At 67.1% G+C, this 57,671-nt stretch carries 43 protein-coding genes (2 of these 43 cut by a window edge); 25 read left to right on the plus strand and 18 right to left on the minus strand.

Annotated elements, in window-relative coordinates; genetic code table 11:
- The 3 genes in view from uraD to QFZ83_RS04640 are tightly spaced (at most 15 nt apart) and all read right to left on the minus strand, a layout consistent with a single transcriptional unit that may run on beyond the window.
- A protein-coding gene (gene uraD / locus QFZ83_RS04630) for a 2-oxo-4-hydroxy-4-carboxy-5-ureidoimidazoline decarboxylase (protein ID WP_307503177.1) crosses the window boundary here: on the minus strand, nucleotides 1-812 show its 5' end (the start). Its footprint begins 958 nt before the window's first position; 812 of the gene's 1,770 nt are visible here — the first part of the coding sequence; it begins with the start codon at nucleotides 810-812; its stop codon lies off the left edge, out of view.
- 2 nt (nucleotides 813-814) lie between these two features.
- Complete coding sequence (gene puuE, locus QFZ83_RS04635; RefSeq protein ID WP_257861357.1) at nucleotides 815-1,780, minus strand: allantoinase PuuE; 966 nt, start codon at nucleotides 1,778-1,780, stop codon at nucleotides 815-817.
- A 15-nt stretch (nucleotides 1,781-1,795) separates the two neighbouring features.
- Complete coding sequence (locus tag QFZ83_RS04640; RefSeq protein ID WP_013542916.1) at nucleotides 1,796-2,470, minus strand: GntR family transcriptional regulator; 675 nt, start codon at nucleotides 2,468-2,470, stop codon at nucleotides 1,796-1,798.
- A gap of 105 nt (nucleotides 2,471-2,575) precedes the next feature.
- Between QFZ83_RS04640 and uraH the strand changes: the two genes are divergently transcribed.
- Nucleotides 2,576-2,926: a hydroxyisourate hydrolase gene (uraH, locus tag QFZ83_RS04645; RefSeq protein ID WP_307503182.1), complete on the plus strand. Its 351-nt coding sequence runs from the start codon at nucleotides 2,576-2,578 to the stop codon at nucleotides 2,924-2,926.
- Between the two features lie 2 nt (nucleotides 2,927-2,928).
- Here uraH and QFZ83_RS04650 read toward each other — a convergent pair whose 3' ends face one another.
- The gene (locus tag QFZ83_RS04650; RefSeq protein ID WP_307503183.1) at nucleotides 2,929-3,426 is read right to left on the minus strand and encodes a hypothetical protein; all 498 of its coding nucleotides are present in this window, start codon (nucleotides 3,424-3,426) and stop codon (nucleotides 2,929-2,931) included.
- Between the two features lie 53 nt (nucleotides 3,427-3,479).
- Here QFZ83_RS04650 and xdhC point away from each other — a divergent pair, with 53 nt between their 5' ends.
- From xdhC to QFZ83_RS04670, 4 genes are all read left to right on the plus strand, one after another.
- Entirely contained in the window at nucleotides 3,480-4,286 is an 807-nt protein-coding gene (gene xdhC / locus QFZ83_RS04655; RefSeq protein ID WP_307503185.1) for a xanthine dehydrogenase accessory protein XdhC, read from the plus strand.
- 215 nt (nucleotides 4,287-4,501) lie between these two features.
- Nucleotides 4,502-5,707, plus strand: a complete 1,206-nt coding sequence (locus QFZ83_RS04660; protein WP_307503187.1) for a urate hydroxylase PuuD — start codon at nucleotides 4,502-4,504, stop codon at nucleotides 5,705-5,707.
- A 78-nt stretch (nucleotides 5,708-5,785) separates the two neighbouring features.
- Complete coding sequence (locus QFZ83_RS04665) at nucleotides 5,786-7,126, plus strand: glycerate kinase (RefSeq protein WP_307503190.1); 1,341 nt, start codon at nucleotides 5,786-5,788, stop codon at nucleotides 7,124-7,126.
- 169 nt (nucleotides 7,127-7,295) lie between these two features.
- Complete coding sequence (locus QFZ83_RS04670) at nucleotides 7,296-8,738, plus strand: NAD-dependent succinate-semialdehyde dehydrogenase (RefSeq protein WP_013542910.1); 1,443 nt, start codon at nucleotides 7,296-7,298, stop codon at nucleotides 8,736-8,738.
- Here the strand turns inward: QFZ83_RS04670 and QFZ83_RS04675 are convergent, their stop codons facing one another.
- The 3 genes from QFZ83_RS04675 to QFZ83_RS04685 all read right to left on the minus strand — a co-directional run bounded on the left by QFZ83_RS04675 (nucleotide 8,739) and on the right by QFZ83_RS04685 (nucleotide 12,958).
- Nucleotides 8,739-9,455, minus strand: coding sequence for an MgtC/SapB family protein (locus QFZ83_RS04675; RefSeq protein WP_307503193.1), 717 nt, complete (start codon nucleotides 9,453-9,455; stop codon nucleotides 8,739-8,741).
- A 338-nt stretch (nucleotides 9,456-9,793) separates the two neighbouring features.
- Entirely contained in the window at nucleotides 9,794-12,559 is a 2,766-nt protein-coding gene (gene mgtA, locus QFZ83_RS04680) for a magnesium-translocating P-type ATPase (protein ID WP_307503196.1), read from the minus strand.
- 189 nt (nucleotides 12,560-12,748) lie between these two features.
- Nucleotides 12,749-12,958: a hypothetical protein gene (locus QFZ83_RS04685; protein WP_307503199.1), complete on the minus strand. Its 210-nt coding sequence runs from the start codon at nucleotides 12,956-12,958 to the stop codon at nucleotides 12,749-12,751.
- 394 nt (nucleotides 12,959-13,352) lie between these two features.
- Here QFZ83_RS04685 and QFZ83_RS04690 point away from each other — a divergent pair, with 394 nt between their 5' ends.
- A complete protein-coding gene (locus tag QFZ83_RS04690; RefSeq protein ID WP_307503202.1) occupies nucleotides 13,353-13,823 on the plus strand; it encodes a low molecular weight protein-tyrosine-phosphatase in 471 nt (156 codons plus the stop codon).
- Between the two features lie 4 nt (nucleotides 13,824-13,827).
- On the opposite strand, the gene QFZ83_RS04695 is transcribed toward QFZ83_RS04690, so the two are convergent.
- The 8 genes from QFZ83_RS04695 to QFZ83_RS04730 all read right to left on the minus strand — a co-directional run bounded on the left by QFZ83_RS04695 (nucleotide 13,828) and on the right by QFZ83_RS04730 (nucleotide 23,031).
- Nucleotides 13,828-14,247, minus strand: a complete 420-nt coding sequence (locus tag QFZ83_RS04695) for a thioesterase family protein (RefSeq protein WP_307503205.1) — start codon at nucleotides 14,245-14,247, stop codon at nucleotides 13,828-13,830.
- Nucleotides 14,247-15,548, minus strand: coding sequence for a TRAP transporter large permease (locus QFZ83_RS04700; RefSeq protein ID WP_013542904.1), 1,302 nt, complete (start codon nucleotides 15,546-15,548; stop codon nucleotides 14,247-14,249). The genes QFZ83_RS04695 and QFZ83_RS04700 overlap by 1 nt, the downstream gene beginning before the upstream one ends.
- Nucleotides 15,545-16,069, minus strand: coding sequence for a TRAP transporter small permease (locus QFZ83_RS04705; RefSeq protein ID WP_253278335.1), 525 nt, complete (start codon nucleotides 16,067-16,069; stop codon nucleotides 15,545-15,547). The genes QFZ83_RS04700 and QFZ83_RS04705 overlap by 4 nt, the downstream gene beginning before the upstream one ends.
- Nucleotides 16,070-16,072: 3 nt before the next feature.
- Entirely contained in the window at nucleotides 16,073-17,134 is a 1,062-nt protein-coding gene (locus QFZ83_RS04710; RefSeq protein WP_307503208.1) for a TRAP transporter substrate-binding protein, read from the minus strand.
- A 157-nt stretch (nucleotides 17,135-17,291) separates the two neighbouring features.
- Nucleotides 17,292-18,908 carry an indolepyruvate oxidoreductase subunit beta family protein gene (locus QFZ83_RS04715; protein ID WP_307512631.1) on the minus strand — a complete coding sequence of 539 codons (1,617 nt, stop codon included), beginning with the start codon at nucleotides 18,906-18,908 and terminating at the stop codon, nucleotides 17,292-17,294.
- Between the two features lie 26 nt (nucleotides 18,909-18,934).
- Nucleotides 18,935-21,094, minus strand: a complete 2,160-nt coding sequence (locus tag QFZ83_RS04720) for an indolepyruvate ferredoxin oxidoreductase subunit alpha (protein WP_307503211.1) — start codon at nucleotides 21,092-21,094, stop codon at nucleotides 18,935-18,937.
- Between the two features lie 93 nt (nucleotides 21,095-21,187).
- Complete coding sequence (locus QFZ83_RS04725; protein WP_307503215.1) at nucleotides 21,188-21,838, minus strand: c-type cytochrome; 651 nt, start codon at nucleotides 21,836-21,838, stop codon at nucleotides 21,188-21,190.
- A complete protein-coding gene (locus tag QFZ83_RS04730) occupies nucleotides 21,835-23,031 on the minus strand; it encodes a sorbosone dehydrogenase family protein (RefSeq protein WP_013542898.1) in 1,197 nt (398 codons plus the stop codon). The genes QFZ83_RS04725 and QFZ83_RS04730 overlap by 4 nt, the downstream gene beginning before the upstream one ends.
- A 120-nt stretch (nucleotides 23,032-23,151) precedes the next feature.
- Between QFZ83_RS04730 and QFZ83_RS04735 the strand changes: the two genes are divergently transcribed.
- The 16 genes from QFZ83_RS04735 (at nucleotide 23,152) to QFZ83_RS04810 (ending at nucleotide 48,842) form a co-directional block, all read left to right on the plus strand.
- Nucleotides 23,152-24,066 (plus strand): LysR family transcriptional regulator, encoded by a 915-nt coding sequence (locus tag QFZ83_RS04735; protein WP_307503219.1) that lies wholly within the window; start codon nucleotides 23,152-23,154, stop codon nucleotides 24,064-24,066.
- Between the two features lie 411 nt (nucleotides 24,067-24,477).
- On the plus strand, nucleotides 24,478-31,962 hold the full coding sequence (locus QFZ83_RS04740; protein WP_307503222.1) for a non-ribosomal peptide synthetase: 7,485 nt from the start codon (nucleotides 24,478-24,480) through the stop codon (nucleotides 31,960-31,962).
- An 11-nt stretch (nucleotides 31,963-31,973) separates the two neighbouring features.
- The gene (locus tag QFZ83_RS04745) at nucleotides 31,974-33,293 is read left to right on the plus strand and encodes a glycosyltransferase (protein ID WP_307503225.1); all 1,320 of its coding nucleotides are present in this window, start codon (nucleotides 31,974-31,976) and stop codon (nucleotides 33,291-33,293) included.
- A 37-nt stretch (nucleotides 33,294-33,330) separates the two neighbouring features.
- Nucleotides 33,331-33,543 (plus strand): MbtH family protein, encoded by a 213-nt coding sequence (locus tag QFZ83_RS04750; protein ID WP_307503226.1) that lies wholly within the window; start codon nucleotides 33,331-33,333, stop codon nucleotides 33,541-33,543.
- A gap of 8 nt (nucleotides 33,544-33,551) precedes the next feature.
- A complete protein-coding gene (locus QFZ83_RS04755) occupies nucleotides 33,552-34,514 on the plus strand; it encodes a glycosyltransferase family 2 protein (RefSeq protein ID WP_307503228.1) in 963 nt (320 codons plus the stop codon).
- Nucleotides 34,511-35,770 (plus strand): TCR/Tet family MFS transporter, encoded by a 1,260-nt coding sequence (locus tag QFZ83_RS04760; RefSeq protein ID WP_307503230.1) that lies wholly within the window; start codon nucleotides 34,511-34,513, stop codon nucleotides 35,768-35,770. The genes QFZ83_RS04755 and QFZ83_RS04760 overlap by 4 nt, the downstream gene beginning before the upstream one ends.
- Before the next feature lie 184 nt (nucleotides 35,771-35,954).
- On the plus strand, nucleotides 35,955-37,568 hold the full coding sequence (gene xdhA, locus QFZ83_RS04765; RefSeq protein ID WP_307503232.1) for a xanthine dehydrogenase small subunit: 1,614 nt from the start codon (nucleotides 35,955-35,957) through the stop codon (nucleotides 37,566-37,568).
- A gap of 2 nt (nucleotides 37,569-37,570) precedes the next feature.
- Complete coding sequence (gene xdhB, locus QFZ83_RS04770) at nucleotides 37,571-40,039, plus strand: xanthine dehydrogenase molybdopterin binding subunit (RefSeq protein ID WP_307503234.1); 2,469 nt, start codon at nucleotides 37,571-37,573, stop codon at nucleotides 40,037-40,039.
- A 103-nt stretch (nucleotides 40,040-40,142) separates the two neighbouring features.
- Nucleotides 40,143-41,132 (plus strand): LysR family transcriptional regulator, encoded by a 990-nt coding sequence (locus QFZ83_RS04775; RefSeq protein ID WP_013542889.1) that lies wholly within the window; start codon nucleotides 40,143-40,145, stop codon nucleotides 41,130-41,132.
- Nucleotides 41,133-41,207: 75 nt separating this feature from the next.
- On the plus strand, nucleotides 41,208-42,608 hold the full coding sequence (locus QFZ83_RS04780; protein WP_373423477.1) for an NCS2 family permease: 1,401 nt from the start codon (nucleotides 41,208-41,210) through the stop codon (nucleotides 42,606-42,608).
- A 111-nt stretch (nucleotides 42,609-42,719) separates the two neighbouring features.
- On the plus strand, nucleotides 42,720-44,234 hold the full coding sequence (locus tag QFZ83_RS04785; protein ID WP_307503237.1) for an ABC transporter ATP-binding protein: 1,515 nt from the start codon (nucleotides 42,720-42,722) through the stop codon (nucleotides 44,232-44,234).
- Nucleotides 44,227-45,369, plus strand: a complete 1,143-nt coding sequence (locus tag QFZ83_RS04790) for an ABC transporter permease (protein ID WP_307503239.1) — start codon at nucleotides 44,227-44,229, stop codon at nucleotides 45,367-45,369. The genes QFZ83_RS04785 and QFZ83_RS04790 overlap by 8 nt, the downstream gene beginning before the upstream one ends.
- A 1-nt stretch (nucleotide 45,370) precedes the next feature.
- Nucleotides 45,371-46,291, plus strand: a complete 921-nt coding sequence (locus tag QFZ83_RS04795) for an ABC transporter permease (RefSeq protein ID WP_307503241.1) — start codon at nucleotides 45,371-45,373, stop codon at nucleotides 46,289-46,291.
- A 50-nt stretch (nucleotides 46,292-46,341) separates the two neighbouring features.
- Nucleotides 46,342-47,514: a BMP family ABC transporter substrate-binding protein gene (locus QFZ83_RS04800; protein ID WP_307503243.1), complete on the plus strand. Its 1,173-nt coding sequence runs from the start codon at nucleotides 46,342-46,344 to the stop codon at nucleotides 47,512-47,514.
- A gap of 72 nt (nucleotides 47,515-47,586) precedes the next feature.
- A complete protein-coding gene (locus QFZ83_RS04805) occupies nucleotides 47,587-47,964 on the plus strand; it encodes a hypothetical protein (protein ID WP_307503245.1) in 378 nt (125 codons plus the stop codon).
- A gap of 128 nt (nucleotides 47,965-48,092) precedes the next feature.
- Nucleotides 48,093-48,842 (plus strand): EAL domain-containing protein, encoded by a 750-nt coding sequence (locus QFZ83_RS04810; protein WP_307503247.1) that lies wholly within the window; start codon nucleotides 48,093-48,095, stop codon nucleotides 48,840-48,842.
- 39 nt (nucleotides 48,843-48,881) lie between these two features.
- Here the strand turns inward: QFZ83_RS04810 and QFZ83_RS04815 are convergent, their stop codons facing one another.
- From QFZ83_RS04815 to QFZ83_RS04825, 3 genes are all read right to left on the minus strand, one after another.
- On the minus strand, nucleotides 48,882-50,768 hold the full coding sequence (locus QFZ83_RS04815; RefSeq protein ID WP_307503249.1) for a GspE/PulE family protein: 1,887 nt from the start codon (nucleotides 50,766-50,768) through the stop codon (nucleotides 48,882-48,884).
- 97 nt (nucleotides 50,769-50,865) lie between these two features.
- Nucleotides 50,866-53,907, minus strand: a complete 3,042-nt coding sequence (locus tag QFZ83_RS04820; RefSeq protein WP_307503251.1) for a PAS domain-containing protein — start codon at nucleotides 53,905-53,907, stop codon at nucleotides 50,866-50,868.
- Between the two features lie 167 nt (nucleotides 53,908-54,074).
- Nucleotides 54,075-54,962 carry a LysR family transcriptional regulator gene (locus QFZ83_RS04825; RefSeq protein ID WP_307503253.1) on the minus strand — a complete coding sequence of 296 codons (888 nt, stop codon included), beginning with the start codon at nucleotides 54,960-54,962 and terminating at the stop codon, nucleotides 54,075-54,077.
- Between the two features lie 76 nt (nucleotides 54,963-55,038).
- On the opposite strand from QFZ83_RS04825, the gene QFZ83_RS04830 reads away from it, so the two are divergent.
- The 3 genes in view from QFZ83_RS04830 to QFZ83_RS04840 are tightly spaced (at most 38 nt apart) and all read left to right on the plus strand, a layout consistent with a single transcriptional unit that may run on beyond the window.
- On the plus strand, nucleotides 55,039-55,908 hold the full coding sequence (locus QFZ83_RS04830) for a CoA ester lyase (protein WP_307503255.1): 870 nt from the start codon (nucleotides 55,039-55,041) through the stop codon (nucleotides 55,906-55,908).
- Between the two features lie 38 nt (nucleotides 55,909-55,946).
- Entirely contained in the window at nucleotides 55,947-56,939 is a 993-nt protein-coding gene (locus QFZ83_RS04835; protein WP_307503257.1) for a tripartite tricarboxylate transporter substrate binding protein, read from the plus strand.
- A 32-nt stretch (nucleotides 56,940-56,971) separates the two neighbouring features.
- Nucleotides 56,972-57,671, plus strand: the 5' portion of a protein-coding gene (locus QFZ83_RS04840) for a CaiB/BaiF CoA-transferase family protein (RefSeq protein WP_307503260.1). 485 nt of this gene lie beyond the right edge of the window; only the first 700 of its 1,185 coding nucleotides appear in the window; its start codon is at nucleotides 56,972-56,974; its stop codon lies beyond the right edge, outside the window.

A 57,671-nucleotide genomic window follows, 5' to 3' on the forward strand; every position in this document is an offset into this window, starting at 1 on the left:
CCGTCGTACTTGCCGCCGTTGCGCACGGTGTCGTAGTGCGAACCGGTGAGCAGGGTCTTCGCGTCGGGCGTTGCACCTTCGTAGCGGCCGACCACGTTGCCGACCGCATCGATGTGCACCGAGTCGAAGCCCACGTCGCGCATCAGCGCGCTGATCTGCGCGGCGCAGGCGCGGTGCGCGTCGGTCAGATACGTGACGGTGAGCTGGCCCTTCTCGGCATAGCCGGGGTCGGTGTGCACCGAGAGCTGTTCCTGCCAGTCCCACACGTCGTTGCCGAGCGTGATGTCGGCGGCGAACTTGTCGTCGAGGCGGATCTCGGCGATGCGGTGGATGTTGCGCAGCGCTTCGCCGAGTTCGAATTCAGGGTGGTTGAAAAGCCGGCGCTCGAAGGTGTCGATGATCTCGCGCTTGGCGAGGCCGGTGCCGCGCGGGCCGCGCACCGCGAGGATGAACGGGAAGCCGAACTTCGCGTTGTAGTCGGCGTTGAGCTTCTGGATCTTGGCGAACTCTTCGGGCGTGCAATCGGTGAGGCCGGCCTTGCTCTGCTCGTTGGTCGATTCGGCCGTGAGCGTCTTGCTGACCATGGCCTTGCCCGCGAGCTCGGGGTGGGCGCGGATCAGGCCAATCTGTTCATCGGTAGACGATGCGGCCAGTGCTTTCACCAGCGCATGCTTCAGGTGCGCGAGCGAACGGAAGGGACGCGCGGGCAGCGCGCGCTGCGCGATCCAGGGCGAGTGCTCGTAGATGCCGTCGAGCAGGGCGACGGCTTCGGCGGGCACGGCCGTGTTGAGTTGGGCGATGGTGAGGCTCATGGTCAGCTTCCTGTGACGGCCGATGTGAAGGGGTGCGCCTGCTTCCAATGCCGCGCGATGTCCACGCGCCGGCAGACCCACACGCGGTCGTGCTGAGCGATGTGGTCGAGAAAGCGCTGCAGCGCGGTGATGCGGCCGGGCCGCCCGAGCAGGCGGCAGTGCATGCCGATGCTCATCATCTTGGGGCTGTTGTCGCCGTTCGCGTCGCCTTCGGCGTAGAGCGCATCGAAGGTGTCCTTCATGTACTGGAAGAACGGGTCGGCGTGCGAGTAGCCCTGGGGCAATGCGAAGCGCATGTCGTTCACGTCGAGCGTGTAGGGCACGATGAGCTGCGGCACGACCGTACCGTCGGTCTTCTGCACCTTCATCCAGAAGGGCAGGTCGTCGCCGTAGTAGTCGCTGTCGTATTCGAAGCCGCCGTAGTCGGCCACGAGGCGCCGGGTGCGCGGGCTGTCGCGGCCGGTGTACCAGCCGAGCGCGCGCTCGCCGGTGAGCTTTTCGATGGCTTCCATGCCCAGGCGCATGTGCTCGCGCTCGGTGGCTTCATCGAGGTTCTGGTAGTGGATCCAGCGCCAGCCGTGGCAGGCGATTTCGTGGCCCAGTTCCTTGAAGGCGGCCGTGAGCTCGGGGTAGCGCTCCAGCGCCATGCCGACGCCGAACACGGTGAGCGGCAGGCCACGCTTTTCGAACTCGCGCAGGATGCGCCAGACGCCTGCGCGCGAGCCGTATTCGTAGATGCCTTCCATGCTGATGTGGCGGTCTGGAAAGCTGGCCGGATTGAACATCTCGGAGAGGAACTGCTCGGAGCCTGCGTCGCCGTGCAGCGTCGCGTTCTCGCCGCCCTCTTCGTAGTTGAGGACGAATTGCACCGCGATGCGCGCGCCGCCCGGCCACTGGGCATGCGGCGGGTTGCGGCCGTAGCCGACGAGGTCGCGCGGGTAGGGCAGGGTGGTGTCGTAGACGGTCATGAGGTCAAGGGCTTTTCAGGACAGTGCGAGAGCGATGTCGTTGGTCGGAACCTTGCGGTCGAAGGTCAGGTTGGCCTCGACGTGTTCCAGGTGTTCGGTCATGAGGCGCACGGCGCGCTCTTCGTCGCGGGCGGCCAGCGCCTTCACGATGTCGGCGTGCTCGTCGTTGGAATGCTCGGCCGCGCTCGCGCTCTGGTACATGAGCGTGATGAGGGCGCAGCGCGAGATGAGTTCGCCCAGGATCTGCGCGAGCACTTGGTTGCCCATGAGCTCGGCCATGCGCACATGGAAGTCGCCGAGCAGCTCGGTGCGACCCGAAATGTCTTCGCCCGACACGGCGGACTTCTCGAGCGCGACGTGTTCCTTCAGCGCCTTGATCTTGGCCGGCGTGACGGTGCGCACGAACTCGCGCGTCATCTCGGCTTCGAGCATGCGGCGCACGGCGAACACCTGCTTGGCTTCGTCCACCGCCGGTGCGGCCACGAAGGCGCCGCGTGCCGGCTCGAGGCGGATCAGCTTGTTCTGCGAGAGCTGGAACAGCGCCTGCCGCACCAGCGTGCGCGAGACACCGAAATGATCGGCCAGCTTCTGCTCGGCGAGCTTGGTGCCGGGCTGCAGGCGATGCTCGACGATGGCCTTCGTGAGGGCATCGACGATCGAACGGGTGGTGGAGGACTCCATGTTTTTCATGATAGACCCAAAGCCGGTAACTGTATACACTTTTGTCCACCGGAATTTCCCGCACCCGATTCGAGCCCCTCGCTCGATCTTTCTCGATCTTTGAAGGAGCGCCCCATGGGCTTGAGCACTCACGTACTTGACACGATGCACGGCGGCCCCGCAGCCGGCATGGACGTGGCGCTGTACACCACCGACGGCGATGCCGCGACGCTGGTGAAGCGCTTCACGCTGAATTCGGACGGCCGCAGCGACGGGCCGCTCTACGACAACCACTCGATCAAGGTCGGCACCTACCGGCTGGTGTTCGACGTGGCGGGTTACTTCAAGGCGCGCGGCGTGAAGCTGCCCGAGCCCAATTTCCTCAACAAGGTGTCGCTGGATTTCGGTGTGGCGCACACCGACCAGCACTACCACGTGCCGCTCTTGGTCAGCCCGTGGAGCTACTCCACGTACCGCGGCTCCTGAGGTCAGTCGCCTTGTTGCTGACCTTCGGTGAGCGTGTCGAGCTGGAATCGGCCGCTCTTGTCCCAGAGCCAGGTGTCCGTCCACGTCACTGCGCCGAGCCGCGTGGCGGCCGGGAAGGGCGCGGCCTGCAGCACGGCGCGTTCGATCTCGGCGATGACTTCGGGCGCATGCTGCGGCGCGCGCAGCCAGTGCATCGAGACGACCTTGCCGCCCGTATCGAGGTTCACCTGCAAGGTGCCGACGGCATAGAGGATGGGCGGCAGTTGCCCGCTGTAGATGCGCGACCGGTTGAGGTCGTACACGTGGCGCGCCGCATCACGCCGATAGTCGCGCGCGGTGGCCGCATTCGATGCGCGCGGCACGGCGCCGGACGCACCGCCTTTGGCACTGCTCAATTGACCGGGCACGGCCCCGGGGCTGCCGCAGCCGGCGAGCCAGAAGGCGCACGAAAGAACGGATGCCGCCAGTGCAAGGCGGCGCGGCGTAAGCTGGGCATTCATCGCCGGGTTTATACCGTGAGTCCTTGCGGGCCCGGCAACCGAAGGTATCGGCAATGAGCGGTGTGGTCGATCAATTGCTGGCGCGTCTTCGCACCGAAGACGCTGTACTGGTCCGCGTCGAGTCCACGCAGGGCTCGGCGCCGCGCGAGGCGGGCACGTGGATGGCAGTGTGGGCCGACGCGCTCACGGCCACCATCGGCGGCGGGCAGCTCGAGTTCCAGGCGACGCAGGAAGCGCGCGAACTGCTCGCGGGCAAGCGCGCCATCGACGGCATCCAGCGCTATCCACTCGGCCCCAGCTTGGGCCAGTGCTGCGGCGGCGTGATGTTCCTGTCGTACCAGCGGATCACTGCAGCGGATGCGTCCGCATTGCAGCGTGAACTGGTCGCGCAACTCAAGCCTGTGGCGCTGTTCGGCGGCGGCCACGTGGGCGCCGCACTCGCGCGGCTGCTCGCCGCGCTGCCGTTTTCGGTGCGCTGGATCGACAGCCGCGACGGCGTGTTCCCCGACGAACTCCCTGCGCAGATCGACACCGAGCATTCCGAGCCCGTGCAGGACGCCGTCGCCGCGCTCGCACCGGGCAGTCGCGTGCTGATCATGAGCTTCAGCCATGCCGAAGACCTCGACATCGTCATCGCGTGCCTCAAGCGCCTGCGCACGCGCAACGACCTGCCCTACATCGGACTCATCGGCAGCAAGACCAAGTGGGCCACCTTCAGCCACCGGCTCGAAGCGCGCGGCTTCACGGCCGACGAACTGGCCCGCATCACCTGCCCGATCGGCGTACCCGGCATCACCGGCAAGGAGCCCGAGGTGATCGCCGTCGCGGTGGCGGCACAGTTGTTGCAATCGCTGGGCTGAACAGGGTTTTCCCGGCGGCGACGCTGCAAAAAACCAACCCGACCCTTGCCAAAACTGTATACACTTTCGGTCCACAACAAGCCGCAGCGGAGCGAGGCCCATTTCATGGAGCCTGCGTTCGCGGCACTTTCTCTGCTTACAGCGCCCGCAGTGGTGAGCAGGCTGAAACCCCGTCTCGGCGTCCTCACGCGCCGACCGGGTTGAGAGAGCACCCAATGGAAAGCTACTACCTCGACTGGGCCAACCTGCTGCTGCGCTGGGTCCACGTCATCACCGCCATCGCCTGGATCGGCGCCTCCTTCTACTTCGTGATGCTGGACAACAGCCTCGAGAAGCCGCAGGACCCCGAGTCGCTCGACAAGGGCGTGGGCGGCGAGCAGTGGGCCGTGCACGGCGGCGGCTTCTACAACATGCAGAAGTACGCGCTGGCGCCCAAGAAGCTGCCGGACCACCTGCACTGGTCGTACTGGGAGAGCTACTCCACCTGGATCACCGGGTTCACGCTCTTCACCATGTCGTACCTGTGGAACGCGAGCACCTACCTCATCGACAAGTCGAAGATGGACTGGCAGCCGGGCGCCGCCATCGCCGTGGCGCTGGCTTTCTTCGTCGTGTTCTGGATGGTCTACGACGGCATCTGCCAGGTGTTCGGCCGCCGCAAGAACGGCGACACCATCGTCGGCGTGCTGATCGCGATCTTCATCGTTTTCGCGACCTGGCTGGCCTGCCAGTGGTTCGCGGGCCGCGCGGCCTTCCTGCTCGTGGGCGCCATGATGGCCACCACGATGAGCGGCAACGTGTTCTTCTGGATCATCCCCGGCCAGCGCAAGAACGTGGCGGCGCTGCGCGAGGGCAAGCCGGTCGATCCGGTGCACGGCCAGCGCGGCAAGCAGCGCAGCGTGCACAACACCTACTTCACGCTGCCCGTGCTGTTCGCGATGCTGAGCAACCACTACAGCTTCACCTACACGCACAAGTACAACTGGATCGTTCTGCTGCTCATCATGCTCGGCGGCGCGGCCATTCGGCAGTTCTTCGTGGTGCGCCACCGCTTCAAGCTCGGCAACGCGGGCAACCCGCTGCCGTATGCGCTGGTCGGCATCGTGGTGCTGGGCCTCACGATCGTCTGGATGAAGCCCGAGCCGGCCGCCGCTCCCGTGGCTGCCGCAGCGGCGCCTGCCGTCGCCTATGCCGACGTGCAGAAGGTGCTCGAGCAACGCTGCTTCATGTGCCACGGCGCGGCCGTGCAGATGAAGAACGTGCGCGTCGATTCGCCCGATCAGGTCGCGGCGCATGCGCAGGCGATCTACCAGCAGGTGGTGGTCACGAAGATCATGCCGATGAACAACGCAACCGGCATTACCGATGAAGAACGCGCGTTGATCAGCCGCTGGTTCCAGGCAGGCGCAAAGACGAATTAAGACGAACTAGATAGACCGCGGTCAAGAGAGCGGGCCCACCGCTCCCCGCACAATTGCCGGATGGAGACAAAGCAAGCCATGACCGCATCGACCCCGTCCTTCGGGCCCGCGCCCGATCCGCGCGAAGCACCCCGCGCCTTCCTCGAACACCTGTACCGCGTGGCGGTGGACCGCGCGCTGCCGCTGTCCACGCTGGGCGCCCACCTGCCCAAGCCGCCCAAGGGGCGCACCGTGGTGCTGGGCGCCGGCAAGGCCGGCGGCTCGATGGTGCAGGCGCTCGAAGCCCTTTGGCCGGCGGATGCGCCCCTCTCGGGCCTCGTCGTCACGCGCTACGACCACATTCCGCCGCGCCCCGAAGGCGTGCCGCAGCGCATCGAACTCGTCGAGGCCGCGCACCCCGTGCCCGACGCGGCCGGGCAGCAGGCGGCCGAGCGCATCCTCGCGCTCACGCAGGGGCTCACGGCCGACGACCTCGTGCTGTGCCTGATTTCGGGCGGCGGCTCGTCGCTGCTGGTGCTGCCCGCCGAAGGCCTCACGCTGGCCGACAAGCAGCGCATCAACAAGCAACTGCTCGACAGCGGCGCGCACATCGGCGAGATGAACTGCGTGCGCAAGCATTTGTCGCGCATCAAGGGCGGCCGGCTCGCGGCGGCCTGCGCGCCGGCGCGCGTCGTGACGCTCACCATCAGCGACGTGCCGGGCGACGACCCCGCCGTCATCGCGAGCGGCCCCACGGTGCCCGATGCGACCACCTGCGCCGAGGCGCTCGCCATCCTCGACCGCTACGGCATCGAAGTGCCCGCACCCGTGCGGACGCAACTGCAAAGTGGCGAACTCGAAACGCCCAAGCCGAACGACGAGGCCTTCGCCGGCCACGAGACCCACATGATCGCCACGCCCCAGCAGTCGCTCGAAGCGGCGGCCCAGGCGTCGCGCGAAGCCGGCATCGAGGCGCACATCCTCAGCGACGAGATCGAAGGCGAATCGCGCGAAGTCGGCAAGGTGCATGCCGCACTGGCGCGCGCCGCGGCCCAACGCGGCCAGCCGTTCGCTCGGCCCTGCGTCATCCTTTCGGGCGGCGAGACCACGGTCACCATCCGTCCCCGCCAGCCGGGCCAGGCCAAGGGCCGCGGCGGGCGGGCCGGCGAGTTCTGCATGGGGCTGGCCGGTGCGCTCATGGGCGTGCCGGACGTGTGGGCGCTGGCCGCCGACACCGACGGCATCGACGGCGTGGAAGACAACGCTGGCGCCTTCGTCACGCCCGACACCCTGGCGCGCGCCACGGCTGCTGGGAAAAAGCTGTCGGACCACCTCGACCGCAACGACGCCTACGGCTATTTCGACGCCGTCGGCGACCTGTTCGTGACGGGGCCGACGAACACCAACGTCAACGATTTCCGCGCGCTTTTGATCCTGTAAAGGGGCAAAAGGGCGATTTGTGAGCCCCGGCGAAGACTGTTAACTCGGGTTAATCTACGCACCCGGCGGCAATTTGCCGCCACTGTCGCATGCGCACCTCCCAAAGGTGCCGCGTCGCGCACCCAGATTTCCCCTTTTCATCATCCAGTCCTCGAAGGAAAAGCTCGTCATGACCGCCACCTACACCGACACCCGCCTGCTGATCGACAACGAATGGGTCGACGCCACCGGCGGCAAGACGCTGGACGTCGTGAACCCCGCCACCGGCAAAGTCATCGGCAAGGTGGCGCATGCCAGCATCGCCGACCTGGACCGCGCCCTGGCCGCCGCCCAGCGCGGCTTCGACAAATGGCGCAACACCCCCGCCAACGAGCGCGCCGCCGTCATGCGCCGCGCCGCCGGCCTCATCCGCGAACGCGCTGGCGACATCGCCAAGCTGCTCACGCAAGAACAGGGCAAGCCGCTCGCCGAAGCCAAGGGCGAGACCCTGGCTGCCGCCGACATCATCGAATGGTTCGCCGACGAAGGCCGCCGCGTCTACGGCCGCATCGTGCCCTCGCGCAATCTGGCCGCGCAGCAGCTCGTGCTGAAGGAGCCGCTCGGCCCCGTCGCCGCTTTCACGCCGTGGAATTTCCCGATCAACCAGATCGTGCGCAAGCTCGGCGCCGCCCTCGCCACCGGCTGCTCGTTCCTGGTGAAGGCACCCGAAGAAACTCCGGCATCGCCCGCCGCGCTGCTGCAGGCTTTCGTCGATGCCGGCATCCCGCCCGGCACCGTGGGCCTCGTGTTCGGCAACCCCGCTGAAATCTCGAACTACCTCATCGCCCACCCGATCATCCGCAAGGTCACCTTCACCGGCTCGACCCCGGTCGGCAAGCAACTGGCCGCACTGGCCGGCTCGCACATGAAGCGCGTCACGATGGAACTGGGCGGCCACGCCCCGGTGATCGTCGCGGAAGACGCCGACGTTGCCCTGGCCGTCAAGGCCGCCGGTGCCGCCAAGTTCCGCAACGCGGGCCAGGTCTGCATTTCGCCGACCCGCTTCCTGGTGCACAACAGCCTGCGCGAAGAGTTCGCTCGCACGCTGGTCAAGTACACCGAAGGCCTGAAGCTCGGCGACGGCCTTGCCGAAGGCACGACCATCGGCCCGCTCGCCAACGCACGCCGCCTCACCGCGATGGCCTACGTTCTGGAAGACGCGCGCAAGAAGGGCGCCACCGTGGCGGCCGGCGGCGAACGCGTCGGCGACTCGGGCAACTTCTTCGCTCCCACCGTGCTGACCGACGTGCCGCTGGACGCCGACGTGTTCAACAACGAACCCTTCGGCCCCATCGCCGCGATCCGCGGTTTCGACACGCTCGAAGAAGCGATTGCCGAAGCCAACCGCTTGCCGTTCGGCCTGGCCGGCTACGCCTTCACCAAGTCGATCAAGAGCGCGCACCTGCTGAGCCAGAAGCTCGAACTCGGCATGCTGTGGATCAACCAGCCCGCCACCCCGTCGCCCGAAATGCCGTTCGGCGGCGTGAAGGATTCGGGCTACGGCTCGGAAGGCGGCCCGGAAGCGCTCGAGGCTTACCTGAACACCAAGGCTGTTTCGATCCTCGGCGTCTGATCAGTCGTCTGCGCTGGCGTTCCAGAAGGCTTGCTGGACGCCGCTCAGCGCTTCGAGTTCCGTGATCACCTGGTCGAGCTCCAACGGCTCGACCGCGGTGGCATACAGCGTTGCTTCGATCTCCGTGTCGGCCGGCCCGAAGGCGTGCTGGTCGACATCGCGCACCGGGTAGTTCGCGGCTTCGAGCAGGAGCAGCAGCTGGTCCATCACCTCGGGCCGTGCTGCGCGCGAGCAGATCACCCGCACCGTGTAGGTCGCCTCGCTCGATTCTTCATTGATCGGCCGGCGGTTGATGCGGTTCACCACCGGCAGCAGCAGCGTGTTGCTCGCCAGCACGAACATCGCGGCAATCATCGCTTCGCCGATCAGGTCCGCGCCCGCGCAGGCGCCGACCGCCGCCGACCCCCACAGCGTGGCCGCCGTGTTCAGGCCCGTGATGTTGGTGCCCTCTTTCATGATCGCGCCTGCGCCCAGGAAGCCGATGCCGGAGACCACGTAGGCCGCCACATGCACGGCCCCATCGTGGCCATGCAGCCGGTTCGCCATGTCCACGAACACAGCAGCACCCACCGCCACCAGCGTATTGGTGCGCAGGCCCGCGGCGCGCTGGCGTATCTGGCGCTCCAGGCCGATCAGCGAGCCGAGCGTGAAGGCGACCGCCACGCTGACGAAGGTGTCGAGCAGCGAGGGCAGGTTGAAGTTTTGAATGGCTTGCATCCGATGTGTCTTTCGATGTTTCGCGCCAGTGTGCGGGGCTTGGGTGTCATCTGCGTGTAGCTTTGTTCAGGGCAGCACTCCCGCCGACGGTGGGCTCTGTTTCGCGAATGTCCCCCGGCTTCGCCTCCTCCTTGATTTCGCGAAACAGAGCCCGCCATCAGCGCGAGCGCTTTCAGAGCGGTCGTTGATCGGCTGTTCGCTCAGAGCGTGCCCAAGTGCGCAGGGCATCGGGTGCTCCCCGCAGCGAAATCAAGGGGGAGGGCGAAGCCCGGAGGACATTCGCGGAGGGGAGTACCCGGTGGCCTGTGCACCCGCCCTGAACAAAAACAACTCAGCCCTCACTGCCACCCATACCGCCGCGCATACCAGCCCTTGACGGTCTGCGTCAGCACCGCATATCCCACCAGCATCGCCACAAGCCACGGGAAGTAAGCCAGCGGCAGCGCCTGCAGCTTGAAGTAGTGCGCGAGCGGCCCCATCGGCAGCCAGATGCCCACAGCCGCAATCGCCGCACCCATCGCCAGCAGCGGCCAGGCCGCGCGGCTTTGCAGGAACGGGATCTTGCGGGTACGGATCAGGTGGACGATGAGCGTCTGCGACAGCAGCCCCTCGATGAACCAGCCCGACTGGAACAGCGTCTGGTGCTCCACCGTGTTGGCCGAGAACACGTACCACATCACCGTGTAGGTCAGGATGTCGAACACCGAGCTCAGTGGCCCGAAGAACACCATGAAGCGCCCGAGGTCCGCCGGGTTCCATTGCTGCGGCGACTTGAGGAATTCCTCGTCCACGTTGTCGAAAGGAATCGCGATCTGCGACACGTCGTACAGCAGGTTCTGCACCAGCAAATGGAGCGGCAGCATCGGCAGGAAAGGCAGGAACGCGCTTGCCACCAGCACCGAGAACACATTGCCGAAGTTCGAGCTCGCGGTGAGCTTGATGTACTTGAGCATATTGGCGAACGTGCGGCGGCCTTCGACCACGCCTTGCTCCAGCACCATCAGGCTCTTCTCCAGCAGGATGATGTCGGCCGATTCCTTGGCCACGTCCACCGCGCCGTCTACCGAGATGCCGATGTCCGCTGCACGCAGTGCCGGTGCGTCGTTGATGCCGTCGCCCATGAAGCCCACCACGTGCCCGTTGGCATGCAGCGCGTGCACGATGCGTTCCTTGTGCGCGGGCGTGAGCTTGGCGAACACCTGGTGCTTTTCGACCAGCACGCGCAACTCGTCGTCGCGCAGGTCCTCGATCTCGCGGCCGAGCACGATGTGGCCGGCCTCGATGCCCACGTCGCCGCAGACCTTGCGCGTGACCAGTTCGTTGTCGCCCGTCAGCACCTTCACCGCCACGCCGTGCTCGGCCAGCGCGCGCAGCGCGGGCGCGGTCGATTCCTTCGGCGGATCGAGAAAGGCCACGTAGCCCAGCAGCGTGAGCTCCGATTCATCGGCCACGCTGTAGGCGGCCTTGCGTGCTTCGGCGCCCAGCGTGCGGCTCGCCACCGCCACCACGCGCAGGCCCTGCTTGTTCAGCTCCGAAGCGACGCTGTGGATGCGCGCGAGCAGTTCGGCATCGAGCGCCAGCACCTCGGCGCCGCGCTCGACCGACGTGCACACCGACAGGATCTCTTCCAGCGCACCCTTGCAGATCAGCAGGTGCTCGCTGCCGCCGTTCTCCACCACCACCGACATGCGGCGGCGCGAGAAGTCGAAGGGCACTTCGTCGATCTTGCGGTAGGCCGTCTGCAGCCGTGTCTCAGGCTGCATCTCGGCGTGGTTCAGCACCGCCTTGTCGAGCAGGTTCTTCAGGCCCGTCTGGTGAAAGCTGTTCAGGTAGGCGAGCTGCAGCACATGGTTGGAGCCCTCGCCCCATGCGTTGGTGTGGCGCTCCAGCACGATGCGGTCCTGCGTCAGCGTGCCGGTCTTGTCGGTGCACAGCACGTCCATCGCGCCGAAGTTGTGAATCGCTTCGAGCCTTTTCACGATCACCTTCTGGCGCGACATCACGACCGCGCCCTTGGCGAGCGTGGCGGTCACGATCATCGGCAGCATCTCGGGTGTGAGGCCGACCGCGATCGACAGCGCGAACAGCGCCGCTTCCCACCAATCGCCCTTGGCCACGCCGTTGATCACCAGCACCAGCGGCGCCATCACCAGCATGAAGCGGATCAGCACCCAGCTCACGCGGTTGATGCCGGCCTGGAAGGCGCTGGTGCCGCGGTCGGTGGCGGTCACGCGCTGCGCAAGGGCGCCGAAGAAGGTGCGGTCGCCGGTGTGAACGATGAGTGCGGTGGCGGTGCCGCTGATCACGTTGGTGCCCATGAAGAGCAGGTTCTCGCGCTCCAGCACGCCGGCCTCGTGGTCGCCGCGGTCGATGGAGAATTTCTCGACCGGCATCGCCTCGCCCGTCAGCGCGGACTGGCTGATGAAGAGGTCCTTGGCCGCGAGCAGCCGGCAGTCCGCCGGAATCATGTCGCCGGCCGAGAGCGCGATCACGTCGCCCGGCACGAGGTCGCGCATCGGCACCTCGACGCGCACCGTGCCCGCGTGCGTGGCGTCGAAGCCCTCGTCGCCCGCGGCGCCTGCCTTGCGACCCGGCGCGGGCCGCAGCACCGTGGCCGTGTTGCTCACCATCGCCTTGAGGCGGTCGGCAGCCTTGTTGGAACGCGACTCCTGCAGGAAGCGCAGCACCGTCGAGAGCACCACCATGCTGCTGATGACCAGCGCGGCCTTCATGTCCTCGGTCACGTACGAGATCAGCGCCAGTACCGTGAGCAGCAGGTTGAAGGGGTTGCGGTAGCACTGCCACAGATGCGTCCACCACGGCAGCGGCTGCTCGTGGCGCACCTCGTTGCTGCCCAGGCGCTTGCGCAGCACCTGCGCGTGGCCTTCGCTGAGGCCGCGCGGCGAGCTGTCGAGGATGACGAGCATCTCGCCGGCGTCGGTGCGCGATGCAGCGGCCAGCGCCTTCGCGATGTCGGGCGGCATTGCAACCGAGCTCACCCCGACCGGCTTGGAGCCCAGCAGCGTCTGCCAGCGCTCGAAGTGATGCAGCATGTGGCGGCTGCGCAGGAAGCTCTCGAAAAAGGACTTCAGGACGTTCTTCATTTTTTTCTCCTTCGCGGCGCAGGCCGGGCAGGAGAAGAACGCCCACGCGTCACTCAATCAGACGTGCGAGTCTCTCCGCAGCACGGCGCGCTGCGCTGTTGTTGCAATCGACAGGAACAGGTGGGGCGCGCGGGGGCGCCGATGAGGGGCTGGGTCCATGGAAGGCCTCCTTCGTGTGTGCTGCGGGGTTCAGCGCTGCGCTGCGCGCAGTGGCTGATCGAGCAGCAGGAAGAAGCTGCGGATGCGCCGCGTGGTCCAGAGCGCGGCGGCCCGGTCCAGCGTTTCGTTCTCGACGTCCTGCGCCGTCACCGCGCGCGCAGGCTCGTGCGCCGACGGGCGAACGGGTTGCTGCATCGGCTGCTGATGCTGCTGCTGCTGACGAGTTTGAAATTGACGCATGACAAGGCTCCTTCGTGTGGAAGGGCCTCGCGCACGGACACGCAAGCTGACTGAACAAGTCAGTGACGGAGAACGACGGATTTCGGAAGGGGAGAACCGCTGGCCTGATTGGCGAACGGGTCACGCTGCGTGCACGGCGGCCACAGCGCGAGAGAGCCTGTGCTAGAGGGCCGGATGTGTCACGCCTGCCGAGGCACGCGTCTTCTTGTCACTGATCCAACTGGCACTGTCCACGCACGGGGCTCCGAAGTAAAGATGCAGGATTGTTGCACCGCGTCACAATGAGCGTCAACCTTTTTGGGCTTGTCCTGCAATGCCAGCAGGGTCGTTATCGCCTCGCTGTTGCGATTTCGCCTCGGCCTGCGTTCCAACCTTTCAACAGGCTTTCAATTCGATGACCCAACCCGCCATTCTGTTCATCTGTACCGGCAATATCTGCAGGTCTCCCACCGCGCACGCGCTCCTGTTGCACAAGGCTCGTCGCGCAGGCGTGCCCGTCGACGTCGACAGCGCCGCCATCTCCGACGAGGAGCGCGGCAACCCACCCGATCCACGCTCGGTTGCCGAGGCGCGCCGGCGCGGCATCGAGATGCACGCCCATTGCGCGCGCCAGGTTCGTAGCCGCGACTTCGAGCGCTTCGACTGGATCGTCGGCATGACGGCGCAGCATTGCGCCGCGCTGCGACGCCTCGCACCTGCGGGCACCGCCCACAAGGTGCACCTGCTCACGGACTTCTCCGAGGACGACGAAGGCGATGTGCCCGACCCTTGGTACGGCGGCCGGCAGGCCTTCGTCGAAGCCTTCGACCTGATTGATCGCGGCGTCGACGGCCTGCTCGCGAAGCTCCAGGCCAAGACCCGCTGAGCGGCTATTCGCAGAGCGCCCGAATGCTCGGCGGAATCGGCACCGCACGGATGCCTCCGCCTTCGCGCTTCGCCGCGAAGATCCGTACCTCTTCGCATTCGAGGATCAGGTCTTCGCCGCGCGTCACGCGGTAGGTCTGCACAAAGCTCTTGTCGCGCCACTCGGTGATGCGTACCGCAATCTCCAGCGTGTCGCCGTAGCTCGCGGCCTTCACGAAGCGCGTGTGCGTGTCGACCAGCGGCGTGCCGATCACACCGATCGTCTTCGTGGTTTCCTCCCAGCGCGGCACGCCGCAGCCGGCGAAGAAATGCCGCGATGCCGCATCGATCCAGCGAAAGAAGTTGGGAAACCAGACGATGCCGGCCGGGTCGCAGTCGCCGAACTCGACGCGTGCGGTGTAGACGATTTCCTTGTGTGTGCTCATCAGCCCATTCTCGTCGGCAGCCACAGCGCGATGACCGGGAAGGCGATCAGGATCACCAGGCGCACGATGTCCGTCACGATGAACGGCAGCACGCCCTTGAAGATGGTGGTGAAGCTCACGTCCTTCACCACGCTCTTGATGACGAAGACGTTCATCCCCACCGGTGGATGGATGAGCCCCAGCTCCACCGTCATGACGATGATCACGCCGAACCAGATGGGATCGAACCCCAGGTGCACGATCACCGGAAAGATGATGGGCACCGTGAGGATGATCATCGCCATCGCGTCCATCAGGCAGCCGAGCACCAGGTACATCACCATGATGAGCGCGAGCACGCCGTAGCGGCCGATGCCCAGGCCGGTGAGGAATTCGGTGAGCTTCTGCGGGCTTTGCGTGATGGTGAGGAAGTAGCCGAACAAGAGCGCGCCGATCAGCACCGTGAACACCGCCGCCGCCGTGCGCGTGGCAGAGAGCAGCGCCTCGCGGATCTTCGGGCCGTCGAGCTTGCGCCGCACGAGCCCGAGGATGAACGCACCGCTCGCGCCCACGCCGCCCGCTTCGGTCGGCGTGAAGAAGCCGCCGTAGAGCCCGCCGATCACGAACACGAACAACACCAGCGGCGCCCACACGTTGCGCAGGTCCTTGAAGCGCTCCGACCACGGCTTCACCTCGCCGCCGGGCAGCCAGTCGGGCCTGAGCTTCACGATGATCGCAATGGTCAACACATACATCGCCATCGCCAGGATGCCCGGCACGATGCCCGCCATGAAGAGCTTGCCGATGTCCTGCTGCGTGAGGATGGCGTAGACCGCGAGCACCGTCGAGGGCGGCAATATCGCGCCCAGCGTTCCGCCCGCTGCAATCACGCCGGTGGAGAACGACTGCGGGTAGTTGAAGCGACGCATCTCCGGATACGCCACCGCCGAGAACGTGGCCGCCGTGGCCACCGACGAGCCGCAGATCGCCGCGAACCCGCCGCAGGCCACCACGGTGGCCACGCCGAGGCCGCCGCGCAGGTGGCCGATCATCGAGTTGGCGGCCTTGAAGAGTTCGCGGCTCACGCCCGACACCGACACCAGCGCGCCCATCAGCATGAACATCGGGATCACGCCGAAGGTGTAGTCGGTCACGGTGCGCATGGAGGTCTGGCCGACCAGCTTCAGCGCGGGCCCGGGACCCACGAGGTAGCTGTAGCCGACAACGCCGACGAGGCCCATCGCCATGCCGACCGGCACGCGCAACAGCATCAAGACGAAGAGGGCGACAAAGCCCAGGATGGCAACTGCATCGGGGCTCATTCGTCCGCCTTCTGTTCAGCGTGAACTTCTTCGAGTTGCTCGGGATGGAAGATCAGCCGGTAGGTGCGGATCGCGATCAGCAGCACCGCACACACGTCGCCGAACCAAGCCACCGCATAGAACGGCCACGTCGGGATGTTCATGTCGTAGGTCAGCACGTTGTCGACGTAGGTGCCGCGCACCTTGTCGAACAGCATCGCGGTCTGCACCGCCACCACGAACAACAGAACGAGCGTGGCGAACACGTCGATCACCCGCTTCATGCGCGGTCCCGCCGCGGTCCACACCAGGTCCACCGTGATGTGGCCACCCCGATAGCTGGTGGCCGCGATGCCCCAGAAGATCAGGATGCCGAGCAGCATGCGGCCGAAGTCGTAGGCATCGGGGATCGAGGTGTCGAAGAACTTGCGCAGCACCACGGCCACGAAGATGTTGAGCGCAACGATCCCCACGAAGATGGCGGCGAGCCATTCAATGGTGTTGATCGCGCGGTCCATGTAGCTGGCGGACCGGGCAGCCATCGCTCAGAGCGCCGACTTGTATTTCGTGAGGCTGCCCTTCAGCGCATCCATCACCGCCTTCGGGTCTTCGCTCACCTTCTTCACGCTCTCGGCCCATTGCGCCTCCGACGGCGCGGCCGCCTTGCGCCAGGCATCGAGCTGTTCCGGCGTGAGCTTGTAGACCTCGTGGCCCGATTGCGCCGCGATCTTCGCGCGCCCGCCGAACTCGAAGTCGGCCCACGGCCCCGCCACCTTCTGCGCCCATTCGCTGGTGCAGTGGTCGTCGATCACTTTCTTCTGTCCCGCGGACATCGCGTCGTACTTCCCCTTGTTCATCACCCAGACGAAAGGCGTGACGTACAGCGGCGCATCCATGTGGTACTTCACCACCTTGTCGATGCCGAAGAGTCCGATCGACCCCCACGGGAAGGTGATGGCATCGGCCACGCCGCGCTCCAGCATGTCGCGCGACTCGGGCGCCGAGGCCTGCACGTTGGTGCCGCCCAGCGAGGTAATCAGCTGGCCCACGGTGCTGGTGGCCGGGCGCACCTTCATCCCCTTGATGTCGGTGGGCAGCGTGATCTTCTTGCGCGAGTGGAAGGTGCCGGGGTCGTGCACGAACGCGAAGCAGTACTTCACGTCCTTCATTTCCTTGGCCGCGTAGTTGCGGTACCAGTCGTCGATGGCGGCCGAGCCTTCCTTGCCATTGGCGAAGAGGAAAGGCAACGATGCGCCGGCCATCACCGGAAAGCGGCCCGGCTGGTAGCCCGGGTTCACGTACGAGAAGTCGGCGATGCCGTCGCGCGCCATGTCGTAGTGATCGAAGGCCTTGCCGAGCTGCTCCGAGGGAAACAGGATCGCGGTGATGCTGCCGTTCGATGCCTTCTTGATGTCGTCGGCCCAGGCCTGCAGGGCAGGGTTGAGCGGGTGTTGAGCGGGCACCCAGCTCGAGAGCTTGAGCTGCACGGGCTTGTCCTGCGCATGCACGGCGGGCGTGCCGAGCACAAGCGCCGCGCAGGCTGCGAGCAGGGCGGCGGGCGAGGGGCGCGCGCTGCGGCGATGGGAATGGCGGTCGGTGGTTTTCATGGTCTCCTTCTTTATGGTCTGTTTGAAATCGTCGAGACCGGTCAGCCTAGGCAGCGGCGTGGACCGGGTAAATGGAGGCTTTCCCGCGCGGGATTTCCTGGGGATGCGGTGGCGGTGGTCTTCGACGTTGATCGATGCCATCGTGTCGCCTCTCGCCTCAGGCGCCGCCGCTCGGCTTGCGCTTCATCCAGCGGATGGGCTGGGCCCTGACCGCGCGGGCGGGCGCACCATGCGCGACCAGCGCGGCATCGAGTGCGCGGCCGGCATCGTCGGCCAATGCCGCGGTGCGCGCCGCCGCCACGGATTGCGCGCGCACGGACGGCGTCACGCCGGGCTGTGCCGCGAGATGGTCGGTCACGTGCAGCAGGTTCTCCTTGCCGCGTTCGTTGGTGCTGCCGTAGCCCTTGATGAGCCGGCCGCACAGCGCAAGCTCGTGGCCCAGTGTCCAGGCCTCGCGCGTGCCGGTTTCAACGGCCGCAAGCCAGCGTTCGATGAGCGCCTGCTCTTCGGCGAAGCGGCTGCCTCGGCGGCGCAGCCACTTCAGCGACGACAGGAGCCGCAGCGACGCCATGCCGAAGACCGAATGGCTGCCCACCTTGAGCGGCAGCGCCCAGGGCTCGCGGCCGCGCGCCTGCCGGGCGCGGTCCCATGCGGTCACGCGGCGCGACAGCGCGGGCGGCAGCAGCGCGGCGAACTCGGCGGCGCCGGGTTTGAAGTGGTCGTAGAGCTTCACGATGTCTTCGTCCCCCGCCCGCACTTCCTGCCGCACGCGCCGGGCGCGGCTCGCGCGGCCCTTGAGCGCGGCCACGCGCACGATGTCGTCGAAGGCCATCCACAGCGCGAGCCAGCGCGCGGCCTCGCGGGTGAGGGCAAAGCCGTGGGCGCCGGCCGGATCGGCGGCGCGCTCGGCATCGAGCACCTTGCCCAATCGATCGGCGTAGAGCGTCGCGTAGGCGGCGTCCTGGTAATCGAGCACACGCGCGTGGCCGAGCGCGAGCATGTCGTGCACGGCGGGGGGAAAGCGCCGCGCCAGTTCGTCGGACAGGGCGCGCGCGGGTGGCGGCGCGTCGGCGGTGTCGCCAGCCATCACGCTGTTCACGAAAGCGGCTTGGGTGCGCGGTGCGCTCACCGCGTCGAAGGCGGCCGCGAAGCCGCGCAGGCTGGCGGCGGCCATCTTGTTGAGCTTCTCGGGCGCGCTCGTGTCGCCGCCGCGCACGACGTGCTCATAGGCTTCGCGCGGAAACGGGAAGAGGCCGCTGCCCGCGATGGCGCCGAGCATCACGGCGCTGACCACCGTGCCGGTGTCGCGTGCGATGGCGTTCATGTCGAACACATGGTGCTCGCGGCTGAAGGCTTTCACCACATCGACCAGGCGCTGCGCATCGGCGCGCCCGTCACCGGGCTCCATGCGTTCGGCGGTGGTGAAGATGCGGGCCGACGAGCTGATGACCAGGGTGCGCAGCGGCGCGCTCATGCCGTTGCCGATCTGCCGCGCGGTCTCGAGCAGTTCAGAAGAAACGATCGCATCGAGCGCGCCGGGCACCGGGCTCAGGCTGAACACCGGGCGCCTGCCGCCGAGCTGCGCAAGCGGCACGGGGAACACCTCGATGTAGTACGTGGTGGCGCCGGTGCGCTGCGCGACGCCGGGGATCGAGGTGCTCTGCGCGGCGTAGCCGGCATGGCGGGCGATGTCCACCAGCCATTCGGTGAGCACGCCGCCGCCTTCGCCGCCGAGGGCGCAGACGAGAAGGGTGATGGGACGATTCGTTTCCATGGCGCGGCTCATCTGGCTCATGTGGCTCATGCGGGTTGCAGTGCGCGAACGACCGCGCCGCGCAGCGAATGCACGAGGCGTTCGTGCCACTTCGGGTTCTGCACCACCTCGGCCCGATAGAAGCTCGGGCACAGCGTGGCCGCGTGCGCGTTCTCGCCGCAGAGGCCGCAGCCCACGCAGCCGTCGATCACGGTGGCAACGGGGTCGACCTTCAGAGGATCGGGGTTGTCCTTGAGCGTGAGCGTCGGGCAGCCCGAGAGGCGAATGCACGCGTGGTCGCCGTTGCACACGTCTTCATCGACGCCGTACTTCACGCGCACCACGCGCTCGCCCTTCTTGAGCAGACCGGCGATCCACGGCTTGATGCGCCGCTGCCGTTCGAGCTGGCATTCGCCCTCGGCGATCACCACCTTCAGGCCGTTGAAGTCGCTGGTGAGCGCCTCGGTCAGCGTCTTGCGCATGCGCTCCACGTCGTAGGTGGTCACGGTGCGCATCCACTTCACGCCCAGGCCGGTGAGCGTGGCCTCGATGGTCTGGTTCTTGTCGACCAGGCTCTGCTGCTTGTCGACGGCGCGCTCCTTGGTCTCGTCGTCGGGCGTGGAGATGATGTCCTGCGTGCCGGTGGCAGAGGTGTAGCCGTTCTTGAAGATCAGGAGCACCGCGTCGTCGTCGTTGAACAGCGCGCTCTGCACGCCGGTGAGCAGGCCGTTGTGCCAGAACCCGCCGTCGCCCATGATCGAGAGCGTGCGGCGGTTCATCATCGGTGCCACGCCCGCGCGGCTCGCGAGGCTCATGCCATAGCCGAGGATCGAATGGCCCATCGAGAACGGCTCGAAGGTGCCGAAGGCATGACAGCCGATGTCCGCTGCGATGTGCACCGGCCCCGTCTCCTGCTGTGCAAGCTTGAGCGCGGAGAACACCGGGCGCTCGGGGCAGCCGATGCAGAAGCTCGGCGGGCGGTTGGGCAGCGGCGCCGTGAGCTGGCGCGCAACGGCCTCGCGGCGTTCGCGGTTGCCTGCGAGCCAAGCCTGTGCGGAAGACAACGCCTCGCCGGCTTCGATGTATTTCGCGGCGAAAGCGCCGATGCCGCCCGACAACACCTCGACGCCGTACTCGCCGGCGGCGGGCAGCATGTCCTTGCCATGCAGCGGCGTCTGGATGTCGCGCCGGCGCAGCAAGGTCGCAATGTCCTGCTCGATGTACTCGGGCTGGCCTTCTTCCACCACCAGCACCGCGCGCTTGCCCACGCAGAAGTCGGCCACCTGTTCGGGCACCAGCGGATAGGTCACGTTGAGCACGAGGATCGGGATGTCGGTCTCGCCGAACGCATCGGCCAGGCCCTGCTGCTGCAGGCTGCGGACGAGCGCGTTGTAGAGCCCGCCCTGCACCACGATGCCCAGGTCCGCATGGCGATGGCCGGGCATCAGCTCGTTGAGCCCCTGCTCGACGATGTAGCGCCGCGCCGCCGGAATGCGCGCATCGCCCTTGAGCTTCTCGTGGCGGAAGGTGACGGGCGGGTGCGCGAGGCGCATGTAGTCGAAGCCCGCGGGCTCGGTCATGAGCGCGCGCGTGGAGACGGCGGGCGCGATGTTGTCCTTGCACTCGAAGCTGCCGCGCACGTGGCAGGTTCGGATGCGCAGCTCCATGAGGCAGGGCATGTTCGAGGTTTCGGAAAGGCGAAATCCTTCTTCGACCATGCGCACCATCACGCCGAGATCGGGGCGCGGATCGAGCAGGCACATGCTCGACTTGAGCGCGTAGGCATGCGTGCGTTCCTGGATCACGCTGGCGCCTTCGCCGTAGTCCTCGCCCACCACGACCAGCACGCCGCCGGTCACGCCAGGCGAAGAGAGGTTCGACAGCGCATCGGCCGCCACGTTGGTGCCGACGATGGATTTCCAGGTGACCGCGCCGCGCAGCGGGTAGTGGATGGAGGCGCCGAGCATCGCCGCCGCCGAGGCTTCGTTGGAACAGGCCTCGACGTGCACGCCGAGTTCGTCCATGTAGGCCTTGCCCTGGACCATGACGTCGAGCAGGTGCGACACGGGCGCTCCCTGGTAGCCGCCCACGTAGGCCACGCCCGACTGCAGGAGGCCCTTGGTGATGGCGAGGATGCCCTCGCCGTGGAAGGTGTCGCCGGTGCCCAGGCGCAGCATTTCCACTTCCTTGCTGAATGAGACTTCCAAGAGATTCGGCTCCGATAGGGGTGGTTTTGGGGAATTTCGGGTGCGCGGTGCGCTGCGTCCGCATGGCGCACTCGCAGATGTCGTACGGCGGTGTTACTTCGGTGGAGGCTTGGCGGGGGCGCTCGGAAAGCGCGCGACGTAATAGGCGAGCGTGTCCAGGTCCTCCGGCGCGATGCGGCTCACCGCCTCGCCCATCGCCTGCGTGTAGCCCGGGCGCTTGCCCGTGCGAAAGCCGTGCAGCGTGAGCTGCAGGTAGTCCTCATGCTGCTGGCCGATGCGCGGCACCTGCTGGCCACCGCTCAGGTCGGCACCGTGGCAGATCACGCAGCGATGCTCTTGCGCCAGGGACTGGCCGCGCGTCATGCGTGCGGCATCGGGCGGCGTGGCGGCCGGCGGTGCGGGCACCGCGGGCAGCGTGGCGATGTAGTCCGAGAAGCCGCGCAGGTCGGCATCGGTCATGGTCTTGGCGACTGCGGTCATTGCCGGGTTGTCGCGCCGGCCTTCGCGAAAGAGAAAGAGCTGCGTGATCGCATAGAACGAATGCTGGCCCGCAAGCACCGGCGTGCCTGCCATGTCGCTGCGGCCGTTCGCGCCGTGGCACGAGGCGCACAGGGACGCATAGCGCTGCGCATAGCTGGGCTGCGCTGACGCAGCCGGCTTCGTGCCCTGCGCAACCGCCGACGACAGCGCCGCCGCCATCAAGCCCGCCGCGATCGCTTTCGCAATGACGCCGGCTCTCTTCATTTGCCGCCGTAGCTGATGCGGTAGATCGCACCGGCGTGGTCGTCGCTCACCAGCATCGAACCATCTTTCAGCACGAGGAAGTCCACCGGCCGGCCGAGGTAGGTGTTGTTCTCGACGAAGCCCGTCATGAAGGGCTCGACCTTCGCGCCGCCCTTGCCGTCGGGCCACGCGACCGCGATGTCGGCGTACTTGGTGGTGCGGTTCCACGGGCCGTGGCGTGCGATGAACATGGCGCCGCGGTACTTGGCCGGGAAGCTCTTGCCGTTGTAGAAGGCGAGGCCCAACGCGGCAGCGTGTGGGCCGAGCAGGGCGGCGGGCTTCTGGTAGTCGTCGCAACGCTTGCCCCAGCCGAATTCCGAATCGAGGATGTTGCCCTGGTGGCAGTACGGATAGCCGAAGTGCTGGTCGGGCTTGGTCACCACGTTGAGCTCGTCGTTCGGCAGGTCTTCGCTGAGCCAGTCGCGGCCGTTGTCGGTGAACCAGAGGTTGCCGGTCTTCGGATCGAAGTCGAAGCCCACCGTGTTGCGCACGCCGCGCGCCACCGTCTCGATGCCGCTGCCGTCGGGGTTCATGCGAAAGATGCGCGCATGCGCGTCGTCGGGCTCGCACAGGTTGCAGGGCGCGCCGACGGCGTAGTAGAGCTTGTCCTTGTGCATGCGCAGGTACCGCCAGCTGTGGTCCTGGCCGCCGGGCAGCTTGTCGTTGAGCACCACCGGCGTACCGGGGTTGTCCAGCTTGTCCTCGATGCCGTCGTACCGCACGATCTGCTTGTGCGTGGCCAGGAAGAGCGCGCCCTTGTAGAACTCGATGCCGGTGGCGAACTCGGTCTTGTCGATGATGGTCTTGGGCTTGCGGTCGCCCTTCTCGGCAATGGCGTAGACCTTGTTGCCCACGAAGAGCGTGCTCACGAAGACCGTGCCCTTGGCGCCCTGGCGCAGCTCGCGCGCGTCGAGCACGCCCGAGGCCCAGGTCTCCACCTTGAAGCCCGGCGGGAGCTTGAACTTGGCGGTGGGCAACTGGTCGGGCGCGGTGGGAATCGGGAAAGAGGGCACGGGTGCCAAGCGCGTGGCGGCTTCGTTCTTCGGGCGGCCCTTGGCCCACCCCGGTTCCTCGGCCGGGGGCTGCTGGGCCCATGCGGCGGTGGCTGTGAAGAGCAGGGCGGCGAGGACCGCGTGCGAACGGCGTAGGGCCATGTCGTGTCTCCTTCTTGTCGTGGGGTGTTCGATCGATTCGGCTTTGGGGCCGACTGAAAACCGCTCGCCAGTGTGCGTGCCATGGGGTCCGCGCTCAATAAAATAATCAAGCTAAGCAATATGAATGGCATGCATATCGACTCGGTCGACCTCAACCTGCTGCGCTTGTTCGATGCGGTCTATCGCGAGCGCAGCGTGAGCCGCGCGGCGGAGTCGCTGGGCCTCACGCAGCCTGCGGCGAGTCACGGCTTGGGGCGGCTGCGGTTGTTGCTGAAAGACGCGCTCTTCACGCGCACCCCCGGCGGCGTGGCGCCGACACCGCGCGCCGACCGGCTCGCGGTCGCGGTGCAGGCGGCGCTCAGCACCATCGAGGCGGCGCTGCACGAGCCCGATCGCTTCGAGCCGCAGGTCTCGCGCAAGAGCTTTCGTATTCACATGAGCGACATCGGCGAAGGGCGCTTCCTGCCCGCGCTGATGGCGCGGCTGGGCGAACTCGCGCCCGGCGTGCGGCTGGAGACCCTGCCGCTGCTGCCGGCGGAAGTCGCGCCCGCGCTCGACAGCGGCCGAATCGATTTCGCCTTCGGTTTCTTGTCGAACGTGCGCGACACGCAGCGCATCCATCTCCTGAAGGACCGCTACATCGTGCTGCTGCGCAAGGGCCATCCCTTCGTGAAGCGCCGGCGCAAGGGGCAGGCGCTGCTCGAGGCGCTACAGGAACTCGACTACGTGGCGGTGCGCACGCACGCCGACACGCTGCGCATCCTGCAACTGTTGAACCTGGAAGACCGCCTGCGCCTCACGACCGAGCACTTCATGGTGCTGCCCGCCATCGTGCGCGCCACCGACCTCGCGGTGGTGATGCCGCGCAACATCGCGCGCGGCTTTGCGGAAGAGGGCGGCTACGCGATCGTCGAGCCACCGTTTCCGCTGCGCGACTTCAGCGTGTCGCTGCACTGGAGCAAACGCTTCGAGGGCGATCCGGCCAACCGCTGGTTGCGGCAGGTGATCACGGCGTTGTTCTCCGAGCGCGCCTGAAGCGACAACGCGTTCGACAACCAAAGTACGCGCCGCGTGGCGCGTACGCGCGTGCCGCCGCGAATAACACGGCGAGCGATGCCCCTACAACTTCCTCGCCAAGTTGCTGCATCGCAACAAGCTTTTGGGGTGCATGGCCGCCGAAATACGATGAAAGCCTTCGATTCCGAAAGCCGCGATTCATGTCGCAATGCAAGGATGAAATCTTTCGCGCTCAAAGACGGTCATGAAATGTTTTCGGCCCAAAAACCGTCACTGAAATGGTTGCAACCACTTGTACAGTGGACTGGCAATGTGAACGGATTGTTACCGCGGAGCACCGGCATTTCTCCTTGAGCGGCCGATGCACGACGCGTCCATTTCACGCGCACATGCATCGTTGCCAATTTCACTCAAGACCTGGAGAAGTGCATGAGTACCGTCGATCAGCTGGGCCGCACCGCCCCCCTTACCTCGGGGCAGATGGCGATGTGGCTCGGCGCAAAGTTCGCCTCGCCCGACACCAATTTCAATCTCGCCGAAGCCATCGACATCGCTGGCGAGATCGACCCCGACATCTTTCTCGCCGCCATGCGGCAGGTGGCCGATGAAGTCGAGGCCACGCGCCTGAACTTCGTCGATACCCCGCAGGGGCCGCGGCAGGTGGTCGCACCTGTTTTCTCTGGGGAAATTCCGTACCTCGACCTCAGTGGCGACAGCGATCCGCTGGCCGAGGCAGAGCGCTGGATGCGCGCCGACTACACCCGCAACATCGATCTTGCGCACGGGCAACTGTGGCTGTCCGCGTTGATCCGCCTCGCGCCCGATCGCCACGTCTGGTATCACCGCAGCCACCACATCGTGCTCGACGGCTTCAGCGGTGGGCTCATCGCGCGACGCTTCGCCGACATCTACACCGCGATGGTCGAGGACAACGCCGCGGTGCCCGAAGACTCGCGCCTCGCACCGATCTCGCAGCTGGCCGACGAAGAACATGCCTACCGCGAGTCCGGCCGCTTTCCGCGCGACCGCCAGTACTGGACCGAGCGCTTCGCCGACGCGCCCGATCCGCTGAGCCTCGCCTCGCGCCGCTCGGTCAACATCGGCGGCCTCTTGCGCCAGACAGTGCACCTGCCCGCGGCCAGCGTGCAGGCCCTGCAAACCATTGCGCAGGAACTGGGCACCACGCTGCCGCAGATATTGATCGCCACCACGGCCGCCTACCTGTACCGCGCGACGGGCATCGAGGACATGGCGATCGGCATCCCCGTCACCGCGCGCCACAACGACCGCATGCGCCGCGTGCCCGCAATGGTGGCCAATGCGCTGCCGCTGCGCCTCGCGATGCGCGCGGACCTGCCGATTCCGGAACTGATCCGCGAAGTCGGCCGGCAGATGCGTCAGATCCTGCGGCACCAGTCGTACCGCTACGAGCACCTGCGCAGCGACCTCAACATGCTGGTGAACAACCGGCAGCTCTTCACCACCGTCGTCAACGTCGAGCCCTTCGACTACGACTTCCGTTTCGCGGGCCACGCAGCGAAGCCGCGCAACCTCTCGAACGGCACGGCGGAAGACATCGGCATCTTCCTGTACGAGCGCGGCAACGGACAAGACCTGCAGATCGACTTCGACGCCAACCCCGCGGTGCACACCGCAGAGGAACTGGCCGACCATCAGCGCCGCTTGCTGGCGTTCATCGACGCCGTGATCCGTCTGCCGTTGCAGGCTGTCGGCCAGATCGATCTGCTCGGCGCCGACGAACGCAAGCAGTTGCTGGTGACATGGAACGACACGGCCCACGCCGTGCCCGACACGAACCTCACCGCGCTCATCGAAGCGCAGCTTGCCGCCAACCCGCAAGCCATCGCGTTGCGTTTCGACGGTGAGGCGATGAGCAATGAAGAACTGAACCGCCGCGCCAACCGGCTCGCGCACCTGTTGCGCGCACGCGGTGCAGGCCCCGAGCGCACCGTGGCGCTCGCGATTCCGCGGTCGATGGACCTGATGGTCGCGTTGCTCGCCACGCTGAAGACCGGCGCGGCGTACCTGCCGGTCGATCCGGACTTCCCGCAGGACCGCATCGCCTTCATGCTCGGCGACGCGCAACCTGTGTGCCTCGTCACGACCGAAGCCCTCGCGGAGTCGCTGCCAGCAGCCGCCCCCGCATTGCTGATCGATGCAGCGCAAACGATTGCCGAGTTGGTGACTTGTGCCGACACCAACCCCGGCGTCGCAATCGACCCCTCGCATCCGGCCTACGTGATCTACACCTCGGGCTCGACCGGCATGCCCAAGGGCGCGGTCGTGTCGCACCGCGCCATCGTCAACCGCCTCTGCTGGATGCAGGACCGCTACGGCCTCCAGGCCGACGACCGCGTGCTGCAGAAGACGCCGTCGAGCTTCGACGTGTCGGTGTGGGAATTTTTCTGGCCGCTGATCGACGGCGCCACGTTGGTGCTCGCGAAGCCGGGCGGCCACAAGGATGCGGCGTACCTTGCGGAGCTGATCGCGCAAGAGGGCATCACGACGATCCACTTCGTGCCGTCGATGCTCGAAGTCTTCCTGCTCGAACCCACGGCCGCCGCATGCACCACGCTGCGCCGCGTGATCTGCAGCGGCGAGGCGCTGTCGCCCGCGCTGCAATCGCAGTTCCAGCAGCGCCTGTCGTGCGAGCTGCACAACCTCTACGGTCCGACCGAGGCCGCGGTCGACGTCACTTCGTGGGAGTGCGAGCGCCCGAACGACGTACGCGATGCGGAAGCCACGAGCGTCCCCATCGGCCGCCCGATCTGGAACACGCAGATGCACGTGCTCGACAGCGGCATGCAGCCCGTGCCGGCCGGCGTGACCGGCGAGTTGTACATCGCAGGCGTCGGCCTTGCACGCGGTTATCTCAAGCGCCCGTTGCTGAGCGCCGAGCGCTTCATCGCCAACCCCCACGGCGCGCCCGGCAGCCGCATGTACCGCACCGGCGACCTCGCGCGCTGGCGCAAGGACGGCAGCCTCGACTTCCTCGGCCGCGCTGACCAGCAGGTGAAGATCCGGGGCCTGCGCATCGAGCCGGGCGAGATCGAATCGGCGCTGCTGCAGCACCCGCAAGTTGCGCAGGCTGCGGTGATCGCACGCGAAGACGTGCCGGGCGAGAAGCGCCTCGTGGCCTACGTCGTAGCCGCCGATGCAACCGATCTGCAAGCGGCCGAACTGCGGACACACCTCGCGCAATCGCTTCCCGAGTACATGGTTCCGTCAGCCTTCGTCAGCCTCCCGTCGCTGCCGCTGGGCCCGAGCGGCAAGCTCGACCGCAAGTCGCTGCCGCCCCCCGAAGTGCAGGCCGCCACGCCGTATGCCGCGCCGCGCACGCCGACCGAAAAGATCCTCGCCGGTCTCTGGGCCGAGACGCTGCACCTGCCGCGCGTCGGCGTGAACGACAACTTCTTCGAACTCGGCGGGCACTCGCTGATGATCGTGCAGCTGATGTCGATGATCCGACAGCAATTCATGATCGACCTGCCGGTCGACACGCTGTTCCAGGTCTCCACCATCGCCGGCCTCGCCGAGCTGCTCGACCAGGAATCGGTCGCGCGCCCGAGCCTTACGCCGATGCCGCGCCCCGCGCGCATTCCGCTCTCGTTCGCGCAGCGCCGCCTGTGGCTGATGAACCAGCTCGAAGGCGCGAACCCGGCCTACAACATGCCGCTCGCGCTGCGCCTTTCCGGTGTGCTCGACCGCGCCGCGCTGCATGCGGCGCTCGGCGACCTGGTGCAGCGCCATGAAAGCCTGCGGACCGTCTATCCGAACGAAGACGGGCTGCCGTACCAGCACATCCTCGACGGCGCAGATGCGCGTCCGGCGGTGATCGAAGCCGACAGCAGCGAAGAAGAAATCGCCGCGCAGCTCCACGCTGCGGCGGGCCACGCCTTCGACCTCGGCGGCGCGGCGCCGCTGCGCGTCTACCTGTTCAAGCTCGTGGCCGACGAGCACGTGCTGCTGCTGCTCACGCACCACATCGCCGGCGACGGCGCCTCGCTGCTGCCGCTGGCGCGCGACCTGAGCGTGGCCTATGCCGCGCGCTGCGAAGGCAAGGCGCCGGGCTGGGAGCCGCTGCCGCTGCAATACGCCGACTACGCGCTGTGGCAGCAGGAGCTCCTGGGCAGCGAAGACGACGCCGACAGCATGGCCGGCCGCCAGCGCGAGTTCTGGCGTTCTTCGTTGAGCGACCTGCCCGAGCAATTGACCCTGCCCGTCGACCACGCACGCCCGCTCGTGCCCACCTACCGCGGCGACGTGGTTCCGCTGCAGATTCCGGCGCACGTGCACGAACGCATCCTGCAACTGGCGCGCGACGGACAGGCCAGCGTCTTCATGGTGCTGCAGGCCGCGCTCGCGGGTCTCTTGAGCCGACTCGGGGCGGGCGACGACATCGTCATCGGCAGCCCCGTCGCCGGGCGCAGCGACCATGCGCTGGACGAGCTCATCGGCTGCTTCGTCAACACGCTGGTGCTGCGCACCGACACCTCGGGCCAGCCGGGCCTGCGCGAGCTGGTCTCGCGCGTGCGCGCCACCAACCTCGCGGCATATGCGAACCAGGAGTTCCCGTACGACCGCCTCGTGGAGCTGCTGCGCCCGGGCCGCTCGCGCGCCAACCTGCCGCTGTTCCAGGTCATGCTGGGCTTCCAGAGCACCAACCGCCTGTCGTTCAGCCTGCCGGGCCTGTCGATCACGCCGCAGCCGGTGGCCATCGACACCGCGAAGTTCGACCTGTCGTTCATCCTCGGCGAGCAGCGCGGTGCCGATGGCCTGCCGGGCGGCATCTCCGGCGGCATCCAGTACAGCACCGACCTGTTCGAGCGCAGCACCGTCGAAGCCATGGGCGCGCGGCTGGTGCGCTTGCTCGAAGAGGCATGTGATGCGCCCGACGACGCGGTGAGCGGCCTCGCGATCCTGAGCGCCGAGGAAACCGACCGCCTGTTGTCCGAGTGGAGTGGCCGCACGCGCGATCTCGCACCGCTCTCGTTCGCCGCCATGGTGGCGTCGCACGCCGCCGAGCGCCCGCATGCGGATGCGGTGGTGCTCGACGACACGACCGTGAGCTACGCCGAACTCGATGCGCGCGCCAACCGGCTCTCGCACCTGCTGCGCGCGCAAGGCATCGCGGCGGGCGCCATCGTCGCGACGGTGCTGCCGCGTTCGCTCGACCTCATCGTGGCGCACCTGGCCATCGTGAAGGCCGGCGCCGCCTACCTGCCCATCGACCCCAACCACATGGCCGCGCGCAGCGCCTTCGTGTTCGAGGAGGCCGCACCCGCCGCGGTGCTGACGCACGATGCGTTGCTGCCCGAACTGGCCGGTGTTCCCCGCTGCATCGCCCTCGACAGCGACAGCATGGTCGCTGCGCTCGCCATCCAGTCGGACAAACCGCTCGCGCAAACGGCCGCGCCCGGCGATGCCGCCTACATCATCTTCACCTCCGGCTCCACCGGCGTGCCCAAGGGCGTGGTGGTGCCGCATGCGGGCCTCGCCAGCCTGGGCACCGCGATGGCTGAGCGGCTCGTCATCGACCACGACTCGCGCGTGCTGCAGTTCTCCTCCAGCGGTTTCGACGCCTCGGTGATGGACCAGCTGATGGCCTTCCGCGCCGGCGCCGCGCTGGTGGTCCCGGGGCCGGAGCAACTGCTCGGCACGGACCTCGCCGACCTGCTCGAGAAGCAGGCCGTGAGCCACGCGCTGATTCCGCCGGCCGCGCTCGCGACCTTGCCGCATGGCGAGTTCCCGCACCTGCGGACGCTGGTGGTCGGCGGCGATGCCTGCCCCGCCGCGCTGGCGGCGAAGTGGTCAGAGGGCCGCCGCATGGTCAACGCCTACGGCCCGACCGAGATCACCATCTGCGCGAGCATGAGCGCGCCGATGACGGCCGGGGAGCTGCCCTCCATCGGCCAGCCGATCTGGAACACGCGGATGTACGTGCTCGACGACGCCCTGCAGCCGGTGCCGCCGGGTGTCGCGGGCGAGCTCTACATCGCCGGCAGCGGTGTTGCGCGTGGTTATCTCAACCGTCCTGTGCTGAGCGCGGAACGTTTCATCGCCGACCCGCACGGCACGCCCGGCAGCCGCATGTACCGCAGCGGCGACCTCGCACGCTGGCGCGCCGACGGCACGCTCGATTTCCTAGGCCGCGTCGATCAGCAGGTGAAGATCCGGGGCTTTCGCATCGAGCCGGGCGAGATCGAATCCGTGCTGCTGAAGCACCCGCTGATCACGCAGGCTGCCGTGATCGCCCGCGAAGACGTGCCCGGCGAAAAGCGCCTCGTCGCCTATTTCGTCGCCGGTTCCGAACCGCAGCCGACCGAGCTGCGCGCCCACATGGCGCAGGGCTTGCCCGACTACATGGTGCCCTCGGCCTTCGTTCGCCTGCCGTCGCTGCCGCTCACGCAAAGCGGCAAGCTCGACAAGAAGGCGCTGCCGGTGCCCGACCAGCAACCCGTCGCGCTGTACGTGGAACCCCGCACACCGACCGAGAAGCTGCTCGCGGGCCTCTGGTCCGAAACGCTGCACCTGGAGCGGGTCGGCATTCACGACAACTTCTTCGAGATCGGCGGGCATTCGCTCATGGCCATCCAGCTGGGCATGCGCATCCGTCAACAGGTGCGCGCGGACTTCCCGCACGCCGAGGTCTACAACCGCCCGACCATCGCCGACCTGGCCGCGTGGCTGGACGACGAAGGCGGCGCTGCCGAGGCGCTGGACCTGTCGCGCGAACTCGACCTGCCCGCGCACATCCGCCCGCAGGCGATTGCGCCGAAGCTCGAACCGCGCCGCGTGTTCCTCACCGGCGCGAGCGGCTTCGTCGGCAGCCACTTGCTCGCAGCGCTGCTGCGCGACACCGCGGCTTGCGTGGTCTGCCATGTGCGAGCGCCCGACGAGCAAGCCGGCGAAGCGCGCCTGAAGCGCACGCTGGCCCAGCGCCAGCTCGGCGCGATCTGGGACGACGCGCGCATCAAGGTCGTGACCGGCGACCTCGGCAAGCCGCGCCTGGGCTTGGACGACGCGGCCGTGCAACTGGTGCGCGATGGCTGCGACGCCATCTACCACTGCGCCGCGCAGGTCGACTTCCTGCATCCCTATGCGAGCCTCAAGCCCGCGAACGTCGACAGCGTGGTCACGCTGCTCGAATGGACGTCGCAGGGCCGCGCGAAGAGCATGCATTACGTCTCCACGCTTGCGGTGATCGACCAGAACAACAAGGAAGACACCATCACCGAGCAATCGGCGCTGGCCTCGTGGAGCGGGCTGGTCGACGGCTACAGCCAGAGCAAGTGGGTCGGCGATGCGCTGGCCCGCGAGGCGCAGGCGCGCGGCATGCCGGTCGCGATCTACCGGCTCGGAGCCGTCACCGGCGACCACACGCACGCGATCTGCAATGCCGACGACCTGATCTGGCGTGTGGCGCATCTCTATGCCGACCTGGAAGCGATTCCCGACATGGACCTGCCGCTGAACCTCACGCCGGTGGACGACGTGGCGCGCGCCATCCTCGGCCTGGCGGCGCAAGAGGCCTCGTGGGGCCAGGTGTTCCACCTGATGAGCCAGGCGGCGCTGCGGGTGCGCGACATTCCGCACGTCTTCGAGCGCATGGGCATGCGGCTGGAGCCAGTCGGCCTGGAGCCCTGGCTGCAGCGCGCGCATGAACGGCTGGCGGTGGCGCAAGACCGCGACCTGGCCGCCGTGCTCGCCATCCTCGACCGCTACGACACCACGGCCACGCCGCCGCAGGTGAGCGGTGCGGCCACGCATGCACAGCTCGAAGCCATCGGCGCGCCGATCCGCCCGGTGGACCGCGACCTGCTGCAGCGCTACTTCGTCGACCTGGGCATCGACACCAAGGCGCGCCGCGCTTTGGAAACCACCACTTCATAGGAGCAAACGGAATGGCACGCTATCTCATCGCCGCAACCGCCTTGCCGGGACACGTCCTGCCGATGCTGGCCATCGCGCAGCACCTGGTGAACCGGGGCCACGATGTGCGGGTGCACACCGCGAGCCAGTTCAAGGCGCAGGCCGAGGCGACCGGCGCGAGCTTCACGCCCTTCGAGCGCGCGATCGATTTCGACTACCGCGACCTGGACAAGCGCTTCCCCGAGCGCCAGCGCATCGCCTCGGCGCATGCGCAGATGTGCTTCGGGCTGAAGCACTTCTTTGCCGACGCGATGGCTGCGCAGCACGCGGGCCTCTGTTCGATCCTCGAGGACTTCGACGCCGACGCCATCCTGGTCGACACGATGTTCTGCGGCACCTTCCCGCTGCTCTTGGGAAAGGCGCGCGAAGACCGTCCGGCCATCGTCGGCATCGGCATCTCGGCGCTGCCGCTCTCCAGTTGCGACACCGCCTTCTTCGGCACCGCGCTGCCACCGTCGTCCACGCCGGAAGGGCGGGTGCGCAACAAGGCGATGAATGCCAACCTCAAGCAGGCGATGTTCGGCGAGGTGCAGCGCTACTTCGACACGCTGCTCGCGCGCCCGGGCCTGCCCGCGCTGCCGGACTTCTTCGTCGATGCGATGGTGAAGCTGCCCGATCTGTACCTGCAGCTCACGGCGCCTTCGTTCGAATACCCGCGCAGCGACCTGCCGGCCTCGGTGCACTTCGTCGGCCCGCTGCTCTCGCCCGCGAGCCGCGACTTCACGCCGCCCGAGTGGTGGCACGAGCTGGACGACGGCCGCTCGGTCGTGCTGGTCACGCAGGGCACGCTGGCCAACCAGAACCCGTCGCAACTGATCGGCCCGACGCTGCAGGCGCTGGCCGGGGACAAGAACATCCTCGTCATCGCCACCACCGGCGGCCCGGTGCCGCCGGCGCTGACGGTGAACCTGCCCGCCAATGCCCGCGTGCTGCCGTTCCTGCCCTACGACCGGCTGCTGCCCAAGCTGCACGCGATGGTCACCAACGGCGGCTACGGCTCGGTCAACCATGCGCTGAGCCTCGGTGTGCCGCTGGTGGTTGCCGGCACTTCGGAAGAAAAGCCCGAGATCGCCGCGCGCGTGGCGTGGTCGGGCGCGGGCATCAACCTCGCCACCGGCCAGCCGACCGCGCGCCAAGTCGGCGATGCGGTGCGCAAGGTGCTGGGCAACTCCAGCTATCGTCAGCGCGCGGCTGTGTTGCGCGAGGACTTCGCGTGCCATCGCGCGCTGACCGGTGTTGCCGGCGCCCTCGAGGCACTTCTGCAAACCTCCGAACGCGCGGAGATGGCCTGAGCGCCACACACGAACCGTACACACAAGGAAATTCGAAATGAGCAATCCCTTCGACGACAAGAACGCCAGCTTCCAGGTGCTGGTGAACGACGAGGGCCAGCACTCGCTGTGGCCCGCCTTCATCGCCGTGCCCGCCGGCTGGCAGGTCGCGCTGGCGCCGACCGACCGCGACGCGTGCAGCGCCTACATCGAGGCGAACTGGCAGGACATGCGGCCGCGCTCGCTGGTGGCGGCCACGGCGGCTGGCTGACGTCGAGGATGTCCGTCCCGTTCGGTGCCGTCGTCGTCACCTATTTCCCGACCGACGAGCAAGTGGCGAACCTGCACTCGCTGGCCGCCTCGTGCCCGCGCCTCTGCGTGGTCGACAACACGCCGCAAGTGGACGGCTGGCATCTGGCGCTCGTCGATGCGGGCGTCCCGGTGCTGCACAACGGCAATCGTGGCGGCATCGCGGGCGCGTTCAATTGCGGCATCGCCGAACTCGAAGCGCAGGGCGCTGAACTCTTCTTCCTGCTCGACCAGGATTCGAAGCTGCCGCCCGGTTACTTCGATGCCATGTGCGAGGCTGCGACGGTGGCGCGGGGCAGGGAAGGTGAGCGTGAAGGCGATGCGGCGTTCCTGATCGGCCCGCTGGTGCACGACACGAACCTGGACGCGCTGATCCCGCAATTCGGTCTTGAGGGCAAGCGCGTCTACCAGTTCGACCTGCGGCAGCCTTTCACCGAGCCGTTGATGCGCTGCGCCTTCATGATCTCTTCGGGCTCGCTGATTTCGCGCGGCGCCTGGGCCAAGGTCGGCCGGTTCGACGAGCGCTACGTGATCGACCATGTCGATACCGACTACTGCATGCGCGCCCTCAGCTGCGAAGTGCCGCTGTACCTCAACCCGCACGTCGTGCTGCGGCACCAGATCGGCGACATCCAGGCCCGGTCGCTGTTCGGCTGGAAGATCCATTTCATCAACTATCCGGCGGCGCGGCGCTACTACATCGCGCGCAATGCGCTGGACCTCTCGCGGGCGCATGTGCGCGCCTTTCCCGCGATCCTGTTCATCAACGTCTACACGCTCAAGCAGATCCTGCCCATGCTGATGTTCGAGCGCGACCGGCTGAAGAAGACCATCGCACTGGTGCTCGGCTGCTTCGATGGCCTGTTCGGGCGGCTCGGAGGACTCATCGAGGCGCATCCCCGCGTGGGCAAATACCTGAGCCGCAGCGAGTGACCGCCACCCTTCCAGCGCCGCGCGTGCGCCGTGCTGCGCTCGCCTTCATCTTCGTGACGGTGCTGATCGACTTCCTCGCGTTCGGTCTGATCCTGCCCGGCCTGCCGCACCTGGTGGAGCGCCTGGCCGGCGGCAGCACTGCGACAGCGGCGTACTGGATCGCGGTGTTCGGCACGGCGTTCGCGGCGATCCAGTTCGTGAGTTCGCCGATCCAGGGTGCGCTGTCCGATCGTTTCGGGCGGCGGCCGGTGATCCTGCTGTCGTGCCTGGGGCTCGGCGTGGATTTCGTGTTCATGGCCCTGGCCAACAGCCTGCCGTGGCTGTTCGTCGGCCGGGTCGTGTCCGGCGTGTTCTCGGCCAGCTTCACCATCGCCAATGCCTACATCGCCGATGTGACGCCGCCGGAAGATCGCGCCCGCAGCTACGGCATCGTGGGCGCGGCCTTCGGCATGGGCCTGGTGTTCGGGCCGGTGCTCGGCGGGCAGCTGAGCCACATCGATCCGCGCCTGCCGTTCTGGTTCGCGGCCGGCCTGACGCTGCTGAGCTTCTGCTACGGGTGGTTCGTGCTGCCGGAGTCACTGCCGCCGGAGCGGCGCGCCCGCAAGTTCGACTGGTCGCACGCCAATCCGCTGGGGTCGCTGCTGCTGCTCAAGCGCTATCCGCAGGTGTTCGGGCTGGCGGCGGTGATCTTCCTCGTCAACCTGGCCCAGTACGTCTACCCGAGCGTGTTCGTGCTGTTCGCCGACTACCGCTACCACTGGAAGGAAGACGCCGTGGGCTGGGTGCTCGGCGCGGTGGGCGTGCTCAGCGTGCTGGTCAATGCGCTGTTGATCGGGCCGGGCGTGAAGCGCTTCGGCGAGCGCCGTGCGCTGCTGTTCGGCATGGGCTTCGGCGTGCTCGGTTTCATCGTCATCGGCTTCGCCGATGCGGGGTGGGTGCTTCTGGCTGCGCTGCCGTTCGGGACCTTGCTGGCGTTCGCCGGGCCGGCGGCGCAGGCGCTGGTCACCCGCCAGGTCGGCGCTGGGGAGCAGGGCCGTATCCAGGGCGCGCTGACGAGCCTGGTGTCGGTGGCAGGCATCGTCGGGCCGGCGATGTTCGCCGGCAGCTTCGGCTATTTCATCGGCACGGATGCGCCCGTCCACCTGCCGGGTGCGCCGTTCTTCATCGCCGCGGTGTTCCTCTGCATCGGCACGCTGATCGCGTGGCGCTACGCACAGCCGAAGGTGGCGGCGGCAGCGGTGCCCGAGCCCACCTGAAACGCCGCCTCGGGCGCGCGACGCGCCCATGGCCCGGTACTTGCTCCCGCTTTCCAGGGTTTCCCCCTAGGTCGCATACCCGCGCCCACATACGCAATATGGCTCCCGCGGTATGTGGGTTGCGGCCCAAGCGACTAACGTCCAGGCTTGGCCGGAAACACCGAGCCGCCCACGAGCGAAGCGCATGAGTACAGAGCCCAACAATATCCAGCCCGTCCGTTTTTTCCATCGCGGCAAGATCGTCGACGTCAGCGGCGTGCATCCGACCCGCTCGGTGCTCGACTGGCTGCGCGAAGACGCGCACTGCACCGGCACCAAGGAAGGCTGCAACGAAGGCGACTGCGGCGCCTGCACCGTGGTGATCGGCGAGCTGGCGACCGACGCCAACGCGCCCGGCGCCATCGGAGGCCTGCAACTGCAGACGGTCAACGCCTGCATCCAGTTTCTGCCCACGCTGCACGGCAAGGCGCTCTTCACCGTCGAAGACCTGAAGGCGCAGTGCGCCGCCCCGGCGCTGCATGACAAGAAGCACCCCGTTCACACGCTGCACCCGGTGCAGCAGGCGATGGTCGACTGCCACGGCTCCCAGTGCGGCTTCTGCACGCCGGGCTTCGTGATGTCGCTGTGGTCGACCTACGAACACCACCAGGCCGAGGGCACGCAGCCCTCGCGCCAGCAACTGGCCGACGACCTCTCGGGCAACCTGTGCCGCTGCACCGGCTACCGTCCGATCCTCGATGCGGGCCAGCGCATGTTCGACCTGCCGGCCGTGCGGCTCGACACGAAGCCCGTGGTGGCCGCGCTCACCGCGCTGCAGAACGACGGGCAAGACCTGAACTACGCCGCGCCGCTCGGCGCCCGCATCGACCACTTCCACGCCCCCAAAACCATCGCCCAGCTCGCCGCGCTGCGCGAACAGAAGCCGCGTGCCCAGTTGCTGGCCGGCTCCACCGACGTCGGGCTCTGGGTCAACAAGCAGTTCCGTGACCTGGGCGACATCATCTATGTGGGCGACGTGGCCGAAATGAAGACCATCGAGACCCGACAGACCACCGATGGCGGCGAGCTCTACATCGGCGCCGGCGCCTCGCTCGAATCCGCCTTCGAGGCCCTGGTGCAGCGCGTGCCCAGCCTGCAGGACGTGTGGCTGCGCTTCGCCTCGCCGCCCATCCGCCACGCCGGCACCATGGGCGGCAACGTGGCCAACGGCTCGCCCATCGGCGACTCGCCGCCGGTGCTGATGTCGCTCGATGCCGAGATCGAACTGCGCCGCGGCGACGTGGTGCGCCGCATGCCGCTGCCGGACTTCTACATCGACTACATGAAGAACGAACTGCAGCTCGGCGAGTTCGTGCAGGGGCTGGCGATTCCGCTGGCCGCCATGCGCCGCCAGGTGCGCGCCTACAAGATCAGCAAGCGCTTCGACTGCGACATCTCGGCGCTGTGCGCGGGCTTCGCGATCGAACTCGAAGCGGGCAGCGACACGGTGAAGGCCGTGCGCCTTGCCTTCGGCGGCATGGCCGCGACCGTGAAGCGCGCGGCGAACGCCGAAGCGGCGCTCGTCGGCAAGCCCTGGACGCAATCCAGCGTCGCCACCGCCAAGCTCGCGCTGGCGCAGGACTTCAAGCCCCTGTCGGACATGCGCGCTTCGGCCGACTACCGGCTGCAGGTGGCGCAGAACCTCATCCAGCGCCTCTGGCTCGAAACCCGCACCGAAGACGCGCTCTCCCTCGAAGAAACCAGCGTCTGGAGCGTGATGCCCCATGCCTCCGCCAAAGCGCAGGCGGAAGGAGTCTGACCATGAACAAACCCATCGACGCCCGCCTGCTGCAGCCCGCCGAGGCCTTTGCCGATTACCTCAAGAACGCTGCCGCGCGCATCGACCCCGTGGCCGAAGCGGTGGCGCACGACCTCGGCGCGCGCGTCGGCATCAGCCGGCCGCACGAGTCGGCGCACCTGCACGTGGCCGGTGAAGCGACCTACATCGACGACATTCCCGAAATCACCGGCACGCTGCATTGCGCGCTCGGCCTTTCGCCCGTGGCCAACGGCCGCGTAACGGCGCTGTCGCTCGACGCGATCCGCGCGATGCCCGGCGTGGTGGCGGTGCTGACGGCCGACGACATTCCCGGCACCAACGACTGCGGCTCGATCATTCACGACGACCCGATCCTGCTGCCGGTGAACGACGGCGGCGAGATCCGCTACCTCGGCCAGCCCGTGTTCGCGGTGATCGCCGAAACGCGCGAAGCCGCCCGCCGTGCCGCCGCCAAGGCCAAGGACGCGCTGACCATCGAGGCGCAACCGCCCGTCATCACGCCGCAGGACGCGCATGCGCGCGGCCAGTACGTCGTGCCGCCGATGCACATCGTGCGCAGCGGCGGCAGCGCCAACGAAGGCGACGAGGCCGCTGTGCGCGCCGCCATCGCCAAGGCGCCGCATCGCCACACCGCCACGCTCGACGTGGGCGGCCAGGAGCAGTTCTACCTGGAAGGCCAGATCAGCTACGCCATTCCTAAGGAAGGCGGCGCGCTGCACATCCACTGCTCGACGCAGCACCCGAGCGAGATGCAGCACCTGGTGGCGCACGCGCTGCACCTGCAGTCGAACGAAGTGCATGTGGAATGCCGGCGCATGGGCGGCGGCTTCGGCGGCAAGGAATCGCAGTCGGCGCTGTTCGCCTGCGTGGCGGCCATTGCGGCGCGGCAACTGCAGCGCCCGGTGAAGCTGCGGCTGGACCGCGACGACGACTTCATGATCACCGGCAGGCGCCACTGCTTCTGGTACGAGTACGAAATCGGCTACGACGACGAAGGCCGCATCCTCGGCGCGGAGATCACCATGGTCTCGCGCGCCGGCCACTCGGCCGACCTTTCGGGCCCGGTGATGACCCGGGCGCTCTGCCACTTCGACAACGCCTACTGGCTCCCCAACGTGGCGATGCACGGCTTCTCGGGCAAGACCAACACGCAGAGCAACACCGCGTTCCGCGGCTTCGGTGGCCCGCAGGGCGCCATCGCCATCGAGAACATCATGGACTCGGTGGCGCGCGAGCTGAAGCGTGACCCGCTCGACGTGCGCCGCGTCAACTTCTACGGCAAGGACCAGAACAACATCACGCCGTACCGCCAGACCGTGACCGACAACATCGTCCACGAACTCGTGGCCGAGCTGGAGGCCAGCAGCGACTACCGCGCGCGGCGCGAAGACATCGCCGCTTTCAACAAGAAGAGCACGGTGCTCAAGCGCGGGCTGGCGCTCGCGCCGCTCAAGTTCGGCATCTCGTTCAACGTGAAGCACTTCAACCAGGCTGGCGCGCTGGTGCACGTGTACACCGACGGCTCGATCCTCGTGAACCATGGCGGAACCGAGATGGGGCAGGGCCTCAATACCAAGGTGGCGCAGGTGGTGGCGCACGAGCTGGGCGTGAGCTTCGAGCGCGTGCGCGTCACCGCGACCGACACGACCAAGGTGGCGAACACCTCGGCCACCGCCGCATCGACCGGTGCCGACCTGAACGGCAAGGCCGCGCAGGATGCGGCACGGCAGATTCGCGAGCGCCTGGCCGACAGCGCAGCGGAGCGCCACGGCGGCAAGGCCAGCGACGTGCGTTTCGCGAACGACAAGGTCGAGGTCAACGGCAAGTCGCTGACCTTCAGCACCGTGGTCGGCGAGGCGTATCTCGACCGGAAGCAACTCTGGTCCGACGGCTTCTACGCCACGCCCGGCCTGAGCTGGGACAAGGACAAGATGCAGGGCCGCCCGTTCTACTACTACGCCTATGGCGCGGCGGTGAGCGAAGTGGTGGTCGACACGCTCACCGGCGAATGGAAGCTCCTGCGCGCCGACATCCTGCACGACGCGGGCAAGTCGCTGAACCCGGCGGTGGACATCGGCCAGGTCGAGGGCGCCTTCATCCAGGGCATGGGCTGGCTCACGACCGAAGAACTGGTGTGGCATCCGCAAAGCGGCAAGCTCACCACGCACGCACCGAGCACCTACAAGATCCCGACCGCCAACGATTGCCCACCGGTCTTCAACGTGCGCCTGTTCGAAGGCCAGAACTTCGAGGACTCGATCCACCGAAGCAAGGCTGTGGGCGAGCCGCCGCTCTTGCTGCCGTTCTCGGTGTTCTTCGCGATCCGCGATGCGGTGTCGGCGGCCGGTGGCCACAGGGTCGATCCGCCGCTGAAGGCGCCGGCCACGAGCGAGTCGATTCTTCGTGCCGTCACCGCCGTGCAGGCGGGGCCGGTTGCATCGGCCGAATGAAAACGGGCCGTGCTCGCACGGTCCGAGCTTCACTCCCACACCCGGTTTCGCCAAATGCTGCGCTGTATAACTGTTCGCACAGACAAGAAAGGTGTGAACAGCCATGAGAGACCAAGCGCTTTTCGACAAGATCGATCTCCACCTGATCCGGGTGCTGCACACCGTGCTGACCGACCGCAGCGTCTCGCGCGCCGCCATTCGCCTGGGCATGTACCAGCCGGCGGTCTCGGCGGCGCTCAAGCGCCTGCGCGAACTGTCGGGCGATCCGCTGCTGGTGCGCTCGGGCTCGGGCATGGTGCCCACCGATGCGGGGCTGCGGATGATCGAGCCCGCGGCCAGCATCCTGCGGGCGGCCGAGATGCTGTTCTCCGATGCGCGCGGCTTCGAGCCGCAGTCGGCGGCCACCACCTTCCGCATCGCAGCGAGCGACTACATGGACCCGCTCTTCCTGCCGATGCTGGTGGCACATGTGAAGCGCGAGGCGCCGCTCTGCCAGATCGAGATCCACGCGCTCTCGCCCGACTCGGACTACCACGGGCACCTGGCGCTTGGGCAGGTCGACCTGGTCATCGGCAATTGGCTCAAGCCCCCGGAAGACCTGCACATGGCGCGGCTCTTCGGCGACGAGGTGGTGTCGCTGGTCAACCAGGACCATCCGGCGGTGCGCCGCGGCTGGGACCTGGAAACCTGGCTCGCGGCCGAGCACATCGCGCCCACGCCCATGCACCCGGGCGGGCGCGGCATCATCGACCAGATGCTCGACGAGCTGGGCCGGCAGCGCAACATCACCGCGCGCTGCGCGCACTTCAGCCTCATTCCCGACATGGTGGCCTCGAGCCTCTTGGTGCTCACCACCGGCCGCCAGTACTGCGAGCGTTTCGCTGCGCGGCTGCCGGTGAAGATCATCGATTGCCCCGTGGCGCTGCCGCGCCTCATGTACTACCAGCTCTGGCACGAACGCACCCATTCGTCGAGCTCGGCGCGGTGGCTGCGCGAATGCATCAAGGAGGTGGCGGCGTCGCTGCGGCCTCCGGTTTCCGCGATATCCGGCGCGGCGCGTCCGCCCGCCACGCCTGAAACCTCGGACCCCTGAAAAACCCCCGTTCGCGCCGGCGTCGTGAGCGGGGGAACGATGAAACCGCCACTACAACAGCTGGAGACAAGCGAAATGAGTACGTTGGAACAGGCGCCCAAAGGCGCCGAGCCCCACACCCCGGGGCATGTCGAGTCCGCGCGTCCGCGTGCGGCTGTGGGCAGCGCAAGCGGCTCGGGTTTGCTTGAGCGCATGTTCAAGCTCAGTGCGCACAACACCACGGTGCGCACCGAGGTCATCGCGGGGCTCACCACCTTCCTCACGATGGCCTACATCATCTTCGTGAACCCGACGATCCTCGGCGACGCGGGCATGCCCAAGGGGGCAGTATTCGTGGCCACCTGCCTGATCGCGGCACTGGGCACGCTGATCATGGGCCTGTACGCGAACTACCCGATCGCCATGGCGCCGGGCATGGGCCTGAACGCCTACTTCGCCTACGTCGTTGTGCTGGGCATGGGCTACACGTGGCAGGTCGCGCTGGGCGCGGTGTTCATCTCGGGGTGCCTGTTCCTCATCGTCACCGTCACCGGGTTGCGGGAGCTGTTCATCGCGGGCATACCGCAGTCGCTGCGAACGGCGATCACGGTGGGCATCGGCATGTTCCTGGCGCTCATCGCGCTCAAGAGTGCCGGCGTCGTCGCCGCATCGCCCGCTACCTTCGTCACGCTGGGCGACCTGCACTCGCCGCCGGTGGTGCTGGCCACGCTGGGCTTCCTCGTCATCGTGACGCTCGACCGATTGAAGGTGCGAGGGGCGATCCTGATCGGGATCATGCTGGTGACCGTGCTGTCGTTCTTCTTCGGCGGCAACAAGTTCCACGGCGTGTTCGATGCGCCACCGTCGATCGCGCCCACCTTCATGCAACTGGACATCCTGGGCGCTCTCAAGGGCGGCATCCTGAATGTGGTGCTGGTGTTCTTCCTGGTCGAGATGTTCGACGCCACCGGCACGCTGATGGGCGTGGCCAAGCGCGCTGGCCTCCTGGTGCCCGGCAAGATGGAGCGCATGAACAAGGCGCTCCTGGCCGACAGCGGCGCGATCTTCGCGGGCTCGCTGCTCGGCACCTCGAGCACCACGGCGTATGTGGAAAGTGCGGCCGGCGTGCAAGCCGGCGGCCGCACCGGCCTCACGGCCGTGGTGGTGGCGGTGATGTTCCTGGCCTGCCTCATGATCTCGCCGCTCGCGGGCTCGGTGCCGGCCTACGCCACCGCACCGGCACTGCTCTTCGTGGGATGCCTCATGCTGCGCGACCTGGTCGAGCTCGATTGGGAAGACACCACCGAGGTCATCCCCGCCGCCGTGACCGCGCTGGCCATGCCCTTCACCTACTCGATTGCCAACGGCCTGGCCTTCGGCTTCATCACCTACGCGGTGCTCAAGCTGTGCACCGGGCGGGCACGAGAAGTGCATGCGATGGTGTGGGTGATCGCGGCGATCTTCCTGTTCAAGTTCGCCTACATCGGCGGACATTGAAGCTGAGCGCCGTCGGGCGCCGCTGGTCGCGGGAGCAGTCGTCAGTGCTAATAAACTGACAACTGTTCCCGCTTTGTTGCTGTTGAACGAGACAAACCCACGAAACCCGGCATGACAACCCCCCGACTCCAGCTCGCGCACATCACCAAGCGGTATCCCGCGGTGGTGGCCAACAGCGACATCTCGCTGGCCGTTGCCCCCGGCGAAATCCATGCCGTTCTCGGCGAGAACGGCGCGGGCAAATCGACGTTGATGAAGATCATCTACGGCTCGGTCAAGCCCGACGAAGGCACCGTCACCTTCGACGGCCAGGCCGTCAACCTGCGCAACCCGCAGCAGGCGAGGGCGCTGGGCATCAGCATGGTGTTCCAGCATTTCAGCCTGTTCGACACGCTCACCGTGGCCGAGAACGTGTGGCTGGGCCTCGATAAATCGCTGCAGCTCGCGGAAGTGGCGCGCAGCATCACCGCCAAGGCCAGCGAATACGGCCTGGACATCGACCCCTCGCGCCCGGTGCACACGCTCTCGGTGGGCGAGATGCAGCGGGTCGAAATCATCCGCGCGCTGCTCACCAACCCCAAGCTCCTGATCCTGGACGAGCCGACCTCGGTGCTCACGCCGCAGGCGGTCGTCAAGCTCTTCACGGTGCTCAACAAGCTGGCCTCCGAGGGCTGCAGCATCCTCTACATCAGCCACAAGCTGCACGAGATCCGCGAGCTGTGCACCGCCTGCACTGTGCTGCGCGGCGGCAAGGTCACGGGCGTGTGCAACCCGCAGAACGAGAGCAACGAATCGCTCTCGCGGCTGATGATCGGCAGCGAGCCTCCGCCCTTGCAGCACCGCCCGGTGCATGCGGGCGCCGTGGCGCTGCGCGTGAAGGGGCTCACGCTGGCGCGCGAAGACCAGTTCGGCGTCGACCTCGACGGCATCTCGTTCGAGGTGCGCGCCGGTGAAGTAGTCGGCATTGCGGGTGTCTCCGGCAACGGCCAGAAGGAACTGCTCTACACGCTTTCGGGCGAAGACGTGCGGGCCGACGCTTCGATGGTCCAGGTGTTCGACAAGCCCTCCGGCCGGCTGCGCCCGCGCGCGCGCCGCGCGCTGGGCTTGCACTTCGTGCCCGAGGAACGATTGGGCCGCGGCGCGGTGCCCACGCTGGGCCTCGCGCACAACCTGCTGCTCACGCGCAGCAATGCGGTGGGCAAGGGCGGATGGATTCGCACCGCCGCACTCGAGAAACACGCCAAGGGAATCATCGAGCGCTTCAACGTCAAGGCGGGCGGCCCGAATGCGGCGGCGCGTTCGCTCTCGGGCGGCAACCTGCAGAAGTTCATCGTCGGCCGCGAGATCGACGCCAACCCCAAGCTCTTCATCGTCTCGCAGCCCACCTGGGGCGTGGACGTGGGCGCGGCCGCGCTCATCCGCGGCGAGATCCTTGCGCTGCGCGATGCTGGCTGCGCGGTGCTGGTGGTGAGCGAAGAGCTCGACGAGCTGTTCGACATCAGCGACCGCCTGCACGTCATCGCCAAGGGTCGGCTCTCTCCGTCCATCGACCGCGCCGCGGCCACGCTGCCGCAGATCGGCGAATGGATGAGCGGTCTCTGGAACAAGGAAGCGGCCCATGCTTAAGCTCGAACCCCGCCCGGAGCTTTCGCGCTTCTGGACTTTTGCCTCGCCGATCCTGGCGCTGCTCATCACCGTGCTGATTGGCGTGGCACTCTTCGCCGCGCTCGGCAAGGACCCGGTCAAGGGCCTGATGGTGTTCTTCTACGAGCCCATCAAGAACGGCTATGCGCTCGGCGAACTGATGATCAAGGCGACGCCGCTGCTCATCATTGCGCTCGGACTCGCGGTGTGCTTTCGCTCCAACGTGTGGAACATCGGCGCCGAGGGGCAGTTCGTGTTCGGCGCCATCGTCGCGGGCGGCGTGGCGCTGCTGGCCGACAAGAACACCGGTTCCTGGATCGTCGTCGCCATCCTCGTCGCGGGCACGCTCGGCGGCATGGTGTGGGCGGGCATCGTGGCGTTCCTGCGCGACAAGTTCAACGCCAACGAAATCCTCGTGAGCCTGATGCTGGTCTACGTGGCCACGCTGCTCCTGAGCTACATGGTGTTCGGCCCGTGGAAGGATCCGAACGGCTACAACTTCCCGCAATCCAAGACTTTCGAGGCGGTCACGCAGATCCCGCGGCTCTTCAAGGGCTCGCGTGTGAGCATCGGCTTGATCATTGCGCTGGTAGGCGTGGGTGCGCTGTGGGTGTTTTTGTTCCGCACGCGCGCGGGCTTCGCGCAGCAGGTCGGCGGCCTCGCCCCGGCGGCGGCGCGCTATGCGGGCTTCTCGGCACGGCGCGCGGTGTGGATCGCGCTGCTCACCTCGGGCGGCGCGGCGGGTCTTGCCGGCGCGCTCGAAGTCGCCGGGCCGCTGGGCCAACTCACCCCGTATGTGCCGGCCGGCTACGGCTTCGCGGCCATCATCGTGGCCTTCGTAGGGCGGCTGCATCCGGTGGGCATGGTGTTCTCGGCCATCCTCATGAGCATGTTCTACATCGGCGGCGAACTGGCGCAGTCGCGCCTCGGCTTGCCCAAGTCGCTGACCGGCGTGTTCCAGGGCCTCCTGCTCTTCACGCTGTTGGCCTGCGACACGCTCATCGCGTACCGCATCCGCCGAAAGGCCGCGGCGAAGGCCATCCTCGCGACGAGCTCGCTGCAAGCCAGCACGCCGCTGACCGCGCCTGTTGCGCGTTCGAACGAAGGAGCCCTCTGACATGGACAGCTACGCACTCCTTCTAGGCTCCACGCTCAGCGCCGGCACCGTCCTTGCCATCGCCGCACTGGGCCTTCTGATCAACGAGAAAGCCGGCATCGTCAACCTCGGCGCCGAAGGCATCATGCTGTGCGCCGCCATCGCCGGCTTCGCGACGGTGGTCACCACGCACAACCCCTGGCTCGGTTTCCTCGCGGGCATGGCGGCAGGCGCATTGCTGGCCGCGTTCTTCGGCGTACTGGTGATCTGGCTCAACACCAACCAGTACGCGACGGGGCTCGCACTCAGCCTCTTCGGCGTCGGTTTCTCGGCCTTCGCCGGCATCAACTTCGTGCAGGCCAAGCTGCCCGAAAGCGCGAGCTATGCGATCCCCGTGCTGGCCGACATTCCGCTCGTCGGGCCCGCGCTGTTCCGTCATCACCCGATGGTGTATTTCGCGGTGGTGCTGACCTTCGCGCTCATCTGGTTCTTGTACCGCACGCGCGCGGGCCTCGTGCTGCGCTCGGTCGGCGAATCGCCCGAGTCGGCGCATGCGCTCGGCTACCCGGTGCGGCGCATCCGCTTCATGGCGGTGATCGCGGGCGGGGCGCTCTGCGGGCTGGCGGGTGCATACCTCTCGACCGTCTACACGCCCCTGTGGGTCGAAGGCATGGTCGCGGGCCGCGGCTGGATCGCCTTGGCGCTCACCACCTTCGCCACCTGGCGGCCGATCCGCGTGCTGCTGGGCGCGTACCTCTTCGGCGGCGTCTCGATGCTGGGTTTCCACCTGCAGAGCAGCGGCGTCGACGTGCCGCCCCAGTTCCTCAGCATGCTGCAGTACATCGCGCCGATCGTGGTGCTGGCGCTGATCTCGCGCAACCCCGCGTTCATCCGCATCAACATGCCGGCTTCCATAGGGAAACCGTTCTACCCCGGCTCATAATCGCGTTTTTCGTTTTCCCGCCAACCCGTCCTTTTTGAGGATTTCCGACAATGAATGATCTGAACAAGCGCTCCCTGCTCAAGCTGGCCGCCCTCACGGCGGTCGCTTCGGCGGCCCTGATCGGCTGCGGCAAGAAAGAAGAAGCGGCAGCACCGGCCGCGGCCCCCGCGCCCGCCCCGGCACCCGCGGCAGCCGCACCGGCTCCGGCAGCGCCGCTCAACATCGCATTCGCATACATCGGCCCGGTGGGCGACGGCGGCTGGACCTTCGCGCACGACAACGGACGCAAGGCGCTCGAGAAGGAATTCGGCGACAAGATCAAGACCACCTTCGTGGAAAGCGTGCCCGAAGGCGCCGACGCCGAGCGCGTGTTCCGCGACATGGTCGGCCAGGGCAACAAGCTGATCTTCGGCACCACCTTCGGCTACATGGAACCGATGCTCAAGGTCGCGACCGACAGCAAGGACGTGAAGTTCGAGCACGCCACCGGCTACAAGACGGCCGACAACATGCGCACTTACGACAGCCGCACCTACGAAGGCGCGTACATGGCCGGCATCATTGCCGGTGCCATGACCAAGAGCAACACGCTCGGCGTCGTCGGCTCGGTGCCGATTCCCGAGGTGCTGCGCAACATCAACAGCTTCACGATGGGCGCGCAGTCGGTCAATCCGAAGATCACCACCAAGGTCGTGTGGGTCAACGAATGGTTCAGCCCGCCGAAGGAAACCGAAGCGGCCACCGCGCTCATCAACGGCGGCGCCGACATCCTGTTCCAGAACACCGACTCGCCCGCCGTGCTCAAGACGGCGCAAGAGAAGGGCAAGCGGGCCTTCGGCTGGGATTCGGACATGACCGCCTACGGCCCCAAGGCCCACCTCGGCTCGGCCACCATCAACTGGGCGCCGTACTACATCAAGGCCACGCAGGACGCGCTCGATGGCAAGTGGGCGACGGGCCAAGCCTGGTGGGGCGTGAAGGAAGGCGCCATCGACCTCGTGTCGATCGCCGAGGACGTGCCGGCCGAAACCAAGGCCAAGGTCGAGGAAGTGAAGAAGGGCCTGAAGGACGGCAGCTTCGCGATCTGGAAGGGCCCGATCCTCGGCCAGGACGGCAAGGAAGTGGTCGCCAAGGACGCGGTGGCCGACGACAAATTCCTGACCGGCATCAACTTCTACGTCAAGGGTGTCGAAGGCAAGGTGCCCGGCGGCGACAAGAAGTAATCGCTTGAGCGATGCAGACGAAGAGGGTCGCCCAGGGCGGCCCTTTTTTCAGTCGAGGAGGGGATTCGCACCATGAAGCTGATGTTCACCATTGCGGGCGCCGCGTTGCTGTCGGCGGCCTCGCTGTCGTTCGCCGCCGAGCCCCCCAGATTCTCGAAGGACGAGAAAGCCCTGCAAAAGGCCGTCTCCGACACCGAGATGTGCTTTCACTTCGCGGGCGAGTTCAACGGCGACGGCTCCGCGCGCGACAAGGAAATCAACCGCATGCAGCGCAAGCACTGCAACAAGGCGGGCCAGCAGTTGCTGCAGAAGGCGTATCGCGCGAATCCGCAGGACGCGCGCCTCTATCCGGCCGTGCTGATGCTCAACAGCCTGACCACGGAATTCCTGTCGAAGGCCGAGGTGGCCAGGCTGTGCGCGGCGTCGAAAACGGAGCTCGTCTGCCCCTGAGCTTGAAGCCCCCTGCGGCACGATGCTGCTGCGATTGACGCGCAAGCACGGCCGCAAGATGTAAAAAACGCTTACATTGGTCGCCCCGCACTCCCGCCAGAACGCCTCCCATCCGAACCGCGAGTCCCATGTCCGCGACAGCCCAAAACCTCGCCGATACCTGCTTTCCCGGCTTCGGCTCGGCGTTCACCATGGCGTTCCAGCCGATCGTGGATGTCGCGCGCCGCGAAATCTTCGCGCACGAAGCGCTGGTGCGCGGCCTCTCGGGACAAGGCGCCATGGAGGTGCTCGCCAGCATCGGCTCCTCCCAGCGCTTTGCGTTTCACGAGGCCTGCCGCGTGAAGGCCATCGAGATGGCGGCGGGGCTGGGCATGGCATCCAGGCTCAGCCTCAACGTGCTGCCCAACGATGTGGCCGGCCGGCCCGAGTGCTTTCGCACCGCCATGGCCGCCGCGGAGCATTGCAATTTTCCGGTGAGCCGCCTGATGTTCGAAGTCACTGAGGGCGAGCGGACGATCGACCTGCCCGGCCTCGCGGCCATCTTCCAGGACTTCAGGCACCACGGCTTCACCTCGGCCATCGACGATTTCGGTGCCGCCTATGCAGGCTTCGGGATGCTTGCCGCGTTCCAGCCCGACGTCTTGAAGATCGACATGAGCCTGGTGCGGAACATCCATGCCGACCCGGTTCGGCTGGCCATCGTGAGAGGCTTCGTCGCCACCTGCGACGAACTGAACATCCGGGTGATCGCCGAAGGCGTCGAGATGCTGGAAGAGGTCGACGCCCTTCATGCGCTCGGCGTGGACCTGTTCCAGGGCTACTTCTTCGCAAGGCCCGCCATTGCCGCATTGCCGGCGGTGGCATGGGGCACCGCCTGACGTGACCTTATGTGACGGGGCGGGGCGGGCGAGTCCCGCTCACACGTTGCTGGTCGCGCGCACTTCCTCGATGCTCGTCTGCCCGGCCAGCACCTTCTCGATACCGTCCTGACGCAGCGTGCGCATGCCTTCGCGCAGCGCCGCTTCCTGCAGTTCCTCGGCACGCGCCCCGTTCTGCACCAGGCGCCGAAGCGTCCTGGACACCACCATCAGCTCGTGAATGCCCACACGGCCCTTGAAGCCCGTATCGCCGCAATGCGGGCAGCCGGTGCTGGTGAAGGTGTGCAGATGGCCGCCGTGCCCATGGCGTGCGATCCAGTCGCCGCGCACCGCCTCGCGCTCGGCGGGCGTGGCCTCCGCGCCGAAGGCATGCATGTAGTCGGCCAGCAGTTCCTCGACCTTCTCGGGGCTCGCGGGGCTGCTGGTGGTGCACTGGGTGCAGAGGCGGCGCACCAGCCGCTGTGCCAGCACCGCCAGCAGCGAGTCCGCGAAGTTGAAGGGGTCCATGCCCATGTCGAGCAGCCGGGTCACCGTTTCGGGGGCGCTGTTGGTGTGCAGGGTCGAAAGCACGAGGTGGCCGGTCAATGACGCCTCGATGGCCGTCCTGGCGGTTTCCTCGTCGCGGATCTCGCCCACCATGATCACGTCGGGGTCGGCGCGCACGAAGGCCCGCAGGGCCTTGGCAAAGGTCCAGTCGATCCGCGGATTGACCTGCACCTGCCGGAGCCCGGCCTGCGTGATCTCGATCGGGTCTTCCGCGGTCCAGATCTTTCGCTCCGGCGTGTTGATGTGCATCAGCGCCGAGTGCAGCGTCGTGGTCTTGCCCGAACCCGTGGGGCCGACGCACAGCACCATGCCGTAGGGGCGCTCGACCGCCTGGGTGAGCTGCGCGAGATTGCGCGGCGAGAGGCCCAGCGCGTTCATCGCGATGGGCTTGGCCGACGCAAGGATGCGCATGACCACGTCTTCCAGGCCGTTGCTGGTCGGAATGGTGGCAACGCGCAGCTCGATGCGGTGCTGCGGCGAGTACTTGCCGAAGTTGATCTTGCCGTCCTGCGGCTTGCGTTTTTCGCTGATGTCCAGGTCGCACATGATCTTGATGCGCGCCACCACCGCGTTGCGATAGCTGGACGGAAGCTCCAGGTACGTATAGAGCCGGCCGTCGCGGCGAAACCGGATGCGGGTCTTTTCGTCGCCGGGCGAGCTTTCGACGTGGATGTCCGATGCGCCTTCGCGATGCGCCTCCAGGATCATGCTGTTGATCATGCGCACCAGCGAGTTGTCCGACTGCTCGATCGGCGCCTCGGTGCTGGCGATCGAGCGGCCTTCTTTCTCGAGCGTTTCGAGCAGTTCGCTGGTGCCGGCCATGTCGAACTCCAGCGGCCGCATCGGATCGAAGCTGGCCGGGCGCGGCGTTGCCGGGTCGCCGAGCTTCTCGTAGGCCTTGTGCAGCACGCCGTCCAGGTCGAGGCATTTCCCGACCACCGGAATCACCTTCGCCTGGGCAATGAATTCCACTTCGTCGATGGCCGAACGCCGGTTCGAGGGATCGTCCAGCGCGAGGACCAGGCGGCCCTCGTGCAGCATCAGCGGCATCACCTGCAGGCGCTGCGCCGCGCTGTGGCCGATCTTGCGCAGGGCCTCGGCGGACGGCGCGAACAGGTGCAGGTTGACCAGCGGATAGCCCATCTTGTGCACCAGCGCCGCCTGCAGCTGGGCGCGGTTGATCAAGCCCATGCGAACCAGCATCTCGCCCAGCGGCACCGTGGGGGCGAGCTGCTGCTGAACCAGTCCACCTTGCAACTGCGCCGCGGTGACCATGCCCAGCGACATCAGCGTCTGGCCGATCTGCGCGATCGGCATGCGGGTCTGGGCATCGAGTTCGGTCAGCAGTTGTTCCGGTGTGGTGACTTCGGCGGATGACATGGATGGGATCTCCTGTTCTGGTTTCTCTGCGCTGGCGCACGCAGCTCATTGGCTTGGCGCGGTGGGGCGGTCGGGGCCGCGGTTCATGGGCAACGGATCAATCGGAAAACTCGAACCTGTTCCTCCCCGCCGACTTGGCGGCATACAGCGCGCTGTCCGCATGCGCCAGCAATTCTTCGGCGGTGACCGGTGCATCGCCGCCCAGGCGGAATGCGATGCCGATGCTCGTCGTGACCTGCAGCGGTTGGCTGTCGAGGCGAAACGCGGGCGCGCGAATCTGCGCGAGGATTTTCTGTGCAACCCCTGCCGCCGCATCCCGCGCAGGCAGGTTTTCCAGAACGACGACGAACTCGTCTCCCGCCAGCCGCGCCACGATGTCGGTGGCACGCACGCTGGACCGCAGGCGGTTGGCGTATTCGACCAAGACGCTGTCGCCGCTTGCGTGGCCCAGCGTGTCGTTGATGGTCTTGAACGCGTCGATGTCCAGGAACATCAGGGCCATCGCGCTTCCGGTGCGCTGCGCACGCAGGAGCGCCGCGGGCAGGAGCTCGTTGAAGGCGAGCCGGTTCGGCAGGCCCGTGAGCGTGTCGAGCCGGGCCAGCTCGATCAGTTGGCTCTCCACCGCCTTCAAGGCCGTGATGTCCAGGCACAGCGAAAAGATGCCGTTCGTGGCGCCGTCCGCGCCGATGTCGGGCACCAGGCTGATGCGGGCGACACGGCCCGCGCCGACGGCCCGGCTCTGGTCCTCGAACTCCACGCGCTCGCCGGCAAGCGCCCGGTCGATCAAGGCCTTGCGCTTCTGGTACACGCCATGGCCCACCACGTCGTGGAGCGGCCGGCCCAGCAGTTGCGAGGGTTCGAGCCCGAACCACTCGCGATGGGTGGCATTGGCGAAGGTCACGTTCTCCTCGCGGTCGATGTAGGTGATGAGCGCGGGCAGGTTGTCGGTGATGGTGCGCAGCCGGTTCTCGCTGTCGGCGCGCTGCAGTTCCGCCTGCTTGAGCGCGGTGATGTTGAAGGTCATGAGATAGAAGCCCAGGACGCGGCCGTCAAGGTCCTTGTCGGGTATCAGGTGGGCCTGGAAGTGCCCGTCCTTGCCGTGCAGCGGCGCATGCAGCGGAAAGCGCACCTGCTTGCCCGCGAGCACCACCGGGATGTAGGGCGCGTGCTGTGCGTACATCGATTCGCCCAGCGCCGAGCGCAGCGTGACGCCGTCCAGCGGCCGGTCGCCATGGTCTGCCATCTGCCGTGCGCGGCTGTTGGCATAGAGGCAGTTCTCCTCGGTGTCGAAATAGCCCACCAGCGCGGGAATGCTGTCGGTCACGTCGCGCAGCCGCTTCTCCTGCTCGGTCAGGGCCTTGCGCACGTTCACCTCGTCGGTGATGTCGAAGGTCATCGCGAACACGCCCTGCACCGTGCCGCTGGCATCCTGGTCGGGAATGTAGTGGGCCTTGTAGGTGCGCTCGCCGATGCCGCGCGCAGGGTCGCCCTTTTTCTCGACGACCACGGTCTCGCCGGCCAGGGCGCGCCGGATGTAGGGCTCGACGACGGCGAAATCCGCCGCACCGCGCGCCTCGGGCATCGACTGGCCGACCATCGAATCGTTGCGGTGCAGCGCCCGGATATGGGCGTTCACGAAGGTGTAGTTGAGCGACGCGTCGACATGCGACACCAGCGCAGGAATGTTGTCCGCAATGATGCGGACCTTCGCCTCGCTGTGCGCCAGGCTGACCTCGATGCGCTTGCGCTCCGTCACATCGAAGGTCATGGCGTAGTAGCCGCGGTACTGCCCGGCGTGGTCGAGGTCGGGGATCAGGTCGGTCTGGAAAAAGCGCTCTTGTGCGCCGGGCCCCGATGCATCGCGGCGCTCCAGGCTGACCGATTCGCCCATCGCCACGCGCTGCAGCCCCGCTTCGAGGGCCGCGTCGTCGCCCGGGCTGCTCATGCTTTGCACCGGCTGCCCGATGAGCTGCGCGGCGCTCTGTCCCAGCTTCTCGCACAGCCGGGCATTCACGAAGGTGTAGCGGCCCTGCGCGTCGGCATGCGAGACCATGGCCGGCAGGTTGTCTGTGATGTCGCGCAGGAACTTCTCGTCCGCCTGCCGTTGCCGTATCAGCCGGTCGAAGGTGCGCGAGAGGTCGCCGATTTCATCGTTGGTGTACCTGCGCAGCGCCGTCACTTCGGTCGGCGCGGCTTGCGCATCGAGCATGTGCCGGTGCAGCGCGGTCAGGGGCTTGAGCTGCTGCCGCACGACAGCCAGCGCGATCGCACCCGCCAGCAACGCGAGAACGAAGGCTCCCGCCCATGCGGCGCGCTCGATGGCATCGACATGCGCAAATGCCTCGTCGCGCGGATACATGGCGCCCATGATCCAGTCCGCCTGCCGCAGGCGCCTGAACGCATAGAGGCCGTGCACGCCCTCCCGATTGACGCCTTCGGTCGCGCCCTCGAAGCCTCTGATGGCGCGCTCTATCTCGGGGTTGCGCGCCGTCTGCGGGCTGGCTGCTTCGAGTACGCGCTCTTCGCGGGGATGGTCCACGACGATGCCGTTCGTCGTGGTGATGAACAGGTACCCGGTCTCGCCGAACCTGACGCTCGCCAGCTCGCCCAGGATGTTGCGCTCCTTCAGGTTGATGGAGCCCGAGATCACGAACTGCACCCGCCCTTCGCTGTCCAGCACCGGTTCGGTGATGGCGACCTGCGCCAGGCCGTTCAGCCGGTTGCGGTAGGGCTCCGAGATCACGCCCTCCTTGAAGGCCACCGTGTCCCGGAAATACGCGCGGTCCTTGACGTTGATCCGGCGGACCTGGTTGGCGTTGTTGAGGTTTGCCACCAGGTTGCCGTCCATGTCGATGAAGGCCACGTTGTCGAACGCCTCGCGCAGCGACTTGTGCTGCTCCAGAAACGCCTGCAGCGGCGCCGCGTCCGCCAGCGTGAGCGCCTCCGCGCTGTCGCCGAAGGTCTTCAGCAGCGTGCGCCGGCTGATGAACTTCTGGTCAACCGCATCCGCCAGGGCCGAAACGCGCGCGAACTCCTCCTGGGCAATCGACTCCCGCATGCTGGTCTTGACGAACTGCAGCGCGACCGTGGCAACGGCGAACGTGGCTGCCAGCACCACTGCTGCCACGCCAAGGCTCATGCGCGTGTTCAGACCGATGCGGAATTTTCTGGAACCTGATGGATTCATTGACCTGCATAGTGCATCGCAACCAAGAAACGGGTGCAGGCCCGCAAGTTAGGCGTTCCGGGAGAGAAGCGCAAGTAGCCATTCACCTGACCGGGCGCAGGGCGCAGGGCGCAGTTGCTTCAGGTCGGCGTGCCTCTGGTCTCGATCACGCTTGCCGCGCTGTCGACGAACCCCCGTATCAACCGCTGCCGGGGCGACGCCCGCAGCCACAGCACGCCGAAGCGCCGCGGCTCCGAGGGCAGCGGCAACGGAATCTTCACGATGCGCTGGCCATCGAGCAGCGGCGATGCGATGTCGGGCACCAGCGAAACGCCCAGGCCCCGGTCGACCATCATCGCGATCGCCAGCAGCGAACTGAGTTCGAAGCGCTCCTGCGGCACGATGCCCGCGGCGCGCAGGTACCGGTCGGCCTGCTTGCCGCCGCCGAGTGCGCGGTCATAGCGGATGAACGGCGAAGTTCGCAGCAGTTCGTGCGGGTCGCGCTTCGCAAGGCGGCTCGGCGCGAGCAACACCAGCGGCTCCTCGCGCAGCAACGACCAGTCGAAAGTCTTGGCCAGCACATAGGGCGGATACAGGCACACGGCCGCATCGAGCTCGCCCTGCTGCACCGCCTTGTGAAGCGTGGCCGTCGTGCCCGACTGCAGGAACACCTTCACGCCCGGATGCGTCTTCACGAAGCGCGCGAGGATGTCCGGCAGCAGGCTGTGGATGGCCGTGTTGATGGTGCCGATGAGCAGTTCGCCGCCGGCCGCGTCGCTGTTCAGCAGCGTCTTGATGTCGCCCACCTCGCGCAGCAGGTTGCGCGCGCGCTGCACCAGCAGGTGCCCGGCTTCGGTCGGCTGCACCGTGCGGCCCGCGCGTGCGAGCAGCGGTGCGTTGAGCTCGCGCTCGAGCGTGCGTATTTGCTGTGCCACGGCGGCGGGCGTCAGGTCGAGCCGGCGTGCGGCCTCCGACATCGAGCCCGACTCCACCACCAGGAGAAAGCTTTGCAGGTAAGCGGTTTCCATGAAGATAGATTTTCTATGAACTGATCATAGAAACCATGTGTTTTTCTTTTCTCATGCGCTGCGCACACTGCGGCGCATGAGAAGCAAACTGTTCGTTCCCGGCACCCGCCCCGAGTTATTCGCCAAGGCGCTGAGTGGCGCGGCCGATGGCGTGTGTTTCGACCTGGAAGACGCGGTGTCCGAGCCGCGCAAGGGCGAGGCCCGCGATGCCGTGCGGCAACTGCTGCGAGGCGATGGCGTGGCCGCATCGGGCAAGACCGTGATCGTGCGCGTCAACGCGATGGACACGCCGCACTTCGCGGACGACATCGCGGCGGTGGCGCAGGCCGGCGTTCACCTCATCAACATTCCCAAGCCCGAGAGCCCGGCGCATGTGCGCGCCGCGGTCGAGGCCATCGAGCGTGCCGAGCAGGCGAATGGCGTGCGCACGCCCATCGGCCTGTTGCTGAACATCGAAGCGCCGTCGGCGTTGCGCACCGCAGCGCAGCTTGCGTCGGCGCATCCGCGCGTGGCCGGGCTGCAGTTGGGGCTCGGCGATCTGTTCGAGCCGCTGGGCATCGCACGCCGCGAGCCGGCCGCGATCCAGCAGGCGATGTTCGCGATGCGCATCGCCGCGGGCGAGGCGGGTGTCTATGCCTACGACGGCGCGTTCGCGGACATCCGCGATGCCGAAGGTTTTCGCGCCGAGGCCATGCTGTCGCGCAACCTCGGCTTCCTCGGCAAGACCTGCATCCACCCGAGCCAGATCGCGATCGCCAACGAGGTGTTCCGCCCGACCGATGAAGAGATCGCACACGCCTGCAAGGTGGTCGAGGCGGCCCGCGACGCCGATGCCAAGGGCGTGGGTGCCTACGTGGTCGACGGAAAAATGATCGACATCCCTTTCGTGATCCGCGCACGCGCCATCGTCGCGAGCGCGCGCAGCCTGGGCCTGCTGCCGGGTTGAGCCTTTCGCTTTCTTAAAAAAATCAGGAGACAAGACAGATGAAGATTTCCCCGTTGTTTCGCTTGCGCACGCTCGCTGTTGTTGCAGCTGCCGCTGGCGGCTGCCTTTTGAGCGGCGCCGCGTTCGCACAGGCCGCATATCCCACCAAGACCATCACCATCGTCGTGCCCTATCCGGCGGGTGGCTCGAACGACACCTTTGCGCGCCAGGTGGCCAAGGAACTGGGCGACGAGTTCAAGCAGCCGGTGATCATCGACAACCGCCCCGGCGCGAGCGGCAACACCGGCACGGGGCAGGTCTCGAAGGCCGCGCCCGATGGCTACACGCTGGTGGCGGTGTCGTCGAGCATGACGACCAATGCGGCCGTGCAGTCGAAGCTGCCGTTCGATCCGGTCAAGGGCCTCGCGCCCATCGCGATGTTCGCGAGGGGGCCGTTCATCGTGGCGGTGAACAACGAGTTCCCGGCGAAGACGCCGGCCGAGCTCATCGCCGCCATCAAGGCCAAGCCCGGGCAGTACAACTACGCCTCCTCGGGTGCGGGCAGCGTCAATCAGTTCGGCACCGAGCTGCTCAAGGCCAAGGTGGGCGACCTGCAGATCGCGCACATTCCCTACAAGGGCATGGGGCCGGCCGTGACTGACCTCGTCGGCAACCAGACGCAACTGCTGATTTCGAGCGGGCCCTCGCTGCTGCCGATGGTGCGCGCCGGCAAGCTGCGCGCGGTGGGCATCACCAGTTTGAAGCCGAGCCCGATCGCGCCCGACCTCACGCCGGTTTCCACGGCAGTGCCGGGCTATGAATTCGAACTCTGGTGGGGCCTGCTCGCGCCGGCGGGCACGCCGCCCGACGTGATCGCCAAGCTCAACGGCGCGGTGAACAAGATCATCACCAAGCCCGAGATCGCGGCCAATTTCCTGCGCGAAGGCGCCATCGCCACGCCGCTCTCGCCGGCGCAGTTCGGCACGGTGATCGCCGAGGACGTCGAACGCTGGAAGAAGCTGGCCAAGCAGCAGAACATCACCGCCGACTGACGGCCGACCACCGAGGAAAGAAAGATCCATTCATGAGCTTCGACGCCGACAAAGACGACGCACGCCTGCCCGCGCGCACCGGCCCCGTGGGGCCGTTGAGCGGCCTGCGCGTGCTCGACCTGAGCGCCTACATCGCGGGCCCCTACGGCTGCTCGCTGCTGGCCGACCAGGGCGCCGAGGTCATCAAGATCGAACCGCCCACGGGCGACAACCTGCGCAAGTACCCTTCGACGCTCGAAGCCGAGAGCCGCGCCTTTATCGGCGTGAACCGCAGCAAGCTCGGCGTGGTGCTCGACCTGAAGAAGGCGGAAGACCTTGCCGCGCTGATGGCGCTGGTGCGCACGGCCGATGTGCTGGTGCACAACTTCCGGCCCAGCGTGCCGCCGCGGCTGGGCATTGCGTACGACCAGCTGAAGGTGGTCAATCCGCGCCTCATCTATTGCAGCCTCACGGGCTACGGCGAGACCGGTCCGCTGCGCGAGAAGGCCGGCTACGACCAGGTGCTGCAGAGCATGACCGGCATGTGCGCGCTGCAGGGCAAGCGCGGCGAGCCGCCCGAGATCATCTACGGCTCTGTGGTCGACTACTACGCGGCTGCATTGGTGGCCGCAGGCGTCGCCTCTGCCCTGTACGAGCGCGAGAAGAGCGGGGAGGGCCAGTTCGTCGGCGTGTCGCTGCTGCGCTCCGCGCTCACGATGCAATCGGCGCGCATGGTGTGGGCCGAGGGCGAAC

Origin of the sequence: Variovorax sp. W1I1 (genome assembly GCF_030815625.1) — a bacterium.
GTDB classification, from domain to species: Bacteria; Pseudomonadota; Gammaproteobacteria; order Burkholderiales; family Burkholderiaceae_C; genus Variovorax; species Variovorax paradoxus_C.

Coding starts and splice junctions, on each gene's coding strand:
- QFZ83_RS04745 (WP_307503225.1), top strand. CDS start 31,974: ATGGCACGCTATCTCATCGCCGCAACCGCCTTGCCGGGACACGTCCTG.
- QFZ83_RS04755 (WP_307503228.1), top strand. CDS start 33,552: ATGTCCGTCCCGTTCGGTGCCGTCGTCGTCACCTATTTCCCGACCGAC.
- QFZ83_RS04715 (WP_307512631.1), bottom strand. CDS start 18,908: ATGGAAACGAATCGTCCCATCACCCTTCTCGTCTGCGCCCTCGGCGGC.
- xdhA (WP_307503232.1), top strand. CDS start 35,955: ATGAGTACAGAGCCCAACAATATCCAGCCCGTCCGTTTTTTCCATCGC.
- uraH (WP_307503182.1), top strand. CDS start 2,576: ATGGGCTTGAGCACTCACGTACTTGACACGATGCACGGCGGCCCCGCA.
- QFZ83_RS04710 (WP_307503208.1), bottom strand. CDS start 17,134: ATGAAAACCACCGACCGCCATTCCCATCGCCGCAGCGCGCGCCCCTCG.
- QFZ83_RS04690 (WP_307503202.1), top strand. CDS start 13,353: ATGACCCAACCCGCCATTCTGTTCATCTGTACCGGCAATATCTGCAGG.
- QFZ83_RS04750 (WP_307503226.1), top strand. CDS start 33,331: ATGAGCAATCCCTTCGACGACAAGAACGCCAGCTTCCAGGTGCTGGTG.
- QFZ83_RS04695 (WP_307503205.1), bottom strand. CDS start 14,247: ATGAGCACACACAAGGAAATCGTCTACACCGCACGCGTCGAGTTCGGC.
- QFZ83_RS04700 (WP_013542904.1), bottom strand. CDS start 15,548: ATGAGCCCCGATGCAGTTGCCATCCTGGGCTTTGTCGCCCTCTTCGTC.
- QFZ83_RS04785 (WP_307503237.1), top strand. CDS start 42,720: ATGACAACCCCCCGACTCCAGCTCGCGCACATCACCAAGCGGTATCCC.
- QFZ83_RS04665 (WP_307503190.1), top strand. CDS start 5,786: ATGACCGCATCGACCCCGTCCTTCGGGCCCGCGCCCGATCCGCGCGAA.
- QFZ83_RS04815 (WP_307503249.1), bottom strand. CDS start 50,768: ATGTCATCCGCCGAAGTCACCACACCGGAACAACTGCTGACCGAACTC.
- QFZ83_RS04660 (WP_307503187.1), top strand. CDS start 4,502: ATGGAAAGCTACTACCTCGACTGGGCCAACCTGCTGCTGCGCTGGGTC.
- QFZ83_RS04820 (WP_307503251.1), bottom strand. CDS start 53,907: ATGAGCCTTGGCGTGGCAGCAGTGGTGCTGGCAGCCACGTTCGCCGTT.
- mgtA (WP_307503196.1), bottom strand. CDS start 12,559: ATGAAGAACGTCCTGAAGTCCTTTTTCGAGAGCTTCCTGCGCAGCCGC.
- QFZ83_RS04725 (WP_307503215.1), bottom strand. CDS start 21,838: ATGAAGAGAGCCGGCGTCATTGCGAAAGCGATCGCGGCGGGCTTGATG.
- QFZ83_RS04800 (WP_307503243.1), top strand. CDS start 46,342: ATGAATGATCTGAACAAGCGCTCCCTGCTCAAGCTGGCCGCCCTCACG.
- QFZ83_RS04835 (WP_307503257.1), top strand. CDS start 55,947: ATGAAGATTTCCCCGTTGTTTCGCTTGCGCACGCTCGCTGTTGTTGCA.
- QFZ83_RS04730 (WP_013542898.1), bottom strand. CDS start 23,031: ATGGCCCTACGCCGTTCGCACGCGGTCCTCGCCGCCCTGCTCTTCACA.
- QFZ83_RS04780 (WP_373423477.1), top strand. CDS start 41,208: ATGAGTACGTTGGAACAGGCGCCCAAAGGCGCCGAGCCCCACACCCCG.
- QFZ83_RS04675 (WP_307503193.1), bottom strand. CDS start 9,455: ATGCAAGCCATTCAAAACTTCAACCTGCCCTCGCTGCTCGACACCTTC.
- puuE (WP_257861357.1), bottom strand. CDS start 1,780: ATGACCGTCTACGACACCACCCTGCCCTACCCGCGCGACCTCGTCGGC.
- QFZ83_RS04795 (WP_307503241.1), top strand. CDS start 45,371: ATGGACAGCTACGCACTCCTTCTAGGCTCCACGCTCAGCGCCGGCACC.
- QFZ83_RS04805 (WP_307503245.1), top strand. CDS start 47,587: ATGAAGCTGATGTTCACCATTGCGGGCGCCGCGTTGCTGTCGGCGGCC.
- QFZ83_RS04735 (WP_307503219.1), top strand. CDS start 23,152: ATGAATGGCATGCATATCGACTCGGTCGACCTCAACCTGCTGCGCTTG.
- QFZ83_RS04670 (WP_013542910.1), top strand. CDS start 7,296: ATGACCGCCACCTACACCGACACCCGCCTGCTGATCGACAACGAATGG.
- xdhB (WP_307503234.1), top strand. CDS start 37,571: ATGAACAAACCCATCGACGCCCGCCTGCTGCAGCCCGCCGAGGCCTTT.
- QFZ83_RS04740 (WP_307503222.1), top strand. CDS start 24,478: ATGAGTACCGTCGATCAGCTGGGCCGCACCGCCCCCCTTACCTCGGGG.
- QFZ83_RS04775 (WP_013542889.1), top strand. CDS start 40,143: ATGAGAGACCAAGCGCTTTTCGACAAGATCGATCTCCACCTGATCCGG.
- QFZ83_RS04810 (WP_307503247.1), top strand. CDS start 48,093: ATGTCCGCGACAGCCCAAAACCTCGCCGATACCTGCTTTCCCGGCTTC.
- QFZ83_RS04825 (WP_307503253.1), bottom strand. CDS start 54,962: ATGGAAACCGCTTACCTGCAAAGCTTTCTCCTGGTGGTGGAGTCGGGC.
- QFZ83_RS04705 (WP_253278335.1), bottom strand. CDS start 16,069: ATGGCTGCCCGGTCCGCCAGCTACATGGACCGCGCGATCAACACCATT.
- QFZ83_RS04650 (WP_307503183.1), bottom strand. CDS start 3,426: ATGAATGCCCAGCTTACGCCGCGCCGCCTTGCACTGGCGGCATCCGTT.
- QFZ83_RS04685 (WP_307503199.1), bottom strand. CDS start 12,958: ATGCGTCAATTTCAAACTCGTCAGCAGCAGCAGCATCAGCAGCCGATG.
- QFZ83_RS04790 (WP_307503239.1), top strand. CDS start 44,227: ATGCTTAAGCTCGAACCCCGCCCGGAGCTTTCGCGCTTCTGGACTTTT.
- QFZ83_RS04830 (WP_307503255.1), top strand. CDS start 55,039: ATGAGAAGCAAACTGTTCGTTCCCGGCACCCGCCCCGAGTTATTCGCC.
- QFZ83_RS04640 (WP_013542916.1), bottom strand. CDS start 2,470: ATGAAAAACATGGAGTCCTCCACCACCCGTTCGATCGTCGATGCCCTC.
- xdhC (WP_307503185.1), top strand. CDS start 3,480: ATGAGCGGTGTGGTCGATCAATTGCTGGCGCGTCTTCGCACCGAAGAC.